The organism is Citrobacter sp. CRE-46 (genome assembly GCF_059615875.1).
In genome coordinates this window covers 4,939,510-4,997,180 of sequence record NZ_CM184341.1, presented here as the reverse complement: position 1 = coordinate 4,997,180, position 57,671 = coordinate 4,939,510, and the positions used below count along the sequence as shown (strand labels likewise).

Here is a 57,671-nt window from a genome sequence, read left to right as displayed (position 1 = left end):
GACAGCAGCAAACCGGTTGGCCAGCGGGTCACTGTATTGACGCTAAACGGCAAGCCAATTGAGGACGCTGTGATTTATCACATTGCCACCAATAGTTTTCTGGCAGACGGCGGTGATGGTTTTACGGCATTCACCGAAGGCACAGCGCGTAATACATCCGGCGGTTACTATGTCTCTAATGCCGTCGTTGATTATTTCAAAGCGGGAAATACGCTGACGGATGAGCAACTGAAAGGCATGCGTGTGGAAGATGTGAAAAAGTAACGCGTTCAGGCCAGCAGACAAGCCGCTGGCCTGTTGTTTTAGCCTCTGTGGGAGGCAAACACCTCTTTCGCGGCGAACAGACCATTCAACGCGGCCGGAAAGCCAGCGTATACGGCCATCTGCATAATCACTTCGACGATCTCATCCTGTGTTAAGCCAACGTGTAATGCCGCGCCAATATGCACCTTCAATTGCGGGGCGGCATTACCCAGCGCCGTTAACGCCGCGACGGTAGCAATCTCTCTACTGCGTAAATCCAGACCCGGTCTTGAATAGATGTCGCCAAAAGGAAATTCAAGCAGGTAGCGGGCGAAGTCTGGCGCAATATCTTGCAGACTTTCGATGACCGCATCGCCCCCTTTACCATCCACTTTTTGCAGCATCTTCTGACCGGTAATAAAGCGTTCTGAATGCATAATCTCTTCCTCATTTGTCTGGTATATAGCCTGAGGATAGAGCGTGCAGAATGATTGGGATAATACCGTTTCCGTGATACCTTTTTGGTATGACAACATCGCCTTTGCACTCTCTGGATATTCGTCTGCTGCGTTACTTTTCCGTAGTAGCGGAAGAGAACAATATGAGCCGGGCGGCGCAACGTTTATTTATGTCGCAGCCGCCGCTGAGTCGCCACATTCGCCAGCTTGAAGAACGTCTGGGGATGACGCTTTTTGTCCGTCATACCCGTGGGCTGACGCTGACGGAAGACGGTCTGCGCGTACTTGAAATAGTGCGTCCAGTGCTGACGATGTACGAAGAAACCTGCGCGACGTTGAGCCAGTTAGCGCAAGCTGGGGAGCACTCTCTGCGCCTGGGGCTAAGTACAGCGTTTGAACAAGGTGTTTTTGCTTCGCTTGAATCGCAGCTACACGGGCGTACGGAGAGGCTACATATTGTTCGTCATGGTTCGCCTGAGCTGGTGCGTCAGGTTCGTCGGGGAAAACTGGAGGCAGCGCTGGTGGCGTTACCGCTTGAGACTCCCGGGCTTACCGTCATGCCACTCGGCTGGCAAGAACCGATGATTGCCGCATTACCCGCGATCTGGCCAGAGGCGAGCCTGCCGTCACTCTCATTAACGACGCTGAACCACCGACCACTGTTCTGGTTTAAACGCGAACGGAATCCTGCCTTTTTTGATTACACCCGACATATTTTTCGCCGCGCCGGTTACTCTCCAGCCTGTATTGAAGAGCCGCTGGAACATGACGTGCTGCTGGCGCGGATCGCGCATGGCGACGGTCTGAGTTTACTCCCGGCCTCCTTTTCCGCTATCCAGCGTCAGGGCGTGATATTTCTGCCGCTTACCGATTCCGAATTGCGTATCCACGTGGGACTGGTAATGCTGCCTGAGAGCGAAGCAACGTTGCAGTGGTTGCAGACGGTTGTGAACCAATCCCTCGGTCTTTCAGGTTGATGTGAATTATTTTCACGTTGACTGAGTATTCCTCACCTTTAACGATGATTTTTGTGTTGACGCCAGCGTGCTTTTCCGTCATTTTTACATCTAGACGTCTAAACGTATAGCAGTTCACAACACAACATATAACGACAAAAGATTGATGAGGTAAGGTATGAGCTTTTTTCACGCCAACCAGCGGGAAGCGCTGAATCAGAGTCTGGCCGAAGTACAGGGGCAGATTAACGTTTCTTTCGAATTTTTCCCGCCGCGCACCAGTGAAATGGAGCAAACCCTGTGGAACTCTATCGATCGCCTGAGCAGCCTGAAGCCGAAGTTTGTTTCAGTCACTTACGGTGCAAACTCTGGTGAGCGCGACCGCACGCATAGCATTATTAAAGGGATCAAGGATCGCACCGGGCTTGAAGCGGCGCCGCACCTGACCTGTATTGATGCGACCCGCGATGAGCTGCGCACTATTGCTCAGGACTACTGGAATAACGGTATTCGTCATATTGTTGCCCTGCGCGGTGACCTGCCGCCGGGAAGCGGTAAACCGGATATGTATGCCTCTGACCTGGTGACTCTGCTGAAAGACGTTGCGGACTTTGATATCTCCGTTGCGGCTTACCCGGAAGTGCACCCGGAAGCGAAGAGCGCTCAGGCCGATCTGCTGAACCTGAAGCGTAAGGTTGATGCCGGTGCGAACCGCGCGATCACCCAATTTTTCTTCGATGTAGAAAGCTACCTGCGTTTTCGCGATCGCTGCGTGTCTGCGGGTATCGATGTGGAAATTATTCCGGGCATCCTGCCGGTATCTAACTTTAAACAGGCGAAAAAATTTGCCGACATGACCAACGTCCGCATTCCGGCATGGATGTCGACCATGTTTGCTGGCCTGGATGACGATGCGGAAACCCGCAAGCTGGTGGGCGCAAACATCGCCATGGATATGGTGAAAATTCTCAGTCGCGAAGGGGTGAAAGATTTCCATTTCTATACTCTCAATCGCGCCGAAATGAGCTACGCAATTTGTCACACGCTGGGAGTAAGACCGGCATAATCAGTACGTCAGCCCTCTGCGGAGGGTTTTTTATTGATCATTTTGATCTACATCTCTGTAACTAAAAATATAAAAGGATCTGGCTATCGAATCTGTGGGTTATTTCGACTATATCTAATCTCTGGTGGTGTATATCGTAGTCATAACACTGTAAAGGGAGCATATAGATGAGCATGTCCGACGATAGCCAGAACGCATCAACTGCCGGTAAGTGTCCTTTCCATCAGGGCGGGCCGGATCACAGCGCGGGAGCAGGAAGAAATAACCGCGACTGGTGGCCTAATCAACTCCGCGTTGATCTTTTGAACCAACATTCCAATCGTTCGAACCCGCTGGGTGAGGACTTCGACTACCGCAAAGAATTTAGCAAACTTGACTACTCTGCCCTGAAAGGGGATCTCAGAGCCCTTCTGTCCGAATCTCAACCGTGGTGGCCCGCTGACTGGGGCTCTTATGCCGGTTTATTTATCCGTATGGCATGGCACGGCGCAGGGACCTATCGTTCCATCGATGGACGCGGTGGCGCGGGTCGCGGGCAGCAGCGTTTTGCACCACTGAATTCCTGGCCGGACAACGTCAGCCTGGATAAAGCGCGTCGTCTGCTGTGGCCAATCAAGCAGAAATATGGTCAGAAAATCTCCTGGGCCGACCTGTTTATTCTCGCCGGTAACGTGGCGCTGGAAAACTCAGGCTTCCGTACCTTCGGTTTTGGCGCGGGTCGTGAAGACGTCTGGGAACCGGATCTCGACGTAAACTGGGGTGATGAGAAAGCCTGGCTGACTCACCGTCACCCGGAAGCGCTGGCGAAAACCCCGCTGGGCGCAACCGAGATGGGTCTTATCTATGTTAACCCGGAAGGGCCGGATCACAGCGGCGAACCGCTTTCTGCGGCCGCGGCGATTCGCGCGACCTTCGGTAACATGGGAATGAACGACGAAGAAACCGTGGCGCTGATTGGCGGCGGTCATACGTTAGGTAAAACTCATGGCGCAGCAGCCGCTTCCCATGTTGGGGCCGATCCTGAATCTGCGCCGATCGAAGCGCAAGGCTTAGGCTGGGCCAGCAGCTACGGTAGCGGCGCGGGTGCAGACGCGATTACTTCCGGCCTGGAAGTGGTCTGGACGCAAACGCCGACCCAGTGGAGCAACTATTTCTTCGAGAACCTGTTCAAATATGAGTGGGTGCAGACTCGCAGCCCGGCAGGTGCTATCCAGTTCGAAGCGGTGGATGCGCCAGAGATTATCCCCGATCCGTTTGATCCTGAGAAAAAACGCAAGCCGACGATGCTGGTCACCGACCTGACGCTGCGTTTCGATCCTGAGTTCGAAAAGATCTCTCGTCGTTTCCTTAACGATCCGCAGGCGTTCAACGAAGCCTTTGCCCGTGCGTGGTTTAAACTGACGCACCGCGATATGGGGCCGAAAGCGCGTTACATCGGACCGGAAGTGCCAAAAGAAGATCTGATTTGGCAAGATCCGCTGTCGCATGCGTTCTTCAACCCAAGCGAAGAAGATATCCTTAACCTGAAGGCGACCATTGCGGCTTCCGGCCTGTCCGTAGGCGAGCTGGTTTCGGTGGCATGGGCTTCTGCATCAACCTTCCGCGGTGGGGATAAACGTGGCGGCGCGAATGGCGCTCGTCTGGCGCTCGACCCGCAGCGTGGTTGGGATGTGAATGCTACCGCAGCACGCGTACTGCCCGTGTTAGAGGGTATCTATAAATCAGCCCATACCGCGTCGTTGGCCGATATTATCGTGCTGGCTGGCGTCGTAGGCGTGGAGCAGGCCGCAAGCGCTGCGGGTGTCAGCATCAATGTTCCTTTTGCGCCGGGCCGCGTGGATGCGCGTCAGGATCAAACGGATATTGAGATGTTTGAACTGCTCAAGCCAATTGCGGACGGCTTCCGTAACTATCGTTCTCGCCCTGACGTATCAACCACTGAGTCACTGCTGATCGATAAAGCACAGCAGCTGACGCTGACCGCACCGGAAATGACCGTGCTGGTGGGTGGTATGCGCGTACTGGGCACCAACTTCGATGGTAGTCAGCACGGCGTCTTTACCGATCGTCCTGGCGTACTCAGCACTGACTTCTTCGTCAATTTGCTGGATATGCGTTACGAATGGAAAGCGGTTGATGAGTCACAAGAGCTGTTTGAAGGCCGTGACCGTCTGAGTGGCGAAGTAAAATACACCGCAACTCGCGCCGATCTGGTGTTTGGTTCTAACTCTGTACTGCGTGCAGTGGCTGAAGTTTATGCCTGCAGCGATGCGCACGAGAAGTTCGTGAAGGACTTTGTGGCGGCATGGGTGAAAGTGATGAACCTGGATCGTTTCGATCTGCTGTAAACAAAAACGCCGGATGGCGCTTGCGCGTATCCGGCATGGTATGAATAAAAAATCCCCGCGATTGCGGGGTTTTTTATTGGCAGGTTATTCCCACTCTTGCAGATAACGCTGCCCATACTGGTCAGCGACCAGCAGCGCGGCATACACCTGGTCCGGGGTTGCACCGCCAGGCATGTTGTGGATGGTTTCGCCTTCAGCACAGGCCGCCTCTGCCACAATGCGCATTTTCGCCGGGATATCCTGTTTGATATCCAGTTGCGCCAGGGTAATCGGCAACCCAACGGAATGACAGAGTGCCGCCACGGTTTCGATTTCATCGACCGGCGCGTTTTCCAGCACCAACTGCGTTAGCGTACCAAACGCCACTTTCTCGCCGTGGTAGTAATGATGCGCATCCGGGATCGCCGTCAGGCCATTATGAATGGCGTGAGCCGCTGCCAGACCACCGCTTTCAAAACCGACGCCGCTAAGATAGGTATTGGCTTCAATAACGCGCTCCAGCGCAGGCGTAACCACGTGCTGCTCGGCTGCCAGCATCGCTTTTTCACCTTCTTCTATCAACGTATTAAAGCACAGCTCAGCCAGAGCCAGCGCCGCCTGGGTGCACTGACCGCCCGCCATGGTGGTTGCGCCGCTGCGTGAACAGGCACGCGCTTCGAACCAGGTCGCCAACGCATCGCCGATGCCTGCGGCTAACAGACGTGCCGGTGCGCCCGCAACAATTTTAGTATCCACAATGACCCTGTCCGGGTTGTTCGGCAGTAGCAGATAGCGATCGAATTCACCCGCATCGGTATAAATGACGGACAGGGCGCTGCACGGTGCATCGGTAGAGGCGATGGTTGGCGCAATGGCGACAGGCACGCCCATAAAGTGCGCCAGCGCTTTGGCGGTATCCAGCGTTTTCCCGCCGCCAATACCGAGTACTGCTCCACACTGCGCTTTTTCCGCCACGCCGCGCAAACGGTCGATTTCGTTTTGCGAACATTCGCCGCCAAAAGGCGCGATCTCCAGCGCCAGTCCGGCATCCTGGAAGCTTTTTTCCAGCGCGGATTGTGCGAAGCCTAAGACAAACTTGTCCCCAACGACCAGCCAGCGTGCTGCCAGTGGTTTGAGGTAGCTGCCAAGACGGGTAATAACATCGGCACCCTGGATGTACTTACCAGGTGATTGAATAATGCGATCCATACTTTATTTCCCTCACAGGTTGATGTGACCAAATGCGTTGTTCCAGTCCTGCTCAAACTTCTCTATTGCTGACTCTACCGCAGGGGTATTGAGCATTTGTTGCGCTACATCTAAGGGCAGGGTGATTGCTTCACATCCTGCCAGTAAGCAATCGAGCGCCTGACGCGGGGTTTTAAAGCTGGCCGCCAGTACCATGCTGTTTGGCGCATGTAGCTCCAGTAGCGTTTGCAGTTCCTGTACCGTGCGGATCCCGTCGCCGCCCTGAGCGTCAATGCGGTTAACGTATGGCGCGATATATTTTGCGCCAGCCAGCGCGGCCAGTAGACCTTGCGAAGCACTGTACACGGCGGTTCCCAGGGTGGTGATACCCTCTTTTTTCAGTAACCTGATGGCGGCCAGACCCTCAGCAGTGACGGGGATTTTCACTACGATACCCGGTACGGTATTGCTCAGACGTTTGGCTTCTTCCACCATCCCCTGCGCGTCGCGGCTCATGGTTTGGGCAAAAAGAATGCCCTCTTCGCCAATGGCGTTTTGCAGGCGCGGCAGCACATCCCAGATGGATTCTTTGCTTGCCGCCACAATGCTTGGGTTGGTGGTGACCCCCGCGATAGGGAAGATACGGGCCAGACGTTCGACTTCCGCGACGTTGGCGGTATCAAGGTAAAGTTCCATACAAAACATCCTCTTAATTTTGCGTGAGCAGCCCGTTGCCGGAATGCGTTGTTGTGCACAGGATAAGAGTGTTTCGCCGCATCGCGCTATCTGACAAATCTGTCAAAAGCTGGATAAATGTAATGTATCGACAAAAGTGAGACTTACTTCACATGTCAGTTGCAGGTGGGGTTTATTAAGGTGATGTGGGTTATGAGCTCATTTTTTATATTACAAAAATCCAGTTAATATTATTTTTGTCTTCTTTATTGCTGATGGATCGCTTTTTCCGTCAACTGGCTGTGATATTGCCGACGATATTCTGAGGGGGAACGTTCGGTATTCTTGCGAAACAGGCGGCAGAAGTAGTTGCTGTCAACAAACCCACAGGTGTGCGCCACGTCTTTGATCTTCAGCTCGTAACCCTTCAGTAGCGTCTTCGCGTGTTCAAGTCGCGTGTGGTTCAGGTATTCGTTAAAACCGATTGCGCCCGTTTTTTGAAACAGGTGGGAGAGGTAATTGGGCGAGATGTAGAACGCTTGCGCCACCGATTCCCGGGTCAGGGGTGAAGCGTAGCGTTCGTCAATATAGTCGCGAATGGCTTCGAACAGCGCCTGACTGCGCGACGCGGTCTGTATTTGGCTGCCGAGCAGATCGCGACAGTGGCTCAGTAAGCTCGCGACGATTAGCCTGGCCGTTTGCTGCTCCTGCGGCTGCATCTGTATTTCATTAAGCGTTTGCAGCAGGAAAGAGCCAATACGCGGTCCACGCCGTGCGACATGCTGCCTGGCGAGGTTTTGATATTGCTTGCCGTCCCACTGAACGACGTTGAAACCCAACTGCTGCTTGCTGAACAGAATGCTGAGCGTGGTGACCGGTGTGAGCCATTGCGGAAAGTTCCAGCCGCCAGCCGGAACGAACAGGACATCGCCAGGTAGTAACGTCGCGGCTGCGCCGGCAATACCCTGATCGGTGAGATCCCCTTCCAGCACAATCTCCAGCCGGGGAAAATCAACCTGATATGCCAGTTCCGGCATTGAGCTACAGGTGCTGGCAAAGTAAATCTGGCGCAGCGGTGTGGGGCCGTTAATCAGGCGGGCGAGAAGGTGGCTGATGTCGTGATACATGTTAATCCCTTGCAGGCAGCAGACAGGGAGAACAGTAACCGCCATCATAAAAAAAGGCCACTCTTAAAGAGTGGCCTGTGTAGGATTATTGATTACCGATTTGATCGCCGTAAGGCAAGGTATCGTAATCAATCAGGGCATTCTTCTTGTATGGATTGCCAATCCAGCGAGTCGTCTCTTTAAACTGTGGGCTGGTAATGGAACGCGTTGGATCGAAGCCATCGTAAGTGAAGCCCGCTAAATCAGACCAGGTATGGATTAGCTCTGAGCTGCTGTATTTACGATTCACATCCTGTGAGAAGTCCCGAGGGTGCGCGGCCTGCCATTTTTCCGAGGTCCACAATAAGAACGGCACCGTATACATATGGCGTGTCGGATTGTCTTCATTACGGCCCTGCGTTTTATGCGGCGGCGTGTCGTACACCTCTTCACCGTGATCGGAGAAGTACAACAGGAAACCGTTCGGATCGGTCGCTTTGTAGTCTTTGATCAGGCTGGCAATGATGTGGTCATTGTAGACATTCGCGCTGTCGTAATCGTTGTAGGCTTCCAGCTCATCATTACCCAGGCCAGGGGGAACATTGTCGATATTGTTGTCGAACTTGCCCTGACCATCCGGATAACGGAATTTATACTTAATATGGGTACCCAGCAGGTGAACAATAATGAATTTTTTCGGCGCCGGGTCGGCCAGGACTTCTTTAAATGGCGCCAGCACATTGCTGTCATACTCGCGTGCGCTTTGCGTACGCTGCTGGTTCATATAGAACTGCTTATCTGTCTGCTTAGAGAACACCGTCAGCATGGTGTTGCGGGCAGTCATTGTCTGCTGATTGGTGATCCAGAAGGTTTTATAACCCGCCTGTTTCATCATGTTCATCAGGGATGGCTGGGTCAGATACAGATCCGGGTTCTTCTCGTTGGCAAAGGTCAGCGCCTGCTGCAGGATTTCAATGGTATACGGACGTGAGGTCACGACATTATTGAAAACGGTGAAGTTAGGATCGGTTTTATGCAGCGCATCCAGTTCCGGTGTGGTTTCACGCGGATAACCATACAGGCTCATACGACCACGCTGCGTTGACTCACCAATCACCAGCACTAATGTGCGTGGCGCGTCACCGGAATGGTCTTTAAAGTTGGCCAGCGGAGGCAGGGCATTGTTTTCATTCAGCAGGCTATTCAGTGCGGTTAACTGCTGGCGATACTGATAATACCCGGAGATAAATTGCCATGGCGCGGCGGGCTCCATACGCGAAGCGAGACCATCCAACGTTTTTTCAAACGGTTTATGTTTGATGAACGTGTTAACCGCCATTGGGTGCAGAATCAAGCCATATAACAGCGCAAACGACACCAGATAGCGCCAGGGCGATGGAATATGAACAGGGCGCAGACGCGTCCACAGCAGAATCGCCATTGCCGTATACGCCAGCGCGATTAACACAATCTTCAGACTGAAATATTGGCTCAGATATTCGCTGGCTTCGTTCGCATTGGTTTCGAACATTACGTACAGAACGCTTTGCGAGAACTCTTGCCCGTAGATGACGTAATAGCTCAGAGCGGCCAACGAGGCAGCCCATAGCATGACACCAATAACGGCAGCAATAATACGGATACGGTTTGGAAATAAAAATACCGGAATCAACCACAGCGAACTGAATAGCAAGGAGTCGCGTAAACCGGTAGATCCGCTGTAGCCGCTAAAGTAGATGACGGCCTGCAGTAATGAGGAAAAAAACCAAAAATAGAGGAGCGCCCAACCCAGGGCTTTCCAGCTAAATGCAGGTTTAGACTGGGGTTGTAAGGATTGCATAGTGTGAGCCTGTCTTTAATCGTGTCGCCAAGAGTAGCGGGTAAATATTAAGAGGAACTGAAGCGTCGCGATGTTAAAAAACGCGTTTTGTTGATGATCCATTCATTAAATGAATAAATTCAGGCGGGAATATATTGAAAATGAAGCCGTTATAACAGCGATTTTTGATGTCGCCTTCGCGCAATAGCACGAAGGCGACGGGAGGGGGACGTTAGCCTGTATTGCGCATACCGGCAGCAACACCTGCGATGGTTACCATCAGCGCTTGTTCAACGCGTGGATCTGGCGCATTGCCTTGCTCTTCCGCCAGGCGCGAGCGGTGTAACAGCTCTGCCTGTAAAACGTTCAGCGGATCGGTATAAACATTCCTTAACTGGATGGACTCGGCAATCCACGGCAGGTCGGCCATCAAATGTGAGTCATTGGCAATCGCCAGCACGACGTCGATATCTGCTGCCAGGCGCTGACGCAGTTCTTCGCCGAGCGGCCACAACTCTTTTTTGACCAGACGTTGATCGTAGTATTCAGCCAGCCACAGGTCTGCTTTAGCGAAAACCATTTCCAGCATGCCAAGGCGTGTGGAGAAGAATGGCCAGTCGCGGCACATTGCTTCGAGTTCGCTTTGCTTACCGTCTTCCACCACTTTTTGCAGCGCGGTGCCTGCCCCCAGCCATGCCGGGAGCATCAGGCGGTTCTGCGTCCAGGCAAAGATCCATGGAATGGCGCGCAGAGACTCTACCCCACCAGTCGGGCGGCGTTTTGCCGGACGTGAGCCGAGCGGCAATTTACCCAGTTCCTGCTCTGGGGTTGCGGAGCGGAAGTAAGGGACGAAGTCTTTGTTTTCACGTACATATCCACGGTAGAGCTCACACGAGATATCAGAAAGCTCATCCATGATATGGCGCCAGTTATCCTTCGGCTCTGGCGGCGGTAACAGGTTGGCCTCAAGGATGGCTGCGGTATATAGCGACAGGCTGCTGATGGTCACTTCCGGCAGGCCATACTTAAAGCGGATCATCTCACCTTGTTCCGTCACACGCAGGCCACCTTTCAGGCTGCCAGGCGGTTGAGAGAGCAGCGCGGCATGCGCAGGTGCGCCGCCGCGGCCAATGGAACCACCGCGGCCATGGAACAGCGTCAGCTCGATGCCGGCTTTTTCACACGTTTTGATCAGCGCGTCCTGAGCCTGATATTGCGCCCAGGAGGCCGCCATCACCCCCGCGTCTTTTGCGGAGTCAGAGTAGCCAATCATGACCATCTGTTTGCCCTGAATAAAGCCGCGGTACCAGTCAATATTCAAGAGCTGGGACATGACGTCATCAGCATTGTTGAGGTCGTCCAGTGTTTCAAACAGCGGCGCAACCGGCATAGCAAAACCGATCCCGGCTTCTTTCAGCAGCAGATGTACGGCCAATACATCGGACGGCGTTTTCGCCATCGAGATAACATAGGCGGCAATGGAACCATACGGAGCTTCGGCAATGACGCGGCAGGTGTCGAGCACTTCGCGGGTGTCATTGCTTGGTTCCCAGTTACGTGGCAGAAGCGGACGCTTGGAGTTCAGTTCGCGGATCAAGAAAGCCTGTTTATCCGCTTCTGACCAGTTTTCGTAGTCGCCAATGCCCAGATACCGGGTCAGTTCGCCCAGCGCTTCAGTGTGGCGGGTGCTTTCCTGACGAATATCAATACGTACCAGCGGCACGCCGAAACATTTCACGCGGCGCAAGGTGTCGAGCAGTTCGCCATTGGCGATGATGCCCATGCCACAGGCTTGCAGAGACTGGTAACACGCGTACAGCGGATCCCAGAGCTGTTCGTTTTGGGTGAGAAGGCCGGCAGGTTTCGGTAATTTCTCGCCTTTCAGGCGGGCTTCCAGCCAGGCTTGAGTTGCCATCAGACGTGAACGCAGGGTTTTCATCAGATAACGGTATGGTTCTGCTGCGCCTTCTTCGCCGACCAGCGCCAGCAGTTCCGGCGTGGCATCCACCATCGACAGTTCAGAGATCAGAAACTGAATGTCTTTCAGGAACAGGTCGGTGGCTTTCCAACGGCTGAGTAATAGCACGTGACGGGTGATATCCGCCGTCACGTTCGGGTTGCCGTCACGGTCGCCGCCCATCCAGGAGGTAAAGCGAACCGGAACAAAATCAACGGGCAGCTTATAACCCAGATTCTCTTCTAACTGTTCGTTCAGCTCGCGCAGATAGTTCGGCACGCCTTCCCACAGGCTGTTTTCGACCACGGCGAAGCCCCATTTGGCTTCATCAACCGGGCTTGGGCGTATCTTGCGGATCTCATCCGTATGCCAGGACTGGGCAATCAACTGGCGCAGACGGCGCATCAGTTGATGGCGTTCATAATCGACGAGATCTTTGTTATCAAGCTGTTTGAGACAGGCGTTTACTTCACCCATTTTATGGATCAACGTACGACGGGTGATTTCTGTCGGGTGGGCAGTCAGAACCAGCTCCAGGGAGAGTGACTCCACGGCTTTTTTGATGGTGGCTTCATCGAGATTGGGCTGGTCTTTCAATTTACGCAGAGTGCGAGCAATCACTTCCGGGTTGCTGGCTGCTTCGCCTTTGGGCGAAATGCTGTGGTATTGCTCGGCGGTGTTGGCCAGGTTCAGGAACTGGCTAAACGCACGGGCAACCGGCAGCAGTTCGTCGTTAGACAGGTTTTGCAGCGTCGTAAGTAGCTCCTGGCGATTGACTTCATTGCCAGCGCGGGATGATTTGGACAGCTTACGGATTGTTTCTACGCGATCAAGAATGTGCTCTCCCAGCGCATCCTTAATGGTCTCTCCCAGCACTTTGCCGAGCATACTGACATTACTACGCAACGCGGAATATTGTTCGTTCATATTTACCCAGACACCCCATCTCTTTTGTAAATGTCCTGTATCTTTCGCGCCGCCGTCAACACTGCTGCAACGTGAAATTTTTCGGACTTAATTTTTTTGCCGTCTTTTATAAAGCCACGTAAAACTCGTGACGTCAATTGCTGCGAAATCGGTTCAGCAAACGAAAAAATGGCGGGAATTTACGTTATTTAATTCACATCGAATCAAATAAGCTGTGCTTATGAAAATGTTAATAAATGACCTTGCTCACCGCTGAAGGATGAGCAAGGTTATAAACGATTAATGCCAGCAGAAATGATGCACAACCTGGGTGATCAATTCGCGAGTTGGCTTAATGAAGCGTGTTTCCAGGTATTCATCTGGCTGATGTGCCTGATTAATGGAGCCTGGGCCCAACACCAGCGTCGGGCAAAGCGTCTGGATAAACGGCGCTTCAGTGCAGTAGTTCACCACTTCCGTTTGCGCTCCCAGCAGTTTTTCGACGACTTCAACCAACTGATGGTCTGGCGGACACTCATAGCCAGGAATAGGCGGATGCAGTTCCGACACCGTCAGGCGACCCGGCCAACGCTCGCTGACAGGGGCCAGCGCATCGTTAAGTAAACCATTAAGATCGTTGAGCGTTATGCCGGGCAGCGGGCGAATATCCATATGCAGCTCGCAGCAGGCGCAGATTCGGTTGGCGGCGTCACCACCGTGGATATGACCCAAATTTAACGTCGGGTACGGAACGGTAAAAGCGTCATGGTGATAGCGTTCTTTCAGGTCATCGCGCAGAGTCATGATATGGCCGATAGCATCATGCATGAGTTCAATCGCATTGACGCCACGCGCTGGATCGCTTGAGTGACCCGACTGCCCCAAAATGCGAATTGCATTAGAGATATGCCCTTTGTGCGCACGCACCGGCTGCAGGGAGGTGGGTTCGCCAATGATCGCGCAGTCCGGGCGCAGAGCGGTGGTTTCAGAAAAGTAGCGCGCCCCCGCCATGCTGGTCTCTTCGTCGGCAGTGGCCAAAATGTAGAGGGGCTTTTTCAGTTTCGTTACGTCGACGTCGCGCAGCGCGTCGAGGATAAACGCGAAGAAGCCTTTCATATCTGCCGTACCCAGGCCGTAGAGCTTATTGTCATGCTCTGTCAGGGTGAACGGATCGCGCGTCCAGCGTCCGTCGTCAAACGGCACGGTATCGGTATGACCCGCTAACAACAGACCGCCAGCCCCTTGTCCAATGCTCGCCAGCATATTGAATTTATTACGCGTATCGGGGACCGGCTGAACCTCTACATTGAAGCCTAAATCTTTGAACCAGCCCGCCAGCAGAGTGATTAAACCTGCATTGCTTTGATCCAGTGCTTCTTCGGTGGCGCTAATCGATGGCGTGGCAATCAGAGCGCGGTAAATCTCGATAAATGGCGGTAAATTGTTTTTCATTGTTGACACACCTCGGGTCATGATAGTATCAATATTCATGCAGTATTTGTGAATAAAAATACATTAACGTTGAGCGTAATAAAACCCACCAAGTGTAAGGTGAGGTGATAAAGGCTTATACCTGGCAACAGAATCTAAGAAGGTGAGCTGCCCCGATGTTGAATACGCTGATTGTGGGCGCCAGCGGCTATGCCGGCGCAGAGCTTGTGACCTATGTAAATCGCCATCCTGATATGAACATAACCGCTTTGACCGTCTCAGCGCAAAGCAATGATGCAGGAAAACTCATCTCCGATTTGCATCCGCAGTTGAAAGGCATTGTCGATTTACCGTTGCAGCCAATGTCGGATATCAGCGAGTTTAGCGCAGGGGTGGACATTGTGTTCCTCGCCACAGCGCATGAGGTCAGTCATGACCTGGCCCCGCAGTTTCTGCAGGCCGGATGTGTGGTGTTTGATCTTTCAGGCGCGTTTCGTGTTAACGATAGCGCGTTCTATGAAAAATATTATGGCTTTACCCATCAGCACCCCGAACTGCTGAAGCAAGCGGTGTACGGTCTGGCGGAGTGGAGCGCAGAGCAACTGAAAGAAGCGAATCTGGTTGCCGTACCGGGTTGTTATCCGACGGCGGCGCAGTTGTCGCTGAAACCACTGATTGACGGCGGACTGCTGGATCTCAGCCAGTGGCCGGTGATTAATGCGACCAGCGGCGTCAGCGGGGCAGGCCGTAAAGCGGCGATCTCGAACAGCTTTTGCGAAGTGAGCCTGCAGCCCTATGGCGTGTTTACCCATCGTCATCAGCCGGAAATCGCAACTCACCTCGGCGCGGAAGTGATTTTCACTCCGCATCTGGGGAACTTCCCGCGCGGAATTCTGGAAACGATCACCTGCCGTCTGAAAGCGGGCGTAACCCATGCGCAGGTGGCCCAGACACTGCAACAAGCCTATGGCGATAAACCACTGGTACGTCTGTACGACAAAGGCGTTCCGGCTCTGAAGAATGTGGTGGGCTTACCGTTTTGTGACATCGGGTTTGCCGTGCAGGGAGAGCATCTGATCGTGGTAGCGACCGAAGATAACTTATTAAAAGGCGCGGCGGCACAGGCGATGCAGTGCGCAAATATCCGTTTCGGCTTTGCTGAAACGCAGTCTCTTATTTAAGGGTGCAACAATGAATCCATTAATTATCAAGCTGGGCGGCGTTTTACTGGATAGCGAAGAGGCGCTGGAGCGACTGTTTACCGCACTGGTGAATTATCGTGAGTCGCATCAGCGTCCGCTGATTATTGTGCACGGCGGCGGCTGCGTGGTTGATGAGCTAATGAAGCAGTTGAATCTGCCGGTCAAAAAGAAAAACGGCCTGCGCGTCACTCCTGCCGATCAGATAGATATTATCACTGGCGCCCTGGCGGGTACGGCGAATAAAACCTTACTGGCCTGGGCGAAAAAACATCAAATCGCCTCTGTGGGCCTGTATCTTGGCGATGGCGACAGCGTAAAAGTGACGCCGCTCGATAAAGAGCTGGGTCATGTTGGACTCGCGCAACCGGGTTCGCCTAAGCTAATTAACACGCTGCTGGCAAGCGGTTTTCTGCCGGTAGTCAGCTCCATCGGCGTCACTGAAGATGGACTGCTGATGAACGTCAACGCCGATCAGGCGGCAACAGCGCTGGCGGCAACGTTGGGGGCGGATCTGATCCTGCTCTCAGACGTGAGCGGTATTCTGGATGGTAAAGGTCAGCGTATTGCAGAAATGACCGCCGCGAAAGCGGAGCAGTTGATCGACCAGGGAATTATTACCGATGGCATGATCGTGAAGGTCAATGCGGCGCTGGATGCCGCGCGCACGCTGGGCCGCCCGGTGGATATCGCCTCCTGGCGTCATGCAGAGCAACTCCCGGCGTTGTTTAACGGCACGCCGATCGGTACCCGTATTCTGGCTTAAGTATTTGTATGCCCGATGGCGGCTACGCCTTATCGGGCCTACGTGAACAGAACCTGCAGGCCGGATAAGCGTAGCGCCATCCGGCATTGAAATTAAAAGAATTTAAGGAAGCATGTTATGGCACTTTGGGGTGGGCGTTTTACACAGGCAGCAGATCAGCGGTTCAAACAGTTCAACGACTCGTTGCGTTTTGACTACCGCCTGGCAGAACAGGATATTGTCGGCTCTGTGGCCTGGTCCAAAGCGTTGGTAACGGTCGGCGTACTGACTGCCGATGAACAGCTGCAACTGGAAGAGGCGCTGAACACGCTGCTGGAAGAGGTTCGTGCCAACCCGCAACAGATCCTGCAAAGCGATGCCGAAGATATTCACAGTTGGGTGGAAGGTAAGCTGATTGATAAAGTCGGCCAGCTTGGTAAAAAACTGCATACCGGGCGTAGCCGTAATGATCAGGTCGCGACCGACCTTAAACTGTGGTGTAAAGACACGGTTATTGAATTACTCTCTGCCAACCGTCAGTTGCAAAGTGCGCTGGTGGTGACGGCGGAGAATAACCAGGACGCCGTTATGCCGGGTTACACCCACCTGCAACGTGCGCAGCCGGTGACGTTTGCTCACTGGTGCCTGGCCTATGTCGAAATGCTGGCGCGTGATGAGAGCCGTCTGCAGGATGCGCTTAAGCGTCTGGACGTCAGTCCTCTGGGCTGCGGCGCGCTGGCGGGTACGGCATATGAAATCGATCGCGAACAACTGGCCGGCTGGCTGGGCTTTGCTTCGGCAACGCGCAACAGTCTGGACAGCGTTTCCGATCGTGACCACGTGCTGGAGTTACTCTCCGACGCTTCTATCGGCATGGTGCACCTGTCGCGTTTTGCTGAAGACCTGATTTTCTTTAATACCGGTGAAGCAGGCTTTGTCGAGCTGTCCGATCGAGTGACCTCTGGTTCATCCCTGATGCCGCAGAAGAAAAACCCGGATGCGCTGGAATTAATCCGTGGTAAATGCGGTCGCGTGCAGGGTGCGTTGACCGGGATGATGATGACCTTAAAAGGCCTACCGCTGGCGTATAACAAAGATATGCAAGAAGACAAAGAAGGGCTGTTCGATGCGCTCGACACCTGGCTGGATTGTCTGCATATGGCCGCGCTGGTACTGGATGGCATTCAGGTGAAACGTCCGCGTTGTCAGGAAGCGGCGCAGCAGGGTTATGCCAACGCCACTGAGCTGGCGGATTATCTGGTAGCGAAAGGCGTGCCGTTCCGCGAAGCGCACCACATTGTGGGCGAAACGGTGGTTGAGGCGATTCGTCAGGGCAAACCGCTGGAATCGTTGTCGCTGACCGACTTACAGAAGTTCAGTCCGGTCATTGGCGATGACGTTTACCCGATCCTTTCTCTACAATCGTGTCTGGACAAACGTGCGGCGAAAGGCGGCGTGTCGCCACAGCAGGTCGCACAGGCGATTGATTACGCGAAGGCGCGTCTGGCGTAACTTTTGTCTTTTTAGGCCTGATAAGCATAGCGCCATCAGGCAAACAGTGATCAGAGCCTGGCATCTCGCCGGGCTTTTTTATGCAAAAAAAATGCGGACGCAAGGTCCGCAAAAGTTCACGTTGGCTTTAGTTATTTCGAGTATGAGAGAAACTCTCTAAACGGACAGTAGCTTCAAGGGTTAAAGGGGTACCGTTCCGTTTCTGTGGTGCATTATTAAACAGAAAGCTTGATAGGGATAATCGTTCGTTGCTATGCTACCTATCGCTACGAACTATCGTGGCGATGGAGGATGAATAATGAATATTCGTGATCTTGAATACCTGGTGGCGCTTGCCGAACATCGTCACTTCCGACGGGCTGCAGACTCCTGCCACGTGAGCCAGCCAACGCTGAGCGGGCAGATCCGTAAGCTGGAAGATGAGCTGGGCGTCATGTTGCTGGAGCGTACGAGTCGCAAGGTGCTGTTCACTCAGGCAGGTCTGCTGCTGGTGGATCAGGCGCGCACCGTGCTGCGCGAGGTCAAAGTGCTCAAGGAGATGGCAAGCCAACAAGGCGAGACGATGTCTGGCCCGCTGCATATTGGTTTGATCCCAACGGTGGGGCCATACCTGCTGCCGCATATTATTCCTATGTTGCACCAGACCTTCCCAAAACTGGAAATGTATCTGCATGAGGCGCAGACGCATCAGCTGTTGGCGCAACTGGATAGCGGTAAGCTCGACTGCGTGATTCTGGCGTTGGTGAAAGAGAGTGAGGCATTCATCGAAGTACCGTTATTTGATGAGCCTATGATGCTGGCGATCTATGAAGATCATCCATGGGCAAACCGTGACTGTGTACCGATGTCCGATCTGGCGGGTGAAAAACTGCTGATGCTGGAAGACGGCCACTGCCTGCGCGATCAGGCCATGGGCTTCTGCTTTGAAGCAGGTGCTGATGAAGATACCCATTTCCGGGCAACCAGTCTGGAAACGCTGCGCAATATGGTGGCGGCAGGTAGCGGTATTACGTTACTGCCTGCGCTGGCTGTTCCGTCGGAGCGCAAGCGTGATGGTGTTGTCTATCTGCCATGCATTAAGCCAGAACCGCGCCGCACGATTGGCCTGGTGTATCGTCCAGGTTCGCCGCTGCGCAGCCGTTATGAACAGCTGGCAGAGGCCATCCGTGGATCAATGGATGGCCATTTCGACAGTGCGTTAAAACAGGCGGTTTAAGCCATTTAGCGCCGCTACCCGATAGGCTTCCGCCATGGTTGGGTAGTTAAAGGTGGTGTTAACGAAGTACTCGATGGTGTTACCACCACCTTTTTGCTCCATTATCGCCTGACCGATGTGAATAATTTCGGCCGCGCGTTCCCCAAAGCAGTGGATCCCCAGAATCTCTTTGGTTTCGCGATGGAACAGAATCTTCAACGTGCCGACACTCATGCCCACGATTTGCGCCCGTGCCAGATGTTTAAACTGGGCGCGGCCAACTTCGTATGGGACTTTCATCGCCGTAAGCTGCTGCTCGGTTTTACCAACGGAGCTGATTTCAGGAATGGTATAAATCCCGGTTGGGATATCTTCGATCAGATGCGCGGTGGCTTCGCCTTTCACCAGTGCCTGGGCGGCAATGCGTCCCTGATCGTAGGCCGCCGATGCCAGACTCGGATAGCCGATCACATCCCCTACGGCATACACGTGCGGCAGTGCCGTCTGGTACATGCTATTCACTTTGAGCTGCCCACGGCTGTCGGTTTTCAGACCAATATTTTCCAGCGCCAGCGAATCGGTATTACCGGTGCGGCCATTGGCGTACAGCAGACAGTCAGCCTTCAGTTTTTTACCGGATTTCAGGTGCATGATGACGCCGTCATCGCAACCTTCAATCTTCTCGTACTCTTCGTTGTGGCGAATAACCACACCGCTGTTCCAGAAGTGGTAAGAGAGCGAGTCGGACATCTCTTGATCAAGGAACGCCAGCAGACGATCGCGGGTGTTGATTAAATCAACTTTGACGTCCATTCCACGGAAGATCGACGCATATTCACAGCCAATAACCCCTGCGCCATAAATCAGAACGTGGCGAGGTTCGTGGTGCAGACTCAGGATGGAGTCGCTGTCATAAATCCGGGGATGCGAAAAGTCGACGTCAACAGGGCGATAAGGGCGTGAACCGCAGGCGATCACGAACTTATCCGCGGTCAGCGTTTCCACCGTGCCGTCGTGGCATTCCAGGGCGATAGTATGTTCGTCAACAAAACGGGCATTTCCCTGCAAAATCTCGCAGTGATTACGCTCGTAAAAACCTTGCCGCATGCGCGTTTGCTGATTAATCACGTTATCAGCATGGTTGAGAATATCGGCGAAGGAAGAACGGAGAAGTCGGGAATGGTCGCTGTAAAGTGGGTTCTGATTGAATTCAATAATACGGCTGACGGCGTGGCGGAGTGCTTTCGACGGGATGGTGCCCCAGTGGGTACAGCCTCCGCCGACGTTATGATAGCGCTCAATCACCGCGACGCGCGCTCCCTGTTTAACCAGACCCATTGCAGCGCCTTCGCCGCCGGGACCGGAACCTATTACTATTGCATCGTAATCGTAGGAATGTGACATGGTCAGGCTTACCTGTTCTTATACATAAAAGCAACAGAATAGTAACATCGTTGTCGGGATAACCCAATTATCGTTGTGCTTTTTTGCGAAGTCGAAGCACAAACTGCGCGTAAACAATCATTAACAAAGCCATGCCAACCGCCTAATCTCTGGTATAGTGCCAGCAAGGTATGTGGAAGGATTCAGACATCGTGATGGGCGTTAGAGCGCAACAAAAAGAGAAAACCCGGCGTTCGCTGGTAGAGGCTGCATTTAGTCAACTCAGTGCTGAGCGTAGTTTTGCCAGTCTCAGTTTACGAGAAGTTGCTCGTGAAGCGGGCATTGCGCCAACCTCGTTTTATCGCCATTTCCGCGATGTGGATGAGCTCGGGCTGACGATGGTGGACGAAAGTGGTCTGATGCTGCGTCAGTTGATGCGTCAGGCGCGTCAGCGTATCGCCAAAGGCGGGAGTGTGATCCGTACCTCGGTCTCAACATTTATGGAATTCATCGGCAACAATCCCAACGCCTTCCGTTTATTATTGCGCGAGCGTTCGGGAACCTCCGCAGCGTTTCGTGCAGCGGTCGCACGTGAAATTCAGCACTTCATTGCGGAACTTGCGGACTATCTGGAACTCGAAAACCATATGCCCCGTGCGTTTACTGAAGCGCAGGCCGAAGCCATGGTAACGATTGTGTTCAGCGCCGGGGCAGAAGCACTGGATGTTGGCGCTGAACAGCGTCGACAGCTGGAAGAGCGGCTGGTATTGCAACTACGCATGATTGCGAAAGGGGCATTTTATTGGTACCGCCGTGAACAAGAGAAGATGACGCACCACTCCGAGTAACGAGAAGGACGAGCAATGAAACAGTCAGGTCAAGATAAAGGTACGCTGCTGCTGGCGCTGGTTGCTGGCTTATCGATCAATGGCACATTTGCGGCGCTGTTTAGCTCCATTGTGCCATTCTCAGTATTCCCGATTATTTCGCTGGTGCTGACGGTTTATTGTCTGCATCAACGCTATCAGAACCGTACCATGCCTGTGGGGCTACCAGGCCTGGCCGCCGCCTGTTTTATTCTCGGTGTTCTGTTGTACAGCACCGTGGTACGCGCTGAATATCCGGATATTGGTTCTAACTTCTTCCCGGCGGTACTGTCGGTGATTCTGGTGTTCTGGATCGGCGTTAAAGTGCGTAATCGTAAGCAGGAAATTGCGGAATAATATTTGTAGGCCGGGCAAGCCCGGCCAGGACATCACTTACTTCGCGGTCAGTAACACGCCACACTCCATATGGTGCGTATACGGGAACTGATCGAACAGAGCCAGACGTGAAACATTGTGCGTCTGGCTTAACGTTTCCAGATTCTTACACAGCGTATCCGGGTTGCAGGAGATGTACAGAATACGCGGATACGCCTGCACCATTTTCTCCGTTTCGCTGTCCAGACCGCTACGCGGTGGGTCAACGAAAATGGTTTCACACTGGTAACTCTTCAGATCGATCCCCTGCAAACGGTTGAACTCGCGAACCCCATTCATCGCCTGAGTAAACTCTTCTGCCGCCATGCGGATAATTTGTACGTTATCAATATGGTTAGCCGCAATGTTGTACTGGGCAGCCGCCACGGATGGTTTGGCGATTTCAGTCGCCAGCACGCGGTTGAAATTTTGCGCCAGCGCTAATGAGAAGTTGCCATTACCGCAGTACAGCTCAAGCAAGTCGCCCTTGGAATCTTTGGTGACATCAATCGCCCATTCCAGCATCTGAATATTCATCGCGGCATTGGGTTGGGTGAAGCTGTTCTCAACCTGGCGGTAGATGATCTCTTTCCCTGCGACCGGCAAGCGTTCGTCAATATAGTCCTGGTCCAGCTCGATTTTGGTTTTGGTAGCCCGGCCAATCAGATGCACGTTCAGGTTTTGCGCACGCAGCGCGTCCCGTAGCGCTTCGGCTTCATGACGCCATTCGTCATCCAGCTTTTTATGGTACAGCATCGAGACCACCGCTTGATCGCTCAGGGTGGTGAGGTAATCAATCTGGAACAGTTTGTGGCGCAGGACACGGTTGTTGCATACCCCTTCAATCATTGCCGTCATCAGCGTGTTGATAAGCTCGCTGGCCGCCGGGAAGCTGTCGACGCGAATACGGCTTTTCGTCTGTTGATCGAACATGATGTGGTACAGGTCATCACCGTCATGCCACAGCCGGAATTCGGCACGCATACGGTAGTGACTGACCGGTGAGCGAAACACTTCCGGAGCCTGTGCATAAAACGGTGTCATTAAGCTCTGCAGACGCACCACTTTTTCAGCTAACTGCGCGTCGTACTGTTCTGTCGGAAGATGTTCGGGGGTCATGATGCGTCCTGAAAAATAAAAGTACGCGGGGATTGTAGGGATTGCTCAACAGATGTCCAGTCATTGATGATTTCCGATATTGTGATACACAGTCTGGACAGTGGGTTGTAACAAACTGTAGCATCCGTTTTCCGGTCCTGTGAGTTAAAAGGGAATCCAGTGTGAATCTGGAGCTGACGCGCAGCGGTAAGGAAGGTAGGAGATGAGCGCACCTGGTGCAGACACTGCGGCTTGCCGTGGGAAGTCATCGTCTCTTTAAGTCGCCTCCAAGCCCGAAGACCTGCCGGCTAACGTCGCATCTGGTTTTCATCATCGCGTACTATCGGTGGGACCTGCGGCATCCTTCTTATATTGTGGATGCTTTACAATGATTAAAAAATCGTTGCTGTGGACGGCGCTTTCCGTCACGGCATTTTCTGGTTGGGCACAGGATGCTAGCCCAGATACTCTCGTCGTCACTGCCAACCGTTTTCAGCAGCCTCGTAGCGCAGTACTTGCTCCTATCACCGTTGTTACGCGTCAGGATATCGACCGCTGGCAATCTACCTCCGTGAATGATGTGCTTCGTCGCTTGCCAGGCGTGGATATCGCCCAATACGGTGGTATGGGACAAAATTCGTCTATTTCTATTCGCGGCACCAACGCCAGCCATGTTCTGGTGCTGATTGACGGTGTGCGTCTGAACCTGGCAGGGGTTAGCGGCGCAGCCGATCTTAGCCAGTTCCCGGTATCGTTGGTACAACGTATTGAGTTGAGTACATTCGTGGGCCGCGTTCGGCTATTTATGGTTCTGATGCGATTGGCGGCGTGGTGAATATCATTACGACACGCGAAAAGCCGGGGACGGAACTGACCGCTGGCGTGGGAAGCAATGGCTACCAGAATTACGATGTCTCAACCCAACAACAGTTAGGTGAAAATACGCGTGTCACGTTGATGGGCGATTATGCCTATACCAAAGGCTTTGATGTCGTGGCTTACGGTAGTACTGGCTCTCAGGCTCAACCCGACAAAGACGGCTTCTTAAGTAAGACGCTATATGGCGCGCTGGAACACAATTTCTCTGACACCTGGAGCGGGTTTGTTCGCGGCTACGGTTATGATAACCGCACGAATTACGATTCGTACTATTCTCCGAACTCACCACTGGTCGATACCCGAAAACTCTATAGCCAAAGCTGGGATGCCGGACTGCGCTTCAATGGTGAAATTATCCAGTCACAGCTGGTTTCCAGCTATAGCCACAGTAAAGACTACAACTATGATCCGGATTATGGCCGCTATGACTCCTCGGCCACGCTGGATGAGATGAAGCAATATAATGTTCAGTGGTCGAACAGTATGGTGGTTGGCCACGGTAATGTGGGCGCGGGCGTAGACTGGCAAAAGCAAACTACGGAGCCTGGCACCGCGTATGTCACGGACGGTTACGACCAGCGTAACACTGGCCTCTATCTCACCGGGTTGCAGCAACTGGGTGACTTTACCTTTGAAGGTGCGGCGCGCAGTGATGATAACTCCGAGTTTGGTCGCCATGGTACATGGCAAACCAGTGCCGGGTGGGAGTTTATTGAAGGTTATCGCTTTATTGCCTCCTACGGTACTTCCTACAAAGCACCAAATCTCGGGCAGTTGCATGGCTATTACGGCAATTCGAATCTGGATCCTGAAGAGAGTAAGCAGTGGGAAGGGGCGTTTGAAGGGCTGACGGCGGATGTGAACTGGCGTTTGTCAGGATATCGCAACGATATCGATAACATGATCGATTACGACCCACATACCGAGAAATACTTTAACGAAGGCAAAGTACGTATTAAAGGTGTCGAAGCGACAGCAAACTTTGATACCGGGCCGCTGGCGCACACCCTGAGCTACGATTACGTTGATGCACGAAATGCGATTACCGATAAACCACTGGCGCGTCGTTCTAAACAGCAGGTGAAGTACCAGCTTAACTGGCAGGTTTATGATTTTGACTGGGGCCTGACCTATCATTATCTGGGAACGCGTTATGACACGGACTTCGTCACCAATCAGCCGGTAAAAATGGGGGGAGTGAGCCTGTGGGATCTGACAGTGGCATATCCAATCACCTCACAGCTGACTGTTCGTGGTAAAATCGCCAACCTGTTCGATAAAGATTACGAGACAGTTTATGGCTACGCAACTGCAGGGCGGGAATACACCTTGTCTGGCAGCTACACCTTCTGATCCACGTCCCACCGTGCTGGTGTTTGATTCCGGCGTCGGTGGGTTGTCGGTCTACAATGAGATCCGCAGTCTCCTGCCGGATCTCCACTATATATACGCTTTTGATAACGTCGCCTTTCCTTATGGTGAGAAGAGCGAGGAATTTATCGTCGAGCGTGTTGTTGAGATTGTGACTGCGGTCCAGCAGCGCTATCCACTCTCTCTTGCGGTCATCGCGTGTAATACCGCAAGCACTGTGTCGCTTCCTGCATTACGTGCGAAATTTGCCTTCCCGGTTGTAGGCGTCGTTCCTGCTATTAAACCGGCGGCGCGACTCACGGCGAATGGCGTTGTGGGACTGCTGGCTACACGTGCAACGGTGAAGCGGCCGTATACCCATGAGTTGATTGCGCGGTTTGCTAACGAATGTCAGATTGCGATGTTGGGGTCTGCCGAGCTGGTAGAACTGGCGGAAGCGAAGCTGCACGGCGAAACGGTCTCTCTGGAGGAGTTGCGCCGCATTCTACGTCCGTGGCTGCGGATGTCGGAACCACCCGACACGGTGGTGCTGGGTTGTACCCATTTCCCTCTATTACAGGAAGAACTTTTACAGGTCCTGCCCGAGGGGACGCGACTGGTGGATTCGGGGGCCGCGATTGCGCGTCGCACGGCCTGGTTATTAGAACATGAAGCGCCCGACGCGAAATCAACCGATGAGAATGTCGCATTCTGTATGGCGATGACGACAGAAGCCGAACAATTATTGCCCGTGCTGCAACGTTATGGCTTCAAAACGCTCGAAAACCTGGCGGTTTAATCGGTTTTGATGAAAAAATACGCACTCGGAAGATTATTTTGAATTTCCCCTTGTCAGCCTGAAATAAGTCCCTATAATGCGCCTCCACTGACACGGAACAACGGATTACACGCCGCCGGGTCAGCGGGGTTCCAGTGAGAATCCCGGAGAGAAAAGCAAAAATAAATGCTTGACTCTGAATGAGGAAAACGTAATATACGGGACCTCGCGACAGAGCGCTAAGGCGCGTCGCAACTGCTCTTTAACAATTTATCAGACAATCTGTGTGGGCACTCGAGGATACGGATTCTTAACGTCGCAAGACGAAAAATGAATACCAAGTCTCTGAGTGAACACGTAATTCATTACGAAGTTTAATTCACGAGCATCAAACTTAAATTGAAGAGTTTGATCATGGCTCAGATTGAACGCTGGCGGCAGGCCTAACACATGCAAGTCGAACGGTAGCACAGAGAGCTTGCTCTCGGGTGACGAGTGGCGGACGGGTGAGTAATGTCTGGGAAACTGCCCGATGGAGGGGGATAACTACTGGAAACGGTAGCTAATACCGCATAATGTCGCAAGACCAAAGAGGGGGACCTTCGGGCCTCTTGCCATCGGATGTGCCCAGATGGGATTAGCTTGTAGGTGGGGTAACGGCTCACCTAGGCGACGATCCCTAGCTGGTCTGAGAGGATGACCAGCCACACTGGAACTGAGACACGGTCCAGACTCCTACGGGAGGCAGCAGTGGGGAATATTGCACAATGGGCGCAAGCCTGATGCAGCCATGCCGCGTGTATGAAGAAGGCCTTCGGGTTGTAAAGTACTTTCAGCGAGGAGGAAGGCGTTGTGGTTAATAACCACAGCGATTGACGTTACTCGCAGAAGAAGCACCGGCTAACTCCGTGCCAGCAGCCGCGGTAATACGGAGGGTGCAAGCGTTAATCGGAATTACTGGGCGTAAAGCGCACGCAGGCGGTCTGTCAAGTCGGATGTGAAATCCCCGGGCTCAACCTGGGAACTGCATCCGAAACTGGCAGGCTAGAGTCTTGTAGAGGGGGGTAGAATTCCAGGTGTAGCGGTGAAATGCGTAGAGATCTGGAGGAATACCGGTGGCGAAGGCGGCCCCCTGGACAAAGACTGACGCTCAGGTGCGAAAGCGTGGGGAGCAAACAGGATTAGATACCCTGGTAGTCCACGCCGTAAACGATGTCGACTTGGAGGTTGTGCCCTTGAGGCGTGGCTTCCGGAGCTAACGCGTTAAGTCGACCGCCTGGGGAGTACGGCCGCAAGGTTAAAACTCAAATGAATTGACGGGGGCCCGCACAAGCGGTGGAGCATGTGGTTTAATTCGATGCAACGCGAAGAACCTTACCTACTCTTGACATCCAGAGAACTTAGCAGAGATGCTTTGGTGCCTTCGGGAACTCTGAGACAGGTGCTGCATGGCTGTCGTCAGCTCGTGTTGTGAAATGTTGGGTTAAGTCCCGCAACGAGCGCAACCCTTATCCTTTGTTGCCAGCGATTCGGTCGGGAACTCAAAGGAGACTGCCAGTGATAAACTGGAGGAAGGTGGGGATGACGTCAAGTCATCATGGCCCTTACGAGTAGGGCTACACACGTGCTACAATGGCATATACAAAGAGAAGCGACCTCGCGAGAGCAAGCGGACCTCATAAAGTATGTCGTAGTCCGGATTGGAGTCTGCAACTCGACTCCATGAAGTCGGAATCGCTAGTAATCGTGGATCAGAATGCCACGGTGAATACGTTCCCGGGCCTTGTACACACCGCCCGTCACACCATGGGAGTGGGTTGCAAAAGAAGTAGGTAGCTTAACCTTCGGGAGGGCGCTTACCACTTTGTGATTCATGACTGGGGTGAAGTCGTAACAAGGTAACCGTAGGGGAACCTGCGGTTGGATCACCTCCTTACCTTAAAGAAACGTTCTTTGCAGTGCTCACACAGATTGTCTGATGAAAATTAGCAGTAAGAAAATCTCTGCAGGCTTGTAGCTCAGGTGGTTAGAGCGCACCCCTGATAAGGGTGAGGTCGGTGGTTCAAGTCCACTCAGGCCTACCAAATTCGCTCCCGTGCTGCGTTGTGAAATAACTCGCATACTGAAGTATGCTTCGTCATTCCACGCCTTGCCCGGAACCGAATTACGGTAATGAGATTTGACGTCGATGGGGCTATAGCTCAGCTGGGAGAGCGCCTGCTTTGCACGCAGGAGGTCTGCGGTTCGATCCCGCATAGCTCCACCATCTTTACTGCAACAACCCAAGAAAACTTCAGAGTGTACCTGAAAAGGTTCACTGCGAAGTTTTGCTCTTTAAAAATCTGGATCAAGCTGAAAATTGAAACGACACACTGTGTCTGTTCTCCGTAATAAGAACAGATAAAAGGTGTGTTCGAGTCTCTCAAATTTTCGCAATCAGAAGTGAAACATCTTCGGGTTGTGAGGTTAAGCGACTAAGCGTACACGGTGGATGCCCTGGCAGTCAGAGGCGATGAAGGACGTGCTAATCTGCGATAAGCGCCGGTAAGGTGATATGAACCGTTATAACCGGCGATTTCCGAATGGGGAAACCCAGTGTGATTCGTCACACTATCGTTAACTGAATACATAGGTTAACGAAGCGAACCGGGGGAACTGAAACATCTAAGTACCCCGAGGAAAAGAAATCAACCGAGATTCCCCCAGTAGCGGCGAGCGAACGGGGAGCAGCCCAGAGTCTGAATCAGCATGTGTGTTAGTGGAACGGTCTGGAAAGTCCGACGGTACAGGGTGATAGTCCCGTACACAAAAACGCATGTGCTGTGAACTCGAAGAGTAGGGCGGGACACGTGGTATCCTGTCTGAATATGGGGGGACCATCCTCCAAGGCTAAATACTCCTGACTGACCGATAGTGAACCAGTACCGTGAGGGAAAGGCGAAAAGAACCCCGGCGAGGGGAGTGAAAAAGAACCTGAAACCGTGTACGTACAAGCAGTGGGAGCACCTTCGGGTGTGACTGCGTACCTTTTGTATAATGGGTCAGCGACTTATATTCTGTAGCAAGGTTAACCGTATAGGGGAGCCGAAGGGAAACCGAGTCTTAACTGGGCGTTAAGTTGCAGGGTATAGACCCGAAACCCGGTGATCTAGCCATGGGCAGGTTGAAGGTTGGGTAACACTAACTGGAGGACCGAACCGACTAATGTTGAAAAATTAGCGGATGACTTGTGGCTGGGGGTGAAAGGCCAATCAAACCGGGAGATAGCTGGTTCTCCCCGAAAGCTATTTAGGTAGCGCCTCGTGAACTCATCTTCGGGGGTAGAGCACTGTTTCGGCTAGGGGGTCATCCCGACTTACCAACCCGATGCAAACTGCGAATACCGAAGAATGTTATCACGGGAGACACACGGCGGGTGCTAACGTCCGTCGTGAAGAGGGAAACAACCCAGACCGCCAGCTAAGGTCCCAAAGTCATGGTTAAGTGGGAAACGATGTGGGAAGGCACAGACAGCCAGGATGTTGGCTTAGAAGCAGCCATCATTTAAAGAAAGCGTAATAGCTCACTGGTCGAGTCGGCCTGCGCGGAAGATGTAACGGGGCTAAACCATGCACCGAAGCTGCGGCAGCGACACTATGTGTTGTTGGGTAGGGGAGCGTTCTGTAAGCCGTTGAAGGTGGCCTGTGAGGGCTGCTGGAGGTATCAGAAGTGCGAATGCTGACATAAGTAACGATAATGCGGGTGAAAAACCCGCACGCCGGAAGACCAAGGGTTCCTGTCCAACGTTAATCGGGGCAGGGTGAGTCGACCCCTAAGGCGAGGCCGAAAGGCGTAGTCGATGGGAAACAGGTTAATATTCCTGTACTTGGTGTTACTGCGAAGGGGGGACGGAGAAGGCTATGTTGGCCGGGCGACGGTTGTCCCGGTTTAAGCATGTAGGCGGAGGTTCCAGGTAAATCCGGTACCTTTTAACGCTGAGGTGTGATGACGAGGCACTACGGTGCTGAAGTGACAAATGCCCTGCTTCCAGGAAAAGCCTCTAAGCATCAGGTAACACGAAATCGTACCCCAAACCGACACAGGTGGTCAGGTAGAGAATACCAAGGCGCTTGAGAGAACTCGGGTGAAGGAACTAGGCAAAATGGTGCCGTAACTTCGGGAGAAGGCACGCTGATAGGTAGGTGAAGTGATTTACTCATGGAGCTGAAATCAGTCGAAGATACCAGCTGGCTGCAACTGTTTATTAAAAACACAGCACTGTGCAAACACGAAAGTGGACGTATACGGTGTGACGCCTGCCCGGTGCCGGAAGGTTAATTGATGGGGTTATCCGTAAGGAGAAGCTCTTGATCGAAGCCCCGGTAAACGGCGGCCGTAACTATAACGGTCCTAAGGTAGCGAAATTCCTTGTCGGGTAAGTTCCGACCTGCACGAATGGCGTAATGATGGCCAGGCTGTCTCCACCCGAGACTCAGTGAAATTGAACTCGCTGTGAAGATGCAGTGTACCCGCGGCAAGACGGAAAGACCCCGTGAACCTTTACTATAGCTTGACACTGAACACTGGTCCTTGATGTGTAGGATAGGTGGGAGGCTTTGAAGTGTGGACGCCAGTCTGCATGGAGCCGTCCTTGAAATACCACCCTTTAATGGCTGGTGTTCTAACGTGGGCCCGTAATCCGGGTTGCGGACAGTGTCTGGTGGGTAGTTTGACTGGGGCGGTCTCCTCCCAAAGAGTAACGGAGGAGCACGAAGGTTAGCTAATCCTGGTCGGACATCAGGAGGTTAGTGCAAAGGCATAAGCTAGCTTGACTGCGAGAGTGACGGCTCGAGCAGGTGCGAAAGCAGGTCTTAGTGATCCGGTGGTTCTGAATGGAAGGGCCATCGCTCAACGGATAAAAGGTACTCCGGGGATAACAGGCTGATACCGCCCAAGAGTTCATATCGACGGCGGTGTTTGGCACCTCGATGTCGGCTCATCACATCCTGGGGCTGAAGTAGGTCCCAAGGGTATGGCTGTTCGCCATTTAAAGTGGTACGCGAGCTGGGTTTAGAACGTCGTGAGACAGTTCGGTCCCTATCTGCCGTGGGCGCTGGAGAATTGAGGGGGGCTGCTCCTAGTACGAGAGGACCGGAGTGGACGCATCACTGGTGTTCGGGTTGTCATGCCAATGGCACTGCCCGGTAGCTAAATGCGGAAGAGATAAGTGCTGAAAGCATCTAAGCACGAAACTTGCCCCGAGATGAGTTCTCCCTGAGACCTAGAGTCTCCTGAAGGAACGTTGAAGACGACGACGTTGATAGGTCGGGTGTGTAAGTGTAGCGATACATTGAGCTAACCGATACTAATGAACCGTGAGGCTTAACCTTACAACGCCGAAGGTGTTTTGGCGAAAGACAGACATCAGTTTCAGCTTGATTACAGATGACATTAACCGGCGAAAAGCGGGTTAATAAACAGAATTTGCCTGGCGGCTGTAGCGCGGTGGTCCCACCTGACCCCATGCCGAACTCAGAAGTGAAACGCCGTAGCGCCGATGGTAGTGTGGGGTCTCCCCATGCGAGAGTAGGGAACTGCCAGGCATCAAATAAAAGCGGAAGGCCCGGTCGAAAGACCGGGCCTTTTGTTTTATCTGTTGTCTGTCGGTGAGGGCTCTCCTGAGGAGGACAAATCCGCCGGGAGCGGATTTGAACGTTGCGCCGCAACGGCCCGGAGGGTGGCGGGCAGGACGCCCGCCATAAACTGCCAGGCATCAAATAAAGTGAAGAAGCCCATCCTGCCGGATGGGCTTTTTTGCGTCTGTGTGAAATGAAACCTGCCGGATGCGGCATCCCGCCTTATCCGGCCTGCCAAAGCGCATCAGGCAACCCCCTTGCCTCCATAAGACAAGCCATCCTGCGGCATATGCGGTAAACTAAGCGCGATTTTGCATCAGGAAAGCGTCTATGAATCACTCCCTTAAAGCCTGGAACACCTTCGGTATCGATCAACAAGCTAATGAGCTTGTCTGCGCCGAAAATGAGCAACAACTGCTGAATGCCTGGCAATCAGCGAATGCATCACATCATCCAGTACTGATCCTGGGCGAGGGGAGTAACGTCCTGTTTCTCGATACCTTCCATGGAACGGTGATCGTCAATCGAATCAAGGGCATTGAGCTCACAGAACAACCTGAGGCGTGGCACCTGCACGTCGGTGCCGGTGAGAACTGGCATCATCTGGTACAGCACACGCTGCAAGAAGGTATGCCTGGACTGGAAAATCTGGCACTCATTCCCGGATGTGTCGGTTCATCGCCCATTCAGAATATTGGCGCTTATGGTGTGGAGCTGCAGCGTGTCTGTGAATATGTGGACTGCGTTGAACTGTCAACCGGCAAACATCTGCGCGTCAGCGCCGCGGAATGCCGTTTTGGTTACCGTGACAGCATCTTCAAGCATGAATATCAGGATCGTTTCGCAATTGTTGCCGTTGGTTTGCGCTTGCCTAAACAGTGGCAGCCCGTTCTCACTTACGGTGACCTGACGCGTCTGGATCCTACAACCGTGACGCCTCAGCAGGTTTTTGATTCTGTCTGTCATATGCGCACAACAAAGCTGCCTGACCCGAAAGTTAACGGTAATGCCGGTAGCTTCTTTAAAAACCCGGTTGTTACAGCGCACGTTGCGCAGGAACTGTTGGCCAAATTCCCGACTGCGCCTCATTACCCGCAGGTAGATGGTTCAGTAAAACTGGCTGCCGGCTGGCTTATCGATCAATGCCAGCTAAAAGGCATGCGTATTGGTGGGGCAGCGGTACATCAGCAGCAAGCACTGGTACTGATTAATGCAGACCGTGCGACCAGTCAGGATGTGGTACAACTAGCGCATCATGTACGCCAAAAAGTCGGTGAGAAATTCAATGTCTGGCTCGAACCCGAGGTCAGATTTATTGGCCCACAGGGTGAAGTGAATGCTGTGGAGATCATCGCATGAAAGATAATACCGTCCCCCTGACGCTTATTTCCTTGTTAGCCGACGGCGAATTTCATTCTGGTGAGCAGCTTGGTGAACAGCTGGGAATGAGCCGTGCGGCAATCAATAAGCATGTTCAGACGCTACGCGACTGGGGCGTTGATGTCTTTACTGTTCCCGGTAAAGGATACAGCTTACCTGAGCCTATCCAGTTATTAGACTCATCACTGATTCATTCTCAGTTGGATGGAGGGAATATCACGGTTCTGCCGGTTATCGACTCAACCAACCAGTACCTGATGGACCGTATTGGTCAACTGGAGTCAGGGGATGCCTGCGTCGCTGAGTATCAGCAGGCCGGCCGTGGTCGTCGCGGACGTAAGTGGTTCTCACCGTTTGGCGCCAATCTGTATCTCTCAATGTTCTGGCGACTGGAGCAAGGACCGGCAGCCGCAATTGGTCTGAGTCTGGTGATTGGTATTGTCATGGCGGAGGTTTTACGCGATCTGGGGGCGGATAAAGTTCGCGTGAAATGGCCGAACGATCTCTATCTGCTCGATCGTAAACTGGCCGGAATTCTGGTTGAACTCACTGGTAAGACGGGCGATGCCGCGCAAATTGTTATCGGTGCGGGTATTAATATGTCCATGCGCCGGGTAGAAGAGAATGTCGTTAATCAGGGCTGGATTAATCTCCAGGAAGCGGGAATTAACATTGACCGCAATACCCTTGCTGCCCGACTAATCCGCGAGCTGCGCGCTGCGTTGGTATTGTTTGAGCATGAGGGCTTAGCGCCGTATTTGTCCCGCTGGAAGACGCTGGACAACTTTATCGACCGCCCGGTAAAACTCATTATTGGCGATAAAGAAATATTTGGGATATCTCGTGGAATAGATGCACAAGGTGCATTATTGCTCGAACAAAATGGCGTGATAAAACCCTGGATGGGCGGAGAAATATCGCTCAGAAGCGCTGAATAATAACAAGGGGAGCTGCGGCTCCCCTTATTAATTTATTTGCGTAGTCTGACCTCTTCAACAGCATGATTAGCGCTTTTGGTCATGATTAAGCTGGCACGCTCACGCGTTGGTAAAATATTTTGTTTTAAATTCAGCCAGTTAATCTCTTTCCATAACGAAGTGGCCGTGTTGATTGCCTCGTCTTCCGACAATTTCGCATAATTATGGAAATAAGAGTCTGGGTTGGTAAATGCCCCTTCGCGGAATTTCAGGAAGCGGTTGATATACCACGTCTGGAGTAATTCCTCTGGCGCATCAACATAAATAGAAAAGTCGACAAAATCAGAAACAAATACATGATGCGGATCGTGAGGATAATCCATCCCGCTCTGTAATACATTAAGCCCTTCAAGTATTAATATGTCGGGTTGGGCAACAGTTTTGTCGCCATCAGGGATCACATCATAGATAAGATGGGAGTATACCGGTGCCGTGACGTTGGGTACGCCTGACTTCAAATCGGAAACGAATTTAACCAGGCGGTGCATATCATAGGACTGAGGGAAGCCTTTCTTCTTCATGAGTCCACGATCTTTCAACACCTGATTGGGATGAAGAAAACCGTCGGTCGTAATCAATTCAACCTTACGATGCTCAGGCCAGCGACTCAACAGTGCCTGCAAAACACGTGCTGTGGTGCTTTTGCCAACGGCGACGCTGCCAGCAATGCTGATAATATAAGGAATACGCTCGCCGTTAGTGCCTAAAAATTGCTCCAGCACCGCCTGACGTCGCAGGTTCGAACTGATGTAAAAATTTAGCAAACGCGATAGAGGCAAATAAATTTCGGCAACTTCTTCCAGCGACAAGTCTTCGTTAATGCCTTTCAGACGAGCAATCTCTTCCTCGGTCAGGGTCATTGGCACGGAATCACGAAGCGCAGCCCACTGGTTGCGATCAAACTGTAGGTAAGGCGACGTTAACGCTTGCTCTTTTATACTCATACGCATGGTCTGGCTGTCATTGCTATATCAGGTCTGCGGTAAAAAAACGAAATCATCCCCGGCACGCAATGGCACGCACATTTCAGTTAATTTGGACAATGGGCAGGAGGGTAACACCAGATGAGGGGGAATAATAAGAAAAAATCATCCCCTGAAAAGCAATGTGACGGCTATTCCAGATGTATAAAGAGGTACTTTCTCTCTATGGATAAGTGCATGGCGGCGAAAAACTTGCCTTTGGAAGGGCGCGCGCCGTTGGAAATTCGTCCAATCATACGAAGAAATAGATTATTTATCGGACGTATAGTGCAAAATGTGAGCGATAGAACATTTTATGCAATTTTTTAGTTGCATGAGTGCGCAGGTCTCCATAAAATGCGCGCTACTTGATGCCGACTTAGCTCAGTAGGTAGAGCAACTGACTTGTAATCAGTAGGTCACCAGTTCGATTCCGGTAGTCGGCACCATCAAGTCCGGTGGGGTTCCCGAGCGGCCAAAGGGAGCAGACTGTAAATCTGCCGTCACAGACTTCGAAGGTTCGAATCCTTCCCCCACCACCACTTTCTGGCAGCGTTATCGCCGCCTGAGTTGGTTAAAAAATTAATCAGCTCGAACATAAAAGAGAGAAATCTCTTTTTTGTTACAGAAAGAACTGGGTAGCCGAGTTTCAGGATGCGGGCATCGTATAATGGCTATTACCTCAGCCTTCCAAGCTGATGATGCGGGTTCGATTCCCGCTGCCCGCTCCAGACGTGCTGATATGGCTCAGTTGGTAGAGCGCACCCTTGGTAAGGGTGAGGTCCCCAGTTCGACTCTGGGTATCAGCACCACTTCACTTCTCCTTCCCGTTTCTCTCTGTTTACTTTTAAAAGCATTCAACAGCTCAGGTATATTGCCTGGTTGATGTGGTGATATCACCGATTTATCCGTGTCTTAGAGGGACAATCGATGTCTAAAGAAAAATTTGAACGTACTAAACCGCACGTTAACGTCGGTACTATCGGCCACGTTGACCATGGTAAAACAACGCTGACCGCTGCAATCACTACCGTACTGGCTAAAACCTACGGCGGTGCTGCTCGTGCATTCGACCAGATCGATAACGCGCCGGAAGAAAAAGCTCGTGGTATCACCATCAACACTTCTCACGTTGAATATGACACCCCGACTCGCCACTACGCACACGTAGACTGCCCGGGCCACGCCGACTATGTTAAAAACATGATCACCGGTGCTGCGCAGATGGACGGCGCGATCCTGGTTGTTGCTGCGACTGACGGCCCGATGCCGCAGACTCGTGAGCACATCCTGCTGGGTCGTCAGGTAGGCGTTCCGTACATCATCGTGTTCCTGAACAAATGCGACATGGTTGATGACGAAGAGCTGCTGGAACTGGTAGAAATGGAAGTTCGTGAACTTCTGTCTCAGTACGATTTCCCGGGCGACGACACTCCGATCGTTCGTGGTTCTGCTCTGAAAGCGCTGGAAGGCGAAGCAGAGTGGGAAGCGAAAATCATCGAACTGGCTGGCTTCCTGGACTCTTACATCCCGGAACCAGAGCGTGCGATTGACAAGCCGTTCCTGCTGCCTATCGAAGACGTATTCTCCATCTCCGGTCGTGGTACCGTTGTTACCGGTCGTGTAGAGCGCGGTATCATCAAAGTTGGCGAAGAAGTTGAAATCGTTGGTATCAAAGACACCGCTAAGTCTACCTGTACTGGCGTTGAAATGTTCCGCAAACTGCTGGACGAAGGCCGTGCTGGTGAGAACGTTGGTGTTCTGCTGCGTGGTATCAAACGTGAAGAAATCGAACGTGGTCAGGTACTGGCTAAGCCGGGCTCTATCAAGCCGCACACCAAGTTCGAATCTGAAGTGTACATCCTGTCCAAAGACGAAGGCGGCCGTCATACTCCGTTCTTCAAAGGCTACCGTCCGCAGTTCTACTTCCGTACTACTGACGTGACTGGCACCATCGAACTGCCGGAAGGCGTAGAGATGGTAATGCCGGGCGACAACATCAAAATGGTTGTTACCCTGATCCACCCGATCGCGATGGACGACGGTCTGCGTTTCGCAATCCGTGAAGGCGGCCGTACTGTAGGTGCGGGCGTTGTTGCCAAAGTAATGAGCTAATTGCCGAATAACATTTGACGCAATGCGCAATAAAAGGGCATCATTTGATGCCCTTTTTGCACGCTTTCACACCAGAACCTGGCTCATCAGTGATTTTTTTTGTCATAATCATTGCTGAGACAGGCTCTGAAGAGGGCGTTTAGTCCGAAACGCACCAGAGCATTTCGGTTTGGATCGCCTCGCTTACGCGGGGTGAAAATGTTTGTAGAATACTTCTGACAGGTTGGTTTATGAGTGCGAATACCGAAGCTCAAGGAAGCGGGCGCGGCCTGGAAGCGATGAAGTGGGTTGTTGTCGCTGTATTGCTGCTTGTAGCTATCGTTGGCAATTACCTTTATCGTGACATGATGCTGCCGCTGCGTGCGCTGGCCGTAGTGATTCTGATTGCCGCAGCGGGTGGTGTCGCGCTGTTGACAACAAAAGGTAAAGCGACCGTTGCTTTTGCCCGTGAAGCGAGAACCGAAGTCCGTAAGGTCATTTGGCCAACTCGCCAGGAAACATTGCACACCACATTAATTGTGGCTGCGGTTACCGCAGTAATGTCACTGATCCTGTGGGGACTGGATGGTATTCTGGTTCGCCTGGTATCCTTTATCACTGGCCTGAGGTTCTAAGATGTCTGAAGCCCCTAAAAAGCGCTGGTACGTCGTTCAGGCGTTTTCCGGTTTTGAAGGCCGCGTTGCCACGTCGCTGCGCGAATATATCAAGTTACAAAATATGGAAGAGCTGTTTGGCGAAGTCATGGTGCCGACAGAAGAAGTGGTCGAGATCCGTGGTGGCCAGCGTCGCAAGAGCGAACGTAAATTCTTCCCGGGCTATGTACTGGTCCAGATGGTCATGAATGATGCGAGCTGGCACCTGGTGCGCAGCGTTCCGCGTGTGATGGGCTTTATCGGCGGTACTTCTGACCGTCCGGCGCCAATCAGCGACAAAGAAGTTGATGCGATCATGAACCGTCTGCAGCAGGTTGGTGATAAGCCGCGTCCGAAAACGATGTTTGAGCCGGGCGAAATGGTTCGCGTTAGCGATGGTCCGTTTGCTGACTTTAACGGCGTAGTTGAAGAAGTGGACTACGAGAAGTCTCGTCTGAAAGTTTCTGTATCTATCTTCGGTCGTGCGACTCCGGTTGAACTGGACTTCGCCCAGGTTGAGAAAGCCTAACACGTCGATCAAAAAAGCGGCGATTTAATCGTTGCACAAGGCGCGAGATTGGAATACAATTTCGCGCCTTTTGTTTTTATGGACTCTGTCCGTAAAACGAATTTAAAAACACGGGGAGCCTCTTTGAGGCGCTATAACCCAACTAGAGGAATTTAGAATGGCTAAGAAAGTCCAAGCCTATGTCAAGCTGCAGGTTGCAGCTGGTATGGCTAACCCGAGTCCGCCGGTAGGTCCAGCACTGGGTCAACAAGGCGTGAACATCATGGAATTCTGCAAAGCGTTCAACGCAAAAACTGATTCCATTGAAAAAGGTCTGCCGATCCCGGTTGTTATCACCGTTTACGCTGACCGTTCTTTCACTTTCGTTACCAAAACGCCTCCGGCAGCAGTACTGCTGAAGAAAGCGGCTGGTATCAAGTCTGGTTCCGGCAAGCCGAACAAAGACAAAGTGGGTAAAATTTCCCGCGCTCAGCTGCAGGAAATCGCGCAGACCAAAGCTGCCGACATGACTGGTTCCGACATTGAAGCGATGACTCGCTCCATTGAAGGTACTGCACGTTCCATGGGCCTGGTAGTGGAGGACTAAGAAATGGCTAAACTGACCAAGCGTATGCGCGTGATCCGTGACAAAGTTGATGCAACTAAACAGTACGACATCAACGAAGCTATTGCTCTGCTGAAAGAGCTGGCCACTGCTAAATTCGTAGAAAGCGTGGACGTTGCCGTTAACCTCGGCATCGACGCTCGTAAATCTGACCAGAACGTACGTGGTGCAACTGTACTGCCGCACGGTACTGGCCGTTCTGTTCGCGTAGCCGTATTTACCCAGGGTGCAAACGCTGAAGCTGCTAAAGCTGCAGGCGCTGAACTGGTAGGTATGGAAGATCTGGCTGACCAGATCAAGAAAGGCGAAATGAACTTTGACGTTGTTATTGCTTCTCCGGATGCAATGCGCGTTGTTGGCCAGTTGGGTCAGGTTCTGGGTCCGCGCGGCCTGATGCCAAACCCGAAAGTTGGTACCGTAACTCCGAACGTTGCTGAAGCGGTTAAGAACGCTAAAGCTGGCCAGGTTCGTTACCGTAACGACAAAAACGGCATCATCCACACCACCATCGGTAAAGTGGATTTTGACGCTGACAAACTGAAAGAAAACCTGGAAGCTCTGCTGGTTGCGCTGAAAAAAGCAAAACCGACTCAGGCAAAAGGCGTGTACATCAAGAAAGTTAGCATCTCCACCACCATGGGTGCTGGTGTTGCCGTTGATCAGGCTGGTCTGAGCGCGTCTGCGAACGTCTAAGATTAGCTTTACGTGGGCGGCGAATTTGTCTACAATCTTCGCCCACGATTCTATTAGCTTCGGCCGATAGACAACAGATTTGTTCGTTGGAGCCTGGCCTATCCAGGCCTCCGTCGAAGACCGCAGGTGTTTCGCAAGAAACTTAATGCCCTGCGTAGACGGTGACAGAACGCTAAGATTATTTCTGATACTCTGGCTTGTTTCTGCTCACCGTATTTAGACGCTCTCTCCGTTGGGGGGAGTGAAGTGAGTTCCGGAACATGAGTTCCGGCAAACATCCAGGAGCAAAGCTAATGGCTTTAAATCTTCAAGACAAACAAGCGATTGTTGCTGAAGTCAGCGAAGTAGCCAAAGGCGCGCTGTCTGCAGTAGTTGCGGATTCCCGTGGCGTAACTGTAGATAAAATGACTGAACTGCGTAAAGCAGGTCGTGAAGCTGGCGTATACATGCGTGTTGTTCGTAACACCCTGCTGCGCCGCGTCGTTGAAGGTACTCAGTTCGAGTGCCTGAAAGACACGTTTGTTGGTCCGACCCTGATTGCATACTCTATGGAACACCCGGGCGCCGCTGCTCGTCTGTTCAAAGAGTTCGCGAAAGCGAATGCAAAATTTGAGGTCAAAGCCGCAGCCTTTGAAGGTGAGTTGATTACCGCATCGAATATCGATCGCCTGGCAACTCTGCCGACCTACGAAGAAGCAATTGCACGCCTGATGGCAACCATGAAAGAAGCTTCGGCTGGCAAACTGGTTCGTACTCTGGCTGCTGTACGCGATGCGAAAGAAGCTGCTTAATTGCAGTTACCTTTCTCAAGCATCTGCTTACGTATAAACTTATTCTGATTTTCAGGAACAATTTAAATGTCTATCACTAAAGATCAAATCATTGAAGCAGTATCCGCTATGTCCGTAATGGACGTTGTAGAACTGATTTCTGCAATGGAAGAAAAATTCGGTGTTTCCGCTGCTGCTGCTGTAGCTGTAGCTGCTGGCCCGGCTGAAGCTGCTGAAGAAAAAACTGAATTCGACGTAATTCTGAAAGCTGCTGGCGCTAACAAAGTTGCTGTTATCAAAGCAGTACGTGGCGCAACTGGCCTGGGTCTGAAAGAAGCTAAAGACCTGGTAGAATCTGCACCGGCTGCGCTGAAAGAAGGCGTGAGCAAAGACGACGCAGAAGCACTGAAAAAATCTCTGGAAGAAGCTGGCGCTGAAGTTGAAGTTAAATAAGCCAACTTTTCTGGTTGCAGCCTAAGAAATTAGGCTGATGGCTGGTGACTTTTTAGTCACCAGCCTTTTTGCGCTGTAAGGCGCCAGTAGCGTTTCACACTGTTTGACTACTGCTGTGCCTTTCAATGCTTGTTTCTATCGACGTCTTAATATACTGCGACAGAGCGTCAGTTCTGTGTAAATCGCAATGAAATGGTTTAAGCGTGATAGCAACAGGCATTGCGGAAAGTATTCGATTTTCCGGTCAACAAAATAGTGTTGCACAAACTGTCCGCTCAATGGACAGATGGGTCGACTTGTCAGCGAGCTGAGGAACCCTAATGGTTTACTCCTATACCGAGAAAAAACGTATTCGTAAGGATTTTGGTAAACGTCCGCAAGTGTTGGACATACCTTATCTCCTTTCTATCCAGCTTGACTCGTTTCAGAAGTTCATCGAGCAAGATCCTGAAGGGCAGTATGGTCTGGAAGCAGCTTTCCGTTCCGTTTTCCCGATTCAGAGCTACAGCGGTAATTCCGAGCTGCAATACGTCAGCTACCGTCTTGGCGAACCGGTGTTTGACGTTCAGGAATGTCAGATCCGTGGCGTGACCTATTCCGCACCGCTGCGCGTAAAACTGCGTCTGGTGATCTACGAGCGCGAAGCGCCGGAAGGCACCGTAAAAGACATTAAAGAACAAGAAGTCTACATGGGCGAAATTCCGCTCATGACCGACAACGGTACCTTTGTTATCAACGGTACTGAGCGTGTTATCGTTTCTCAGCTGCACCGTAGTCCTGGCGTCTTCTTTGACTCCGACAAAGGTAAAACCCACTCTTCGGGTAAAGTGCTGTATAACGCGCGTATCATTCCTTACCGTGGTTCCTGGCTGGACTTCGAATTCGATCCGAAGGACAACCTGTTCGTACGTATTGACCGTCGCCGTAAACTGCCTGCGACCATCATTCTGCGTGCGCTGAACTACACCACTGAGCAGATCCTTGACCTGTTCTTTGAAAAAGTTGTTTTCGAAATTCGCGACAACAAGTTGCAGATGGAACTGGTGCCGGAACGCCTGCGTGGTGAAACCGCCTCCTTTGACATCGAAGCTAACGGCAAAGTCTACGTCGAAAAAGGCCGTCGCATCACTGCGCGCCATATTCGCCAGCTGGAAAAAGACGATATCAAGCATATCGAAGTTCCGGTTGAATACATTGCTGGTAAGGTTGCGGCTAAAGACTACGTTGACGAATCTACTGGCGAGCTGATCTGCGCAGCTAACATGGAGCTGAGCCTGGATCTGCTGGCTAAGCTGAGCCAGTCTGGTCACAAGCGTATCGAAACGCTGTTCACTAACGATCTGGACCACGGTCCGTACATTTCTGAAACTGTACGCGTCGACCCAACCAACGATCGTCTGAGCGCGCTGGTAGAAATCTACCGCATGATGCGCCCTGGTGAGCCGCCGACTCGTGAAGCTGCGGAAAGCCTGTTCGAGAACCTGTTCTTCTCCGAAGACCGCTATGATCTGTCTGCGGTTGGTCGTATGAAGTTCAACCGTTCTCTGCTGCGCGACGAAATCGAAGGGTCCGGTATCCTGAGCAAAGACGACATCATTGAAGTGATGAAGAAGCTCATCGATATCCGTAACGGTAAAGGCGAAGTCGATGATATCGACCACCTTGGCAACCGTCGTATCCGTTCCGTAGGCGAAATGGCGGAAAACCAATTCCGCGTTGGCCTGGTGCGTGTTGAGCGTGCGGTGAAAGAGCGTCTGTCTCTGGGCGATCTGGATACCCTGATGCCTCAGGATATGATCAACGCCAAGCCGATTTCTGCAGCAGTGAAAGAGTTCTTTGGTTCCAGCCAGCTGTCTCAGTTTATGGACCAGAACAACCCGCTGTCTGAGATTACACACAAACGTCGTATCTCCGCACTCGGCCCAGGCGGTTTGACCCGTGAACGCGCAGGCTTCGAAGTTCGAGACGTACACCCGACTCACTATGGTCGCGTATGTCCAATCGAAACGCCTGAAGGTCCGAACATCGGTCTGATCAACTCCCTGTCCGTGTATGCACAGACTAACGAATACGGCTTCCTTGAGACTCCGTACCGTAAAGTGACCGACGGTGTTGTAACCGATGAAATTCACTACCTGTCTGCTATCGAAGAAGGTAACTACGTTATCGCTCAGGCGAACTCCAACCTGGATGACGAAGGCCACTTTGTAGAAGATCTGGTTACCTGCCGTAGCAAAGGCGAATCCAGCTTGTTCAGCCGCGACCAGGTTGACTACATGGACGTATCCACCCAGCAGGTGGTATCCGTCGGTGCGTCCCTGATCCCGTTCCTGGAACACGATGACGCCAACCGTGCATTGATGGGTGCGAACATGCAACGTCAGGCGGTTCCGACTCTGCGTGCTGATAAGCCGCTGGTTGGTACCGGTATGGAACGTGCTGTTGCCGTTGACTCCGGTGTTACTGCAGTTGCTAAACGTGGCGGTACTGTTCAGTACGTGGATGCTTCCCGTATCGTTATCAAAGTTAACGAAGACGAGATGTACCCGGGCGAAGCAGGTATCGACATTTATAACCTGACTAAATACACCCGTTCTAACCAGAACACCTGTATCAACCAGATGCCTTGCGTATCTCTGGGCGAGCCGGTTGAACGTGGTGATGTGCTGGCAGACGGTCCGTCCACCGACCTTGGTGAACTGGCGCTGGGTCAGAACATGCGCGTGGCATTCATGCCATGGAATGGTTACAACTTCGAAGACTCCATCCTCGTATCCGAGCGTGTTGTCCAGGAAGACCGTTTCACCACCATCCACATTCAGGAACTGGCATGTGTGTCCCGTGACACCAAGCTGGGGCCGGAAGAGATCACCGCTGACATCCCGAACGTGGGTGAAGCTGCGCTCTCTAAACTGGATGAATCCGGTATCGTTTATATCGGTGCGGAAGTGACCGGTGGCGATATTCTGGTTGGTAAGGTAACGCCGAAAGGTGAAACCCAGCTGACGCCGGAAGAGAAACTGCTGCGTGCGATCTTCGGTGAGAAAGCGTCTGACGTTAAAGACTCTTCTCTGCGCGTGCCAAACGGTGTTTCCGGTACGATTATCGACGTTCAGGTCTTTACTCGCGATGGCGTAGAAAAAGACAAACGTGCGCTGGAAATCGAAGAGATGCAGTTGAAGCAGGCTAAGAAAGACCTGTCTGAAGAACTGCAGATCCTCGAAGCTGGTCTGTTCAGCCGTATCTACGCTGTGCTGGTTTCCGGTGGTGTTGAAGCTGAGAAGCTCGACAAACTGCCGCGTGACCGCTGGTTAGAACTCGGTCTGACCGACGAAGAGAAACAGAATCAGCTGGAACAGCTGGCTGAGCAGTACGACGAACTGAAACACGAATTCGAGAAAAAACTCGAAGCGAAACGCCGTAAAATTACTCAGGGCGACGATCTGGCACCGGGCGTGCTGAAGATTGTTAAGGTTTATCTGGCGGTTAAACGTCGGATCCAGCCTGGTGATAAGATGGCAGGTCGTCACGGTAACAAGGGTGTAATCTCTAAGATCAACCCGATCGAAGATATGCCACACGATGCTAACGGTACGCCGGTAGATATCGTACTGAACCCGCTGGGCGTACCATCGCGTATGAACATCGGTCAGATCCTTGAAACCCACCTGGGTATGGCTGCGAAAGGTATCGGCGATAAGATCAACGCCATGCTGAAACAGCAGCAGGAAGTCGCCAAACTGCGCGAGTTCATCCAGCGTGCTTACGATCTGGGCTCAGATGTTCGTCAGAAAGTTGACCTGAATACCTTCAGCGATGAAGAAGTTCTGCGTCTGGCTGAAAACCTGAAAAAAGGTATGCCGATCGCAACGCCGGTCTTCGATGGTGCGAAAGAGTCTGAAATCAAGGAACTGTTACAGCTGGGTGGCCTGCCGACTTCCGGTCAGATTACCCTGTTCGACGGTCGTACCGGTGAGCAGTTCGAGCGCCAGGTTACCGTTGGCTACATGTATATGCTGAAACTGAACCACCTGGTTGATGACAAGATGCACGCGCGTTCTACCGGTTCTTACAGCCTGGTTACTCAGCAGCCGCTGGGTGGTAAGGCTCAGTTCGGTGGTCAGCGCTTCGGGGAGATGGAAGTGTGGGCGCTGGAAGCATATGGCGCGGCATACACCCTGCAGGAAATGCTCACCGTTAAGTCTGATGACGTGAACGGTCGTACTAAGATGTATAAAAACATCGTGGACGGCAACCATCAGATGGAACCAGGCATGCCGGAATCCTTCAACGTACTGTTGAAAGAGATTCGTTCGCTGGGTATCAACATCGAGCTGGAAGACGAGTAACTCTCGATCAAACAGGTCACTGGTGCTGGCTTAACAGCCAGCGCCAGATTGTGCTAACTCCGACGGGAGCAAATCCGTGAAAGATTTATTAAAGTTTCTGAAAGCGCAGACTAAAACCGAAGAGTTTGATGCGATCAAAATTGCTCTGGCCTCGCCAGACATGATCCGTTCATGGTCTTTCGGTGAAGTTAAGAAGCCGGAAACCATCAACTACCGTACGTTCAAACCTGAGCGTGACGGCCTTTTCTGCGCCCGTATCTTTGGGCCGGTAAAAGACTACGAGTGCCTGTGCGGTAAGTACAAGCGCCTGAAACATCGTGGTGTGATCTGTGAGAAGTGCGGCGTTGAAGTGACCCAGACCAAAGTACGCCGTGAGCGTATGGGCCACATCGAGCTGGCGTCTCCGACCGCGCATATCTGGTTCCTGAAATCGCTGCCGTCCCGTATCGGTCTGCTGCTCGATATGCCGCTGCGCGATATCGAACGCGTACTGTACTTCGAATCTTATGTCGTTATCGAAGGCGGTATGACCAACCTGGAACGTCAACAGATCCTGACTGAAGAGCAGTATCTGGACGCGCTGGAAGAGTTCGGTGACGAATTCGACGCGAAGATGGGTGCGGAAGCTATTCAGGCCCTGCTGAAGAGCATGGATCTGGAGCAAGAGTGTGAAACTCTGCGCGAAGAGCTGAACGAAACCAACTCCGAAACCAAGCGTAAGAAGCTGACCAAGCGTATCAAACTGCTGGAAGCCTTCGTACAGTCTGGCAACAAGCCAGAGTGGATGATCCTGACCGTTCTGCCGGTTCTGCCGCCAGATCTGCGTCCGCTGGTTCCGCTTGATGGCGGTCGTTTCGCAACGTCAGATCTGAACGATCTGTATCGTCGCGTGATCAACCGTAACAACCGTCTGAAGCGTCTGTTGGATCTGGCTGCGCCGGACATCATCGTACGCAACGAAAAACGTATGCTGCAGGAAGCGGTTGACGCCCTGCTGGATAACGGTCGTCGTGGTCGTGCGATCACCGGTTCTAACAAGCGTCCTCTGAAATCTTTGGCCGATATGATCAAAGGTAAACAGGGTCGTTTCCGTCAGAACCTGCTCGGTAAGCGTGTTGACTACTCCGGTCGTTCTGTAATCACCGTAGGTCCATACCTGCGTCTGCATCAGTGCGGTCTGCCGAAGAAAATGGCACTGGAACTGTTCAAACCGTTCATCTACGGCAAGCTGGAACTGCGTGGTCTCGCCACCACCATCAAAGCCGCTAAGAAAATGGTTGAGCGTGAAGAAGCTGTCGTTTGGGATATCCTGGACGAAGTTATCCGCGAACACCCGGTACTGTTGAACCGTGCACCAACCCTGCACCGTCTGGGTATCCAGGCATTTGAGCCGGTACTGATCGAAGGTAAAGCTATCCAGCTGCACCCGCTGGTTTGTGCGGCATATAACGCCGACTTCGATGGTGACCAGATGGCTGTTCACGTACCGCTGACGCTGGAAGCCCAGCTTGAAGCGCGTGCGCTGATGATGTCTACCAACAACATCCTGTCCCCGGCGAACGGCGAACCTATCATCGTTCCGTCTCAGGACGTTGTATTGGGTCTGTACTACATGACCCGTGACTGTGTTAACGCCAAAGGCGAAGGCATGGTGCTGACTGGCCCGAAAGAAGCTGAGCGTATCTATCGCGCTGGCCTGGCCTCTCTGCATGCGCGCGTTAAAGTGCGTATCACTGAATATGAAAAAGATGAAAACGGCGAATTCGTTGCGCACACCAGCCTGAAAGACACGACCATTGGTCGCGCCATTCTGTGGATGATCGTACCGAAAGGTCTGCCTTTCTCCATCGTCAACCAGGCGCTGGGTAAGAAAGCCATCTCCAAAATGCTGAACACCTGTTACCGCATTCTGGGCCTGAAGCCGACCGTTATCTTCGCTGACCAGACAATGTACACCGGCTTTGCTTATGCAGCGCGTTCGGGTGCATCTGTTGGTATTGATGACATGGTCATCCCAGAGAAGAAACACGAGATCATCTCTGAAGCGGAAGCTGAAGTTGCTGAGATCCAGGAGCAGTTCCAGTCTGGTCTGGTAACCGCAGGCGAACGCTATAACAAAGTTATCGATATCTGGGCTGCGGCGAACGATCGTGTATCCAAAGCGATGATGGATAACCTGCAGACTGAAACCGTTATTAACCGTGACGGCGTAGAAGAGCAGCAGGTTTCCTTCAACAGCATTTACATGATGGCCGACTCCGGTGCGCGTGGTTCAGCAGCACAGATTCGTCAGCTGGCTGGTATGCGTGGTCTGATGGCGAAGCCAGATGGCTCCATCATCGAAACGCCAATCACCGCGAACTTCCGTGAAGGCCTGAACGTACTCCAGTACTTCATCTCTACTCACGGTGCGCGTAAAGGTCTGGCGGATACCGCACTGAAAACAGCGAACTCCGGTTATCTGACGCGTCGTCTGGTTGACGTTGCGCAGGACCTGGTTGTTACTGAGGACGATTGCGGCACGCTGGAAGGCATCACCATGACCCCGGTTATCGAGGGTGGTGACGTTAAAGAGCCGCTGCGCGATCGCGTTCTGGGTCGTGTGACTGCTGAAGACGTTCTGAAGCCGGGTACGGCGGATATTCTGGTTCCACGTAACACGCTGCTGCACGAACAGTGGTGTGACCTGCTGGAAGAGAACTCCGTTGACTCCGTGAAAGTCCGTTCCGTTGTATCCTGTGACACCGACTTTGGTGTATGTGCGCACTGCTATGGTCGTGACCTGGCGCGTGGCCACATCATCAACAAAGGTGAAGCAATCGGCGTTATCGCGGCACAGTCCATCGGTGAACCGGGTACACAGCTGACGATGCGTACGTTCCACATCGGTGGTGCGGCATCTCGTGCGGCTGCTGAATCCAGCATCCAGGTGAAAAACAAAGGTAGCATCCGTCTGAGCAATGCGAAGTCGGTTGTTAACTCCAGCGGTAAACTGGTTATCACCTCACGTAACACCGAACTGAAACTGATCGACGAATTCGGTCGTACCAAAGAAAGCTATAAAGTGCCTTACGGCTCCGTTATGGCGAAAGGTGATGGCGAACAGGTTGCTGGCGGCGAAACCGTAGCGAACTGGGATCCGCACACCATGCCGGTTATCACCGAAGTGAGTGGTTTCGTCCGCTTCACTGACATGATCGACGGCCAGACCATTACTCGTCAGACCGACGAGCTGACCGGTCTGTCTTCTCTGGTCGTTCTGGATTCTGCAGAGCGTACGTCGGGTGGTAAAGACCTGCGTCCGGCACTGAAAATTGTTGATGCTCAGGGCAACGACGTTCTGATCCCAGGCACCGATATGCCTGCTCAGTACTTCCTGCCAGGTAAAGCGATTGTTCAGCTGGAAGATGGCGTACAGATCAGCTCTGGTGACACCCTGGCCCGTGTTCCGCAGGAATCCGGCGGTACCAAGGACATCACCGGTGGTCTGCCGCGCGTTGCGGACCTGTTCGAAGCACGTCGTCCGAAAGAGCCGGCAATCCTGGCTGAAATCAGCGGTATCATTTCCTTCGGTAAAGAAACCAAAGGGAAACGTCGCCTGGTTATCACCCCGGTAGACGGTAGCGAACCTTACGAAGAGATGATTCCGAAATGGCGTCAGCTCAACGTGTTCGAAGGTGAACGTGTAGAACGTGGTGACGTGGTTTCCGACGGTCCGGAAGCGCCGCACGACATCCTGCGTCTGCGTGGCGTGCATGCTGTAACTCGTTACATCGTTAACGAAGTTCAGGACGTATACCGCCTGCAGGGTGTTAAGATTAACGATAAACACATCGAAGTTATCGTTCGTCAGATGCTGCGTAAAGCCACCATCGAAAGCGCTGGTAGCTCCGACTTCCTGGAAGGCGAGCAGGTTGAATACTCCCGCGTCAAGATCGCTAACCGCGAGCTGGAAGCGAACGGCAAAGTGGGCGCAACCTTCTCCCGCGATCTGCTGGGTATCACCAAAGCGTCTCTGGCAACTGAGTCGTTCATCTCCGCGGCATCGTTCCAGGAGACCACTCGCGTGCTGACCGAAGCAGCCGTTGCGGGCAAACGCGACGAACTGCGCGGTCTGAAAGAGAACGTCATCGTGGGTCGTCTGATCCCGGCCGGTACCGGTTACGCGTACCACCAGGATCGTATGCGCCGTCGCGCAGCGGGCGAACTGCCAGCTGCTCCGCAGGTGACTGCTGAAGATGCGTCTGCCAGCCTGGCAGAACTGCTGAACGCAGGCCTGGGCGGTTCTGACAACGATTAATCGTTGCTGACCATAATAAAAAACCCGCTTCGGCGGGTTTTTTTATGTCTATGTTATGCCTGATAGCGCTGCTCTTATACGGCCTGTGAGGTTACGAAGCCGCCATCCGGCAGTGTTATTAATTTACCGGCGGCAACCGCCGATAAAGCTCAATCATGTCGCCCGCCAAATCCTGAATCACCATCGCGTTCATCAGGTGATCCTGCGAATGGACTGTGATGAGATTAACCGGTAGCTTGCCGGTACCTTCGTCAATGCCGATTAGCTGGGTCTGGATTTTATGTGCCTGTTTGACGTACTCGCGTGATTCCACCATTGCTTGTTCCGCACCAGTAAAGTCACCTTTACGCGCCAGTTGTAGCGCTGTCAGGGCCTGACTGCGGGCGGCTCCGGCGTTGACTAATAATTCCATGATGATCGTTTCTAACTCTTCCATGTCATCACTCCAGTAGTTTCAGCGCTTTTTCCAGTACGGCATCACCTTTCATCATGCCGTAATCCATCATATCGATAACGGCGACTTTTTTGCCTAGCGGGTCGGCGAGCGCCTGCAGCTTGGCCTGCTCATATTTAACCTGTGGACCAAGCAACACGATATCTGCAGTGGCGATATTCTCTTCAAACTCAGCCACCGGGACAGCTTTGATCGTGACGTCGACACCTTTTTTCTGGGCGGCATCTTTCATCCTTTGTACCAGCATGCTGGTGGACATTCCGGCGGCACAGCATAAAACGATGTTTTTCATAAGCAGTCTCGCTCAACATGTGTGGGTTGATAATTATCGCGAGCCAGCTGTAGCAACAACTGCTTTGCAACGATTGTGTGCAAGGCATCACAAAGAAAACCACTTTTTCTGAAACCGGTTACAAAAAGAAGCAAAACTCAACGATCTGAACCGAGGCTGGCGGCTCTTTGGTACGCTTATCACATGCGGGAATATATAATTACTGGCAATAAAAACATGTTATAAAAAACAGTATTGACAGCGTTTTTTAAACCCGTATGTTAATGCTTAACAGCAGGGAAATAGTCGTTTGCTGTTAACGTAGTAAGTGTTAGTAAAGCTTTATTGGGGGTTGCGATAAAGGCCACGAAGTATTTTTTGTTTGGGGTAGTCGATGCTGAAAACGCTATTTTTTCACTTCGACAATGCTTTCAGGCCACGTAGTTGATTTATCTAATCGCAAAAAGTTAGTAAAGCGCGACGATGTAACGCCATGATTTAATAGTAAGTGTTTGTGATTTCTGTTTTTATGGTTATCGCAAGGGAAATAAGGCAACGCATCAAAGAGTATATGTCGCGAGGGGAAGTGTACTTGTTTAGGTCACCAGCCTTGAGTTTTATTATCAAGCCGGTGCAATGTGTTTAACGGTAAATAGAGGAAAGTTTTAGTTAGTATCAAAATCCAATATTATCTGTAGTAAACCTGTACATTTTAAAGTAGTACCATCAGCAGTACTAAATCGTTAAGTTTATTAATGTTAAATCTGAAGTTTGTAGTAACTTAAAGCCCTGACTGCACTAGTCGGGGCTTTTGTTTAATGCGATCGCTCCGGGCTTACTGCATCTGCGTAGTGCGCCCCAGATAGCTGTCCCAGTCTTTCCACACGGGCTGTAATCCCCGCGCCATGAGTGCTTCAGCAACGGCTTCCGGGCGACGATTGTCGTGCGGGGCGAACTGTTCCAGCTCTGGATGGTTATCGGCATAACCGCCAGGCTGGGTTTTTGAGAAGGCGCTGACATTGTTGATCGCCAGCGGGATCACATGGTCACGAAACCAGGGTGATTCGCGGGTGGAGAGCGACAGCTCAATTTCTGGCGTCAGTAAACGAAACGCGCAAATGGTCTGGAGCAACTGTCGCTCGTCCATGATCGATGCGGGTTCAACGCCCCCGGTGCATGGGCGCAGACGAGGAAAGGAGATGGAGTAGCGGCTCTGCCAGTAATGCTGCTGCATCCACAGCAGATGTTCGGCGACCATATAACAATCCACCCGCCAGCTGTCAGACAAACCAATCAGCGCGCCAAGACCGATTTTATCGATTCCAGCGCGGCCAAGCCTGTCCGGTGTTTCCAGCCGCCAGAAGAAATCCTGCTTTTTCCCCTTTAAATGATGATGGGCATAAGTCGCTTCATGATAGCTCTCCTGATACACCATCACCCCGTCCAGCCCCAGCCTCTTCAGCTCGGCATACTCCTCGGTTGCCAGCGGCTGCACTTCCATCTGTAACGAGGCGAACTGACGGCGAATGTCAGGTAAATGGCGGCGAAAGTAGTCCATGCCCACTTTGCTCTGGTGTTCACCGGTGACCAGCAGCAGGTGTTCAAAACCCAACTCGCGGATGGCGGCGCACTCGCGGGTGATTTCTGCCTCGTCCAGCGTCTTACGTTTGATGCGGTTGCTCATAGAAAAACCGCAGTAGGTGCAGTCATTGGCGCAGAGGTTTGAGAGATAAAGCGGCACGTAAAAACTGACGGTGTTGCCGAAGCGCTGGCGAGTCAGCCTTTGCGCCCGTTGCGCCAGCGGTTCAAGGTAATCGGCGGCGGCGGGGGAGAGCAGTGCCATCAGGTCGTCACGACTTAGCTGTGGAGCGTTAAGCGCGCGTTCCACGTCAGCGGCGGTTTTACCGTTGATGCGCAGGCGAATGTCGTCCCACTCCAGTTGCCGCCAGCGGTCGGTGAAGGTTTTCATGCTAAGGCCTCCAGAAAGCCGGTGAGCGGGCTGGTGGCGCTGGCCTGCGAACTTTTGCTTCCTGGCACAGCCTGCCGCGCCAGTAATCCGGCTTCCACCGCCAGACGAAAGGCGGTTGCCATCATCACCGGATCGTCCGCCACGGCAATCGCCGTGTTGACCAGCACCGCATCAGCGCCCATTTCCAGCGCCTGCGCCGCGTGGCTGGGCACGCCGATCCCGGCGTCGACCACCACCGGCACGGTGGCCTGCTGGATAATGATCTCCAGCATGGCTTTGGTTTCCAGCCCCTGGTTAGAGCCGATAGGCGCGCCGAGCGGCATCACCGCTGCGCAGCCGACCTCTTCCAGCCGCTTGCACAAAACCGGATCCGCGCCGCAGTAGGGCAGCACGACAAAACCCTGCTTCACCAGCGCCTCGGCGGCTTTTAGCGTTTCGATTGGATCCGGCAGCAGCCAACGGGCGTCCGGGTGGATTTCTAATTTCAGCCAGTGGGTGCCCAGCGCTTCACGCGCCAGTTGGGCGGCGAAGATCGCCTCTTCGGCGGTTTTCGCCCCGGAGGTATTAGGCAGCAGCGTGACGCCCGCTTCAATTAGCGGCGCCAGAATCGCATCGTTGTGCTGGCGCAGGTCCACGCGCTTCATCGCCAGCGTCACCAACTGGCTGCCGGAAGCGCGAATCGCCTCGACCATCAGTTGCGATGAGGCAAACTTCCCGGTACCGGTGAACAGATGTGAATTAAACGTTTTGTCGGCAATACGTAACATCTCAACCCCCTGCAATAACCTGAAAAAGCAGGATCTGGTCGCCTTCCTGCACGATTTGCTGTTCCCACTGCTCGCGCGGCAGGATCTGCTGATTGAGCGCCAACGCCGCGCCCGGTTTGAGCTGGTTGAGCTGGATAAGCAGCCCGCTGATGGTTTGCCCTGCGGCGCACTGCATCGGCTCATCATTGAATTGAATTTGCATGCTGCCCTCCGCATACCGGACAGCCGTTGGCGCGACGCAGCGCGAGGCTGCGCCACTGGCTGGTTTTGCCGTCAAACAGACGTAGCTCCCCGCCCGGCGTCTCAATACCGCTAAGTAATTTAATCGCCTCCAGCGCCTGCAAGGTACCCATCACGCCAACCACCGGGCCGAGCACGCCAGCGGTACGGCAGTTGCGTTCCGGCTCTACATCATCCGGCCACAGGCAGCGGTAACACCCTTGTTCCCACGGCGGCGTGAGCACCATCAACTGACCGCCAAAGCCGACAGCGCTGGCGGTGATGAGTGGGATATTGAGCGCTACGCAGGCGGCGTTGATTTCCTGGCGCGTGGCCATGTTATCGGTACAGTCGAGCACTACATCGGCTCGCGCGACCGTATGCCGGAGCGCATCGCCTTTAAGTCGCTGCTGGAGTGATACCAGTTCGATATCCGGGTTGATCCGCGTCAGGCGCTGCCGGGCAACCTGAGATTTTGAACGCGCGATATCATCGGTGGTAAACAGGATCTGGCGCTGCAAATTGCTCAGATGAATGTCGTCATCGTCTACCAGCGTCAGTTTGCCAATGCCTGCTCCCGCCAGATACAGCGCGGCAGGCGAACCTAACCCGCCTAAACCCACGATCAGCACATGACTTGCGAGCAGCTTTTGCTGGCCATCAATGGCGATATCGCCGAGCAGGATTTGTCGGCTGTAGCGCATAAAATCGCGGTCATTCATCGCCAACTCCCGCAATTTCCAGTAACTGCGCGGTAGCGGCGCGCCAGTCGGCGGCTTGAGTAATGGCGCTAACCACAGCCACGCTGCCGACGCCGGTCGCCAGCACCGACGGGGCGCGTTCAAGGCTGATGCCGCCGATCGCGACGGTCGGGTAATCCGCCAGTCGTTCAATATGACTGGCCAACTGCGCCAGCCCCTGCGGGGCGGAAGGCATCTGCTTGGTTTGCGTCGGGAAGACGTGGCCGAGTGCGATATAAGAAGGCTTAGCGGCGAGTGCGACGTTAATCTCCATATCATCGTGAGTGGATACACCCAGGCGTAAGCCCGCCGCCTGAATGGCATTCAGGTCGGTGGTTTCGAGGTCTTCCTGGCCCAGATGCACGCCGTAGGCGTTGTGCTTAATCGCCAGCCGCCAGTAGTCGTTAATAAACAGGCGGGCGTCATAACGACGCCCCAGTGCGATGGCGGCGATAACGTCGGCTTCCACCTCTTCATCGCGTTTATCTTTGATACGCAACTGAATGGTGCGCACGCCCGCCTCCAGCAGACGTTCAATCCATTCAACGCTGTCTACCACCGGGTAAAGCCCGAGGCGGAACGGTACGGTTGGGAAATCAGGCTGATACATCAGGCTTCCTCCCGTTTGAGATAAATTTCGCCGCCTTTGGCGCGGAAGTTTTCCGACATATCCGCCATCCCCACTTCAATGGTTTGCGCGGCGGCGTAATCACGCACTTCCTGGCTGATTTTCATCGAGCAGAATTTCGGCCCGCACATGGAACAGAAGTGGGCGACCTTGCCGGATTCTTGTGGCAGGGTTTCATCGTGATAAGCGCGGGCGGTGAACGGGTCGAGCGCGAGGTTAAACTGATCTTCCCAGCGGAATTCAAAGCGCGCTTTCGACATGGCGTTATCGCGGATCTGCGCGCCCGGATGCCCTTTGGCTAAATCCGCGGCGTGGGCGGCGATTTTGTAGGTGATCAGCCCCTGCTTCACATCTTCTTTGTTCGGCAGGCCGAGGTGCTCTTTCGGCGTCACGTAACACAGCATCGCACAGCCGAACCAGCCGATCATTGCGGCGCCAATGCCGGAGGTGAAGTGGTCATAGCCCGGCGCGATATCGGTCGTCAACGGCCCTAAGGTGTAGAACGGCGCTTCGTGGCAGCTCTCCAGCTCTTCGGTCATGTTGCGCTGAATCATATGCATCGGCACGTGGCCCGGGCCTTCAATCATCACCTGCACGTCGTATTCCCAGGCGATTTTGGTCAGCTCGCCCAGCGTATGCAGCTCGGAGAACTGCGCTTCGTCGTTGGCGTCCTGGATGGAGCCGGGACGCAGGCCGTCGCCCAGCGACAGGGAAACGTCGTAGGCGGCGCAGATTTCGCAAATCTCGCGGAAATGTTCGAACAGGAAGTTCTCTTTGTGATGGGAGAGACACCATTTCGCCATAATTGAACCGCCGCGCGAGACAATACCGGTCAGGCGTTTGGCGGTCATTGGCACGTAGCGCAGCAGTACGCCCGCATGGATGGTGAAGTAGTCGACGCCTTGTTCGGCTTGCTCCAGCAGCGTGTCGCGGAACGCTTCCCAGGTGAGATCTTCGGCGATCCCGTTGACCTTCTCCAGCGCCTGATAGATCGGCACGGTGCCGATCGGTACCGGGCTGTTACGCAGGATCCACTCGCGGGTTTCATGAATATAGCGGCCGGTGGAGAGGTCCATTACCGTGTCCGCGCCCCAGCGGGTCGACCAGACCAGTTTTTCCACCTCTTCTTCGATGGAGGAGGTGACCGCCGAGTTACCGATGTTGGCATTCACTTTGACCAGGAAGTTGCGGCCAATGATCATCGGCTCCGATTCCGGGTGGTTGATGTTGGCGGGGATAATCGCGCGGCCCGCAGCCACTTCATCACGCACAAATTCCGGGGTGATGTTTTCCGGCAGGCGTGCGCCGAAGCTCATCCCCGGATGCTGGTGGCGCAGCACTTCACTGCGAATGCGCTCGCGGCCCATATTTTCACGGATGGCGATAAACTCCATTTCGGGAGTGACGATCCCCTGGCGGGCGTAATGCAACTGGGTGACGCGCTTGCCTGCTTTGGCGCGTTTCGGCGTCAGCAGGCCGGTAAAACGCAGATCGTCCAGACCATCGTCGGCCAGACGTTCTTTGGTGTAAGCCGAGCTACGGTCGTCTAATTCTTCGCTATCATTGCGTGCGTCAATCCACGGCTGGCGCAGTTTCGCCAGACCCTGCTGGACGTTAATCGCCACCTCAGGATCGCCATACGGGCCGGAGGTGTCGTACACCGGTACGGCTTCGTTCGCCTCAAACTGCGGGTTATCTTTACTGCCGCCAATCAGCGTTGGGCTGAGCTGAATTTCGCGCATCGGGATGCGGATATCCGGCTGCGAACCGGTGATATAGATGCGTCTGGACTCAGGAAAGGCGGTACCTTCCAGGGTATCGATAAAGTGTTGGGCCTGGGCGCGCTGTTCGCGGCGTGATGGTTTAGTAGTGGCAGACATAGCTCATTCCAAAAAAGTAAGGACGTGGCTTGTCAGACGACGGATGAAGCAAGAGAGACGATCGCCCAGGGGCGATACGGCTGTAGATTGACTCTTGTTCCCTTCGCAGGTTTTAACCTGATCAGGTTCCGCGGATCCCGAATTAACGGTCTCAGCCTTTTCCACGTCATCCTTCGCGCTGCCTCTTTGTTGGCTTCGTCCGCTCACTCCAGTCACTTACTTAGGTAAGCTCCTGGAGATTCACTGACTTGCCGCCTTGACGCATCACGAATGCTTTTGTGGAAAATAAGCACTCCGACAAGAAGTAACCTCTATCTTAGAGGTAATGAATGTAAACTACGCGTTAATGCGGAAAATCTCAAGCCGGGCGTTTGAATTCGCTAAGCGTTTTAAAGGCCAGCATGATGAGCTGATCTTCCAGCCGGAAACGAGCCTCCAGCGCTTCGCCAATATCGGAAAGCGCCTGCTGGAGCTGGTGAACGTTATCCTCATCGATGGCGTTTTCCAGCGTTGAGTCATAGTAATCCATTATCAGTTGGGTATTGGCATCCAGCTGCGGCCAGATTTTGCTGGCGTTTAAAAGCGGACTCTCACCTTCCATTTTATGGATAATGCGTTCATAAATACTGAAGTGACCGGCAGACAGATAGTCGACCAGACGCTGGCAAAAATTATCGAGCGCTTTCTCATTGAGGCGCATAAACGACTCTTTGCCCGGTTTCAGGCCAACCAGATCGTAGTAAGCCACGAGCAGGTGCTTACGAATATTCAGCCAACGGTCGACCAGTTTATGATGCCCATGGACACGCTCTTTCAGGTGTTCTAACTGGTTTAACATACGTTGACCCTCGTATCGATAAGTTTAAAATCTGCTCATGTCAATCTTGTAAAAATAATGTTAATAACATGCCTGTGAAGCAAAGGTAGCGCAAGAGATATGGATCGAATAATTGAAAAATGGGATCGCGGCTGGTGGATTGTGAGCCACGAACAAAAATTATGGTTGCCTGCTGGGGAATTACCCTATGGCGAGGCGATAAATTTCGATCTTGCGGGCCAGCGCGCACTTCAGATAGGTGAGTGGGAAGGCGATCCGGTCTGGTTGGTGCAGCAGCCGCGTCGCCACGACATGGGTTCGGTGCGCCAGGTTATCGACCAGGATGTAGGCCTGTTTCAGTTGGCGGGGCGCGGCGTACAGCTGGCCGAGTTCTACCGCTCGCATAAATTCTGCGGCTACTGCGGGCACACGATGCACCCGAGCAAAACCGAATGGGCGATGCTGTGTAGCCATTGCCGCGAACGCTATTACCCGCAAATCGCTCCCTGCATTATCGTGGCGATTCGCCGCGATGATTCGATCCTCCTTGCCCAGCATGTTCGCCATCGTAACGGTGTGCATACCGTGCTGGCCGGTTTTGTCGAAGTAGGCGAAACCCTGGAGCAGGCGGTGGCGCGCGAAGTCATGGAGGAAAGCGGGATCAAGGTGAAAAATCTGCGCTACGTGACCTCGCAGCCGTGGCCGTTCCCGCAATCGCTGATGACGGCGTTTATGGCAGAGTACGACAGCGGCGACATCGTCATCGACCCGAAAGAGCTACTCAATGCCAACTGGTATCGCTACGACGATTTACCACTCTTACCCCCGCCTGGCACCGTCGCGCGTCGTTTGATCGAAGATACGGTGGCAATGTGTCGGGCCGAGTACGAGTAAAGAACGAGTGGTGATACACTGTGGGACTGACGCAATAAGGAACTGCAAAAAATGACCGAACTGAAGAACGATCGTTATCTGCGTGCGCTGCTGCGCCAGCCCGTTGATGTCACCCCGGTATGGATGATGCGCCAGGCGGGC

At 53.0% G+C, this 57,671-nt stretch carries 43 protein-coding genes, 6 tRNA genes, 3 rRNA genes, 2 pseudogenes and 1 riboswitch (2 of these 55 only partly in view); of the genes and pseudogenes, 34 read left to right on the top strand and 20 right to left on the bottom strand.

Translation table 11 applies throughout. The annotated features are described in order from the left end of the window. On the top strand, positions 1 to 264 hold the final stretch of the coding sequence (locus AC534G_RS24210) for a bifunctional metallophosphatase/5'-nucleotidase (protein WP_069324855.1). 1,293 nt of this gene lie to the left of the window's left edge; the window shows 264 of its 1,557 coding nt (coding positions 1,294–1,557); its start codon lies beyond the left edge, outside the window; the stop codon is at positions 262 to 264. Positions 265 to 302: 38 nt separating this feature from the next. Here AC534G_RS24210 and AC534G_RS24205 read toward each other — a convergent pair whose 3' ends face one another. Next, positions 303 to 680: a carboxymuconolactone decarboxylase family protein gene (locus AC534G_RS24205; protein WP_061382562.1), complete on the bottom strand. Its 378-nt coding sequence runs from the start codon at positions 678 to 680 to the stop codon at positions 303 to 305. Positions 681 to 769: 89 nt separating this feature from the next. Here AC534G_RS24205 and AC534G_RS24200 point away from each other — a divergent pair, with 89 nt between their 5' ends. The 3 genes from AC534G_RS24200 (at position 770) to katG (ending at position 5,071) form a co-directional block, all read left to right on the top strand. After that, positions 770 to 1,678: a LysR family transcriptional regulator gene (locus tag AC534G_RS24200; RefSeq protein ID WP_110496301.1), complete on the top strand. Its 909-nt coding sequence runs from the start codon at positions 770 to 772 to the stop codon at positions 1,676 to 1,678. A gap of 157 nt (positions 1,679 to 1,835) precedes the next feature. Next, on the top strand, positions 1,836 to 2,723 hold the full coding sequence (metF, locus tag AC534G_RS24195; protein ID WP_038636049.1) for a methylenetetrahydrofolate reductase: 888 nt from the start codon (positions 1,836 to 1,838) through the stop codon (positions 2,721 to 2,723). A gap of 167 nt (positions 2,724 to 2,890) precedes the next feature. Further along, positions 2,891 to 5,071, top strand: coding sequence for a catalase/peroxidase HPI (katG, locus tag AC534G_RS24190; protein ID WP_110496296.1), 2,181 nt, complete (start codon positions 2,891 to 2,893; stop codon positions 5,069 to 5,071). A gap of 84 nt (positions 5,072 to 5,155) precedes the next feature. Here the strand turns inward: katG and gldA are convergent, their stop codons facing one another. The 6 genes from gldA to argE form a co-directional block, all read right to left on the bottom strand. After that, a complete protein-coding gene (gene gldA / locus AC534G_RS24185) occupies positions 5,156 to 6,259 on the bottom strand; it encodes a bifunctional L-1,2-propanediol dehydrogenase/glycerol dehydrogenase (protein WP_038636055.1) in 1,104 nt (367 codons plus the stop codon). Positions 6,260 to 6,271: 12 nt separating this feature from the next. Further along, positions 6,272 to 6,934: a fructose-6-phosphate aldolase gene (fsa, locus tag AC534G_RS24180; protein WP_110496294.1), complete on the bottom strand. Its 663-nt coding sequence runs from the start codon at positions 6,932 to 6,934 to the stop codon at positions 6,272 to 6,274. 245 nt (positions 6,935 to 7,179) lie between these two features. Beyond that, positions 7,180 to 8,040 (bottom strand): AraC family transcriptional regulator, encoded by an 861-nt coding sequence (locus AC534G_RS24175; RefSeq protein WP_038636059.1) that lies wholly within the window; start codon positions 8,038 to 8,040, stop codon positions 7,180 to 7,182. An 85-nt stretch (positions 8,041 to 8,125) separates the two neighbouring features. Beyond that, the gene (locus AC534G_RS24170) at positions 8,126 to 9,859 is read right to left on the bottom strand and encodes a phosphoethanolamine transferase CptA (RefSeq protein ID WP_087856669.1); all 1,734 of its coding nucleotides are present in this window, start codon (positions 9,857 to 9,859) and stop codon (positions 8,126 to 8,128) included. A 211-nt stretch (positions 9,860 to 10,070) separates the two neighbouring features. Further along, a complete protein-coding gene (gene ppc / locus AC534G_RS24165; RefSeq protein ID WP_110496290.1) occupies positions 10,071 to 12,722 on the bottom strand; it encodes a phosphoenolpyruvate carboxylase in 2,652 nt (883 codons plus the stop codon). Positions 12,723 to 13,001: 279 nt separating this feature from the next. Further along, positions 13,002 to 14,153 carry an acetylornithine deacetylase gene (gene argE / locus AC534G_RS24160; RefSeq protein WP_110496288.1) on the bottom strand — a complete coding sequence of 384 codons (1,152 nt, stop codon included), beginning with the start codon at positions 14,151 to 14,153 and terminating at the stop codon, positions 13,002 to 13,004. 155 nt (positions 14,154 to 14,308) lie between these two features. Here argE and argC point away from each other — a divergent pair, with 155 nt between their 5' ends. From argC to oxyR, 4 genes are all read left to right on the top strand, one after another. After that, positions 14,309 to 15,313: an N-acetyl-gamma-glutamyl-phosphate reductase gene (gene argC / locus AC534G_RS24155; RefSeq protein WP_038636069.1), complete on the top strand. Its 1,005-nt coding sequence runs from the start codon at positions 14,309 to 14,311 to the stop codon at positions 15,311 to 15,313. 10 nt (positions 15,314 to 15,323) lie between these two features. After that, complete coding sequence (gene argB / locus AC534G_RS24150; protein ID WP_038636072.1) at positions 15,324 to 16,097, top strand: acetylglutamate kinase; 774 nt, start codon at positions 15,324 to 15,326, stop codon at positions 16,095 to 16,097. Between the two features lie 117 nt (positions 16,098 to 16,214). Further along, entirely contained in the window at positions 16,215 to 17,588 is a 1,374-nt protein-coding gene (argH, locus tag AC534G_RS24145; RefSeq protein ID WP_087856672.1) for an argininosuccinate lyase, read from the top strand. 298 nt (positions 17,589 to 17,886) lie between these two features. Then, a complete protein-coding gene (gene oxyR, locus AC534G_RS24140) occupies positions 17,887 to 18,804 on the top strand; it encodes a DNA-binding transcriptional regulator OxyR (RefSeq protein WP_038636079.1) in 918 nt (305 codons plus the stop codon). Here the strand turns inward: oxyR and sthA are convergent. Next, positions 18,787 to 20,187, bottom strand: coding sequence for a Si-specific NAD(P)(+) transhydrogenase (gene sthA, locus AC534G_RS24135; protein ID WP_032940238.1), 1,401 nt, complete (start codon positions 20,185 to 20,187; stop codon positions 18,787 to 18,789). The genes oxyR and sthA overlap by 18 nt on opposite strands. Positions 20,188 to 20,378: 191 nt before the next feature. Here sthA and fabR point away from each other — a divergent pair, with 191 nt between their 5' ends. Then, complete coding sequence (gene fabR / locus AC534G_RS24130) at positions 20,379 to 21,014, top strand: HTH-type transcriptional repressor FabR (protein WP_003028862.1); 636 nt, start codon at positions 20,379 to 20,381, stop codon at positions 21,012 to 21,014. Between the two features lie 15 nt (positions 21,015 to 21,029). After that, positions 21,030 to 21,389 (top strand): YijD family membrane protein, encoded by a 360-nt coding sequence (locus AC534G_RS24125; RefSeq protein ID WP_038636082.1) that lies wholly within the window; start codon positions 21,030 to 21,032, stop codon positions 21,387 to 21,389. 36 nt (positions 21,390 to 21,425) lie between these two features. On the opposite strand, the gene trmA is transcribed toward AC534G_RS24125, so the two are convergent. Then, positions 21,426 to 22,526 (bottom strand): tRNA (uridine(54)-C5)-methyltransferase TrmA, encoded by a 1,101-nt coding sequence (gene trmA / locus AC534G_RS24120; protein WP_110496286.1) that lies wholly within the window; start codon positions 22,524 to 22,526, stop codon positions 21,426 to 21,428. 115 nt (positions 22,527 to 22,641) lie between these two features. After that, positions 22,642 to 22,828: riboswitch (cobalamin riboswitch) on the top strand. Positions 22,829 to 22,893: 65 nt separating this feature from the next. Between trmA and btuB the strand changes: the two are divergent. The 9 genes and pseudogenes from btuB (at position 22,894) to birA (ending at position 33,445) form a co-directional block, all read left to right on the top strand. Further along, positions 22,894 to 24,737: pseudogene (gene btuB, locus AC534G_RS24115) on the top strand (TonB-dependent vitamin B12 receptor BtuB). Further along, positions 24,682 to 25,533: a glutamate racemase gene (gene murI / locus AC534G_RS24110; protein ID WP_110496282.1), complete on the top strand. Its 852-nt coding sequence runs from the start codon at positions 24,682 to 24,684 to the stop codon at positions 25,531 to 25,533. The pseudogene btuB and the gene murI overlap by 56 nt, the downstream one beginning before the upstream one ends. Positions 25,534 to 25,908: 375 nt before the next feature. Next, positions 25,909 to 27,448: ribosomal RNA gene (locus AC534G_RS24105) — 16S ribosomal RNA — on the top strand. Between the two features lie 71 nt (positions 27,449 to 27,519). Then, positions 27,520 to 27,596 (top strand) — tRNA-Ile (locus AC534G_RS24100). A gap of 106 nt (positions 27,597 to 27,702) precedes the next feature. Continuing rightward, positions 27,703 to 27,778 (top strand) — tRNA-Ala (locus tag AC534G_RS24095). 198 nt (positions 27,779 to 27,976) lie between these two features. Then, positions 27,977 to 30,881, top strand: a 23S ribosomal RNA gene (locus AC534G_RS24090). A gap of 97 nt (positions 30,882 to 30,978) precedes the next feature. Then, positions 30,979 to 31,094: ribosomal RNA gene (gene rrf / locus AC534G_RS24085) — 5S ribosomal RNA — on the top strand. The 16S, 23S and 5S rRNA genes sit together here with 2 tRNA genes alongside, the layout of an rRNA operon. A 363-nt stretch (positions 31,095 to 31,457) precedes the next feature. After that, a complete protein-coding gene (gene murB, locus AC534G_RS24080) occupies positions 31,458 to 32,486 on the top strand; it encodes a UDP-N-acetylmuramate dehydrogenase (RefSeq protein WP_110496279.1) in 1,029 nt (342 codons plus the stop codon). Further along, positions 32,483 to 33,445: a bifunctional biotin--[acetyl-CoA-carboxylase] ligase/biotin operon repressor BirA gene (gene birA / locus AC534G_RS24075; RefSeq protein WP_038636096.1), complete on the top strand. Its 963-nt coding sequence runs from the start codon at positions 32,483 to 32,485 to the stop codon at positions 33,443 to 33,445. The genes murB and birA overlap by 4 nt, the downstream gene beginning before the upstream one ends. A gap of 32 nt (positions 33,446 to 33,477) precedes the next feature. Here the strand turns inward: birA and coaA are convergent, their stop codons facing one another. Further along, on the bottom strand, positions 33,478 to 34,428 hold the full coding sequence (gene coaA, locus AC534G_RS24070) for a type I pantothenate kinase (RefSeq protein WP_032940924.1): 951 nt from the start codon (positions 34,426 to 34,428) through the stop codon (positions 33,478 to 33,480). 291 nt (positions 34,429 to 34,719) lie between these two features. Further along, positions 34,720 to 34,800: pseudogene (locus tag AC534G_RS24065) on the bottom strand (hypothetical protein); the annotation flags it as partial. A 19-nt stretch (positions 34,801 to 34,819) separates the two neighbouring features. Between AC534G_RS24065 and AC534G_RS24060 the strand changes: the two are divergent. The 13 genes from AC534G_RS24060 to rpoC all read left to right on the top strand — a co-directional run bounded on the left by AC534G_RS24060 (position 34,820) and on the right by rpoC (position 48,891). After that, a tRNA-Thr gene (locus AC534G_RS24060) sits at positions 34,820 to 34,895 on the top strand. A gap of 8 nt (positions 34,896 to 34,903) precedes the next feature. Further along, positions 34,904 to 34,988: transfer RNA gene (locus tag AC534G_RS24055), tRNA-Tyr, on the top strand. 114 nt (positions 34,989 to 35,102) lie between these two features. Beyond that, positions 35,103 to 35,177 (top strand) — tRNA-Gly (locus AC534G_RS24050). Between the two features lie 5 nt (positions 35,178 to 35,182). Then, positions 35,183 to 35,258, top strand: a tRNA-Thr gene (locus tag AC534G_RS24045). A gap of 118 nt (positions 35,259 to 35,376) precedes the next feature. Next, the gene (gene tuf, locus AC534G_RS24040) at positions 35,377 to 36,561 is read left to right on the top strand and encodes an elongation factor Tu (RefSeq protein ID WP_016157942.1); all 1,185 of its coding nucleotides are present in this window, start codon (positions 35,377 to 35,379) and stop codon (positions 36,559 to 36,561) included. A gap of 230 nt (positions 36,562 to 36,791) precedes the next feature. Further along, positions 36,792 to 37,175, top strand: a complete 384-nt coding sequence (secE, locus tag AC534G_RS24035; protein ID WP_003033128.1) for a preprotein translocase subunit SecE — start codon at positions 36,792 to 36,794, stop codon at positions 37,173 to 37,175. A gap of 1 nt (position 37,176) precedes the next feature. Continuing rightward, entirely contained in the window at positions 37,177 to 37,722 is a 546-nt protein-coding gene (gene nusG / locus AC534G_RS24030) for a transcription termination/antitermination protein NusG (RefSeq protein ID WP_003033125.1), read from the top strand. A gap of 157 nt (positions 37,723 to 37,879) precedes the next feature. After that, positions 37,880 to 38,308, top strand: coding sequence for a 50S ribosomal protein L11 (gene rplK / locus AC534G_RS24025; RefSeq protein ID WP_038636105.1), 429 nt, complete (start codon positions 37,880 to 37,882; stop codon positions 38,306 to 38,308). A gap of 3 nt (positions 38,309 to 38,311) precedes the next feature. After that, positions 38,312 to 39,019, top strand: coding sequence for a 50S ribosomal protein L1 (rplA, locus tag AC534G_RS24020; protein ID WP_006688358.1), 708 nt, complete (start codon positions 38,312 to 38,314; stop codon positions 39,017 to 39,019). 293 nt (positions 39,020 to 39,312) lie between these two features. After that, positions 39,313 to 39,810, top strand: coding sequence for a 50S ribosomal protein L10 (gene rplJ / locus AC534G_RS24015; RefSeq protein WP_005132895.1), 498 nt, complete (start codon positions 39,313 to 39,315; stop codon positions 39,808 to 39,810). A 66-nt stretch (positions 39,811 to 39,876) separates the two neighbouring features. Then, entirely contained in the window at positions 39,877 to 40,242 is a 366-nt protein-coding gene (gene rplL / locus AC534G_RS24010; RefSeq protein ID WP_000028882.1) for a 50S ribosomal protein L7/L12, read from the top strand. Positions 40,243 to 40,562: 320 nt separating this feature from the next. Next, positions 40,563 to 44,591, top strand: a complete 4,029-nt coding sequence (rpoB, locus tag AC534G_RS24005) for a DNA-directed RNA polymerase subunit beta (protein WP_003033111.1) — start codon at positions 40,563 to 40,565, stop codon at positions 44,589 to 44,591. Positions 44,592 to 44,667: 76 nt separating this feature from the next. Beyond that, on the top strand, positions 44,668 to 48,891 hold the full coding sequence (rpoC, locus tag AC534G_RS24000) for a DNA-directed RNA polymerase subunit beta' (RefSeq protein ID WP_038636118.1): 4,224 nt from the start codon (positions 44,668 to 44,670) through the stop codon (positions 48,889 to 48,891). 118 nt (positions 48,892 to 49,009) lie between these two features. Here rpoC and AC534G_RS23995 read toward each other — a convergent pair whose 3' ends face one another. From AC534G_RS23995 to AC534G_RS23955, 9 genes are all read right to left on the bottom strand, one after another. Beyond that, complete coding sequence (locus AC534G_RS23995; RefSeq protein ID WP_038636121.1) at positions 49,010 to 49,327, bottom strand: PTS lactose/cellobiose transporter subunit IIA; 318 nt, start codon at positions 49,325 to 49,327, stop codon at positions 49,010 to 49,012. Positions 49,328 to 49,331: 4 nt separating this feature from the next. Further along, the gene (locus tag AC534G_RS23990) at positions 49,332 to 49,637 is read right to left on the bottom strand and encodes a PTS sugar transporter subunit IIB (RefSeq protein WP_038636123.1); all 306 of its coding nucleotides are present in this window, start codon (positions 49,635 to 49,637) and stop codon (positions 49,332 to 49,334) included. Positions 49,638 to 50,451: 814 nt separating this feature from the next. Beyond that, entirely contained in the window at positions 50,452 to 51,585 is a 1,134-nt protein-coding gene (gene thiH / locus AC534G_RS23985; protein ID WP_038636125.1) for a 2-iminoacetate synthase ThiH, read from the bottom strand. Next, positions 51,582 to 52,352, bottom strand: coding sequence for a thiazole synthase (thiG, locus tag AC534G_RS23980; protein WP_038636127.1), 771 nt, complete (start codon positions 52,350 to 52,352; stop codon positions 51,582 to 51,584). Before thiG ends, thiH begins: the two co-directional genes overlap by 4 nt. 1 nt (position 52,353) lies before the next feature. Next, a complete protein-coding gene (thiS, locus tag AC534G_RS23975) occupies positions 52,354 to 52,554 on the bottom strand; it encodes a sulfur carrier protein ThiS (protein WP_110496275.1) in 201 nt (66 codons plus the stop codon). After that, positions 52,535 to 53,293, bottom strand: a complete 759-nt coding sequence (locus AC534G_RS23970; protein WP_110496273.1) for a HesA/MoeB/ThiF family protein — start codon at positions 53,291 to 53,293, stop codon at positions 52,535 to 52,537. The genes thiS and AC534G_RS23970 overlap by 20 nt, the downstream gene beginning before the upstream one ends. Continuing rightward, positions 53,286 to 53,921, bottom strand: coding sequence for a thiamine phosphate synthase (gene thiE / locus AC534G_RS23965; protein ID WP_110496271.1), 636 nt, complete (start codon positions 53,919 to 53,921; stop codon positions 53,286 to 53,288). The genes AC534G_RS23970 and thiE overlap by 8 nt, the downstream gene beginning before the upstream one ends. Further along, complete coding sequence (gene thiC, locus AC534G_RS23960; protein WP_038636137.1) at positions 53,921 to 55,819, bottom strand: phosphomethylpyrimidine synthase ThiC; 1,899 nt, start codon at positions 55,817 to 55,819, stop codon at positions 53,921 to 53,923. Before thiC ends, thiE begins: the two co-directional genes overlap by 1 nt. 358 nt (positions 55,820 to 56,177) lie before the next feature. Next, entirely contained in the window at positions 56,178 to 56,657 is a 480-nt protein-coding gene (locus AC534G_RS23955) for an Rsd/AlgQ family anti-sigma factor (protein WP_032940921.1), read from the bottom strand. Positions 56,658 to 56,756: 99 nt separating this feature from the next. Between AC534G_RS23955 and nudC the strand changes: the two genes are divergently transcribed. After that, positions 56,757 to 57,530, top strand: coding sequence for an NAD(+) diphosphatase (gene nudC, locus AC534G_RS23950; protein ID WP_038636141.1), 774 nt, complete (start codon positions 56,757 to 56,759; stop codon positions 57,528 to 57,530). Positions 57,531 to 57,581: 51 nt separating this feature from the next. Next, on the top strand, positions 57,582 to 57,671 hold the beginning of the coding sequence (gene hemE, locus AC534G_RS23945; RefSeq protein ID WP_042314226.1) for a uroporphyrinogen decarboxylase. It continues 975 nt past the right edge of the window; 90 of the gene's 1,065 nt are visible here — the first part of the coding sequence; the start codon lies at positions 57,582 to 57,584; its stop codon lies off the right edge, out of view.

Excerpts from the sequence above, each read along its gene's own strand:
- rplA (WP_006688358.1), top strand. The coding sequence starts at position 38,312 with ATGGCTAAACTGACCAAGCGTATGCGCGTGATCCGTGACAAAGTTGAT.
- tuf (WP_016157942.1), top strand. The coding sequence starts at position 35,377 with ATGTCTAAAGAAAAATTTGAACGTACTAAACCGCACGTTAACGTCGGT.
- nudC (WP_038636141.1), top strand. The coding sequence starts at position 56,757 with ATGGATCGAATAATTGAAAAATGGGATCGCGGCTGGTGGATTGTGAGC.
- AC534G_RS24200 (WP_110496301.1), top strand. The coding sequence starts at position 770 with ATGACAACATCGCCTTTGCACTCTCTGGATATTCGTCTGCTGCGTTAC.
- AC534G_RS24125 (WP_038636082.1), top strand. The coding sequence starts at position 21,030 with ATGAAACAGTCAGGTCAAGATAAAGGTACGCTGCTGCTGGCGCTGGTT.
- AC534G_RS23990 (WP_038636123.1), bottom strand. The coding sequence starts at position 49,637 with ATGAAAAACATCGTTTTATGCTGTGCCGCCGGAATGTCCACCAGCATG.
- rpoB (WP_003033111.1), top strand. The coding sequence starts at position 40,563 with ATGGTTTACTCCTATACCGAGAAAAAACGTATTCGTAAGGATTTTGGT.
- thiG (WP_038636127.1), bottom strand. The coding sequence starts at position 52,352 with ATGTTACGTATTGCCGACAAAACGTTTAATTCACATCTGTTCACCGGT.
- argC (WP_038636069.1), top strand. The coding sequence starts at position 14,309 with ATGTTGAATACGCTGATTGTGGGCGCCAGCGGCTATGCCGGCGCAGAG.
- AC534G_RS24205 (WP_061382562.1), bottom strand. The coding sequence starts at position 680 with ATGCATTCAGAACGCTTTATTACCGGTCAGAAGATGCTGCAAAAAGTG.
- metF (WP_038636049.1), top strand. The coding sequence starts at position 1,836 with ATGAGCTTTTTTCACGCCAACCAGCGGGAAGCGCTGAATCAGAGTCTG.
- thiS (WP_110496275.1), bottom strand. The coding sequence starts at position 52,554 with ATGCAAATTCAATTCAATGATGAGCCGATGCAGTGCGCCGCAGGGCAA.
- AC534G_RS23970 (WP_110496273.1), bottom strand. The coding sequence starts at position 53,293 with ATGAATGACCGCGATTTTATGCGCTACAGCCGACAAATCCTGCTCGGC.
- coaA (WP_032940924.1), bottom strand. The coding sequence starts at position 34,428 with ATGAGTATAAAAGAGCAAGCGTTAACGTCGCCTTACCTACAGTTTGAT.
- fsa (WP_110496294.1), bottom strand. The coding sequence starts at position 6,934 with ATGGAACTTTACCTTGATACCGCCAACGTCGCGGAAGTCGAACGTCTG.
- secE (WP_003033128.1), top strand. The coding sequence starts at position 36,792 with ATGAGTGCGAATACCGAAGCTCAAGGAAGCGGGCGCGGCCTGGAAGCG.
- argB (WP_038636072.1), top strand. The coding sequence starts at position 15,324 with ATGAATCCATTAATTATCAAGCTGGGCGGCGTTTTACTGGATAGCGAA.
- murB (WP_110496279.1), top strand. The coding sequence starts at position 31,458 with ATGAATCACTCCCTTAAAGCCTGGAACACCTTCGGTATCGATCAACAA.
- oxyR (WP_038636079.1), top strand. The coding sequence starts at position 17,887 with ATGAATATTCGTGATCTTGAATACCTGGTGGCGCTTGCCGAACATCGT.
- thiH (WP_038636125.1), bottom strand. The coding sequence starts at position 51,585 with ATGAAAACCTTCACCGACCGCTGGCGGCAACTGGAGTGGGACGACATT.
- AC534G_RS23955 (WP_032940921.1), bottom strand. The coding sequence starts at position 56,657 with ATGTTAAACCAGTTAGAACACCTGAAAGAGCGTGTCCATGGGCATCAT.
- argH (WP_087856672.1), top strand. The coding sequence starts at position 16,215 with ATGGCACTTTGGGGTGGGCGTTTTACACAGGCAGCAGATCAGCGGTTC.
- gldA (WP_038636055.1), bottom strand. The coding sequence starts at position 6,259 with ATGGATCGCATTATTCAATCACCTGGTAAGTACATCCAGGGTGCCGAT.
- sthA (WP_032940238.1), bottom strand. The coding sequence starts at position 20,187 with ATGTCACATTCCTACGATTACGATGCAATAGTAATAGGTTCCGGTCCC.
- thiE (WP_110496271.1), bottom strand. The coding sequence starts at position 53,921 with ATGTATCAGCCTGATTTCCCAACCGTACCGTTCCGCCTCGGGCTTTAC.
- rplL (WP_000028882.1), top strand. The coding sequence starts at position 39,877 with ATGTCTATCACTAAAGATCAAATCATTGAAGCAGTATCCGCTATGTCC.
- trmA (WP_110496286.1), bottom strand. The coding sequence starts at position 22,526 with ATGACCCCCGAACATCTTCCGACAGAACAGTACGACGCGCAGTTAGCT.
- rplK (WP_038636105.1), top strand. The coding sequence starts at position 37,880 with ATGGCTAAGAAAGTCCAAGCCTATGTCAAGCTGCAGGTTGCAGCTGGT.
- rplJ (WP_005132895.1), top strand. The coding sequence starts at position 39,313 with ATGGCTTTAAATCTTCAAGACAAACAAGCGATTGTTGCTGAAGTCAGC.
- AC534G_RS24170 (WP_087856669.1), bottom strand. The coding sequence starts at position 9,859 with ATGCAATCCTTACAACCCCAGTCTAAACCTGCATTTAGCTGGAAAGCC.
- birA (WP_038636096.1), top strand. The coding sequence starts at position 32,483 with ATGAAAGATAATACCGTCCCCCTGACGCTTATTTCCTTGTTAGCCGAC.
- ppc (WP_110496290.1), bottom strand. The coding sequence starts at position 12,722 with ATGAACGAACAATATTCCGCGTTGCGTAGTAATGTCAGTATGCTCGGC.
- nusG (WP_003033125.1), top strand. The coding sequence starts at position 37,177 with ATGTCTGAAGCCCCTAAAAAGCGCTGGTACGTCGTTCAGGCGTTTTCC.
- AC534G_RS23995 (WP_038636121.1), bottom strand. The coding sequence starts at position 49,327 with ATGGAAGAGTTAGAAACGATCATCATGGAATTATTAGTCAACGCCGGA.
- AC534G_RS24175 (WP_038636059.1), bottom strand. The coding sequence starts at position 8,040 with ATGTATCACGACATCAGCCACCTTCTCGCCCGCCTGATTAACGGCCCC.
- argE (WP_110496288.1), bottom strand. The coding sequence starts at position 14,153 with ATGAAAAACAATTTACCGCCATTTATCGAGATTTACCGCGCTCTGATT.
- murI (WP_110496282.1), top strand. The coding sequence starts at position 24,682 with ATGGCTACGCAACTGCAGGGCGGGAATACACCTTGTCTGGCAGCTACA.
- katG (WP_110496296.1), top strand. The coding sequence starts at position 2,891 with ATGAGCATGTCCGACGATAGCCAGAACGCATCAACTGCCGGTAAGTGT.
- thiC (WP_038636137.1), bottom strand. The coding sequence starts at position 55,819 with ATGTCTGCCACTACTAAACCATCACGCCGCGAACAGCGCGCCCAGGCC.